Origin of the sequence: Pseudonocardia yuanmonensis (assembly GCF_039542425.1) — a bacterium.
Classification (GTDB): domain Bacteria; phylum Actinomycetota; class Actinomycetes; order Mycobacteriales; family Pseudonocardiaceae; genus Pseudonocardia; species Pseudonocardia yuanmonensis.
Genome location: NZ_BAABIC010000036.1, coordinates 1 through 51,116, shown reverse-complemented (window position 1 = coordinate 51,116; position 51,116 = coordinate 1). Strand labels below are relative to the sequence as shown.

The 51,116-nt window shown below is 75.1% G+C and carries 50 protein-coding genes; 17 read left to right on the top strand and 33 right to left on the bottom strand.

The genetic code is table 11. The features are described 5' to 3' along the window. Positions 1-1,314: 1,314 nt before the first annotated feature. Positions 1,315-2,007, bottom strand: a complete 693-nt coding sequence (locus ABD990_RS32570; RefSeq protein WP_345384652.1) for a demethylmenaquinone methyltransferase — start codon at positions 2,005-2,007, stop codon at positions 1,315-1,317. Positions 2,008-2,327: 320 nt separating this feature from the next. Then, a complete protein-coding gene (locus ABD990_RS32565) occupies positions 2,328-2,918 on the bottom strand; it encodes a hypothetical protein (RefSeq protein ID WP_345384651.1) in 591 nt (196 codons plus the stop codon). An 89-nt stretch (positions 2,919-3,007) separates the two neighbouring features. On the opposite strand from ABD990_RS32565, the gene bla reads away from it, so the two are divergent. Beyond that, positions 3,008-3,910 (top strand): class A beta-lactamase, encoded by a 903-nt coding sequence (bla, locus tag ABD990_RS32560; RefSeq protein WP_425569710.1) that lies wholly within the window; start codon positions 3,008-3,010, stop codon positions 3,908-3,910. 84 nt (positions 3,911-3,994) lie between these two features. Here bla and ABD990_RS32555 read toward each other — a convergent pair whose 3' ends face one another. Together ABD990_RS32555 and ABD990_RS32550 are read right to left on the bottom strand one after the other, a co-directional pair. Beyond that, entirely contained in the window at positions 3,995-5,092 is a 1,098-nt protein-coding gene (locus tag ABD990_RS32555; RefSeq protein WP_345384649.1) for a glycosyltransferase, read from the bottom strand. Between the two features lies 1 nt (position 5,093). Next, complete coding sequence (locus tag ABD990_RS32550) at positions 5,094-6,239, bottom strand: glycosyltransferase family 4 protein (RefSeq protein ID WP_345384648.1); 1,146 nt, start codon at positions 6,237-6,239, stop codon at positions 5,094-5,096. 155 nt (positions 6,240-6,394) lie between these two features. Between ABD990_RS32550 and ABD990_RS32545 the strand changes: the two genes are divergently transcribed. Next, a complete protein-coding gene (locus tag ABD990_RS32545) occupies positions 6,395-7,192 on the top strand; it encodes an inositol monophosphatase family protein (RefSeq protein ID WP_345384647.1) in 798 nt (265 codons plus the stop codon). Here ABD990_RS32545 and ABD990_RS32540 read toward each other — a convergent pair. Beyond that, positions 7,171-7,656, bottom strand: a complete 486-nt coding sequence (locus ABD990_RS32540; protein WP_345384646.1) for a DUF3592 domain-containing protein — start codon at positions 7,654-7,656, stop codon at positions 7,171-7,173. The genes ABD990_RS32545 and ABD990_RS32540 overlap by 22 nt on opposite strands. Positions 7,657-7,736: 80 nt before the next feature. On the opposite strand from ABD990_RS32540, the gene ABD990_RS32535 reads away from it, so the two are divergent. Beyond that, a complete protein-coding gene (locus ABD990_RS32535; protein ID WP_345384645.1) occupies positions 7,737-8,939 on the top strand; it encodes an isochorismate synthase in 1,203 nt (400 codons plus the stop codon). Here the strand turns inward: ABD990_RS32535 and ABD990_RS32530 are convergent. The 4 genes from ABD990_RS32530 to ABD990_RS32515 all read right to left on the bottom strand — a co-directional run bounded on the left by ABD990_RS32530 (position 8,936) and on the right by ABD990_RS32515 (position 13,848). Beyond that, positions 8,936-9,088 carry a hypothetical protein gene (locus tag ABD990_RS32530; protein WP_345384644.1) on the bottom strand — a complete coding sequence of 51 codons (153 nt, stop codon included), beginning with the start codon at positions 9,086-9,088 and terminating at the stop codon, positions 8,936-8,938. The two genes, ABD990_RS32535 and ABD990_RS32530, sit on opposite strands and share 4 nt — an antisense overlap. 706 nt (positions 9,089-9,794) lie before the next feature. Then, positions 9,795-11,201, bottom strand: a complete 1,407-nt coding sequence (locus tag ABD990_RS32525) for a hypothetical protein (RefSeq protein WP_345384643.1) — start codon at positions 11,199-11,201, stop codon at positions 9,795-9,797. A gap of 189 nt (positions 11,202-11,390) precedes the next feature. Beyond that, positions 11,391-13,070 carry a 2-succinyl-5-enolpyruvyl-6-hydroxy-3-cyclohexene-1-carboxylic-acid synthase gene (gene menD, locus ABD990_RS32520; RefSeq protein WP_345384642.1) on the bottom strand — a complete coding sequence of 560 codons (1,680 nt, stop codon included), beginning with the start codon at positions 13,068-13,070 and terminating at the stop codon, positions 11,391-11,393. Positions 13,071-13,131: 61 nt separating this feature from the next. After that, positions 13,132-13,848, bottom strand: coding sequence for a PIG-L deacetylase family protein (locus ABD990_RS32515; protein WP_345384641.1), 717 nt, complete (start codon positions 13,846-13,848; stop codon positions 13,132-13,134). 32 nt (positions 13,849-13,880) lie between these two features. Between ABD990_RS32515 and ABD990_RS32510 the strand changes: the two genes are divergently transcribed. From ABD990_RS32510 to ABD990_RS32490, 5 genes are all read left to right on the top strand, one after another. Then, positions 13,881-15,533 (top strand): ABC-F family ATP-binding cassette domain-containing protein, encoded by a 1,653-nt coding sequence (locus ABD990_RS32510; protein WP_345384640.1) that lies wholly within the window; start codon positions 13,881-13,883, stop codon positions 15,531-15,533. Positions 15,534-15,654: 121 nt separating this feature from the next. Then, the gene (locus ABD990_RS32505) at positions 15,655-16,029 is read left to right on the top strand and encodes a VOC family protein (RefSeq protein ID WP_345384639.1); all 375 of its coding nucleotides are present in this window, start codon (positions 15,655-15,657) and stop codon (positions 16,027-16,029) included. Next, entirely contained in the window at positions 16,026-16,355 is a 330-nt protein-coding gene (locus ABD990_RS32500; RefSeq protein ID WP_345384638.1) for an ArsR/SmtB family transcription factor, read from the top strand. The genes ABD990_RS32505 and ABD990_RS32500 overlap by 4 nt, the downstream gene beginning before the upstream one ends. After that, positions 16,352-16,861 carry an SRPBCC domain-containing protein gene (locus ABD990_RS32495; protein WP_345384637.1) on the top strand — a complete coding sequence of 170 codons (510 nt, stop codon included), beginning with the start codon at positions 16,352-16,354 and terminating at the stop codon, positions 16,859-16,861. Before ABD990_RS32500 ends, ABD990_RS32495 begins: the two co-directional genes overlap by 4 nt. Next, positions 16,858-17,151, top strand: coding sequence for a YciI family protein (locus tag ABD990_RS32490; protein ID WP_345384636.1), 294 nt, complete (start codon positions 16,858-16,860; stop codon positions 17,149-17,151). Before ABD990_RS32495 ends, ABD990_RS32490 begins: the two co-directional genes overlap by 4 nt. An 89-nt stretch (positions 17,152-17,240) precedes the next feature. On the opposite strand, the gene ABD990_RS32485 is transcribed toward ABD990_RS32490, so the two are convergent. The 10 genes from ABD990_RS32485 to ABD990_RS32440 all read right to left on the bottom strand — a co-directional run bounded on the left by ABD990_RS32485 (position 17,241) and on the right by ABD990_RS32440 (position 29,208). Further along, positions 17,241-17,552: an adhesin gene (locus ABD990_RS32485; RefSeq protein ID WP_345384635.1), complete on the bottom strand. Its 312-nt coding sequence runs from the start codon at positions 17,550-17,552 to the stop codon at positions 17,241-17,243. A gap of 59 nt (positions 17,553-17,611) precedes the next feature. Then, positions 17,612-18,442, bottom strand: coding sequence for an aldo/keto reductase (locus ABD990_RS32480; RefSeq protein ID WP_345384634.1), 831 nt, complete (start codon positions 18,440-18,442; stop codon positions 17,612-17,614). A gap of 29 nt (positions 18,443-18,471) precedes the next feature. Continuing rightward, positions 18,472-19,227 (bottom strand): DUF998 domain-containing protein, encoded by a 756-nt coding sequence (locus ABD990_RS32475; protein ID WP_345384633.1) that lies wholly within the window; start codon positions 19,225-19,227, stop codon positions 18,472-18,474. Positions 19,228-19,382: 155 nt separating this feature from the next. Beyond that, positions 19,383-21,641 carry a UvrD-helicase domain-containing protein gene (locus ABD990_RS32470; protein WP_345384632.1) on the bottom strand — a complete coding sequence of 753 codons (2,259 nt, stop codon included), beginning with the start codon at positions 21,639-21,641 and terminating at the stop codon, positions 19,383-19,385. Between the two features lie 181 nt (positions 21,642-21,822). Next, positions 21,823-22,584, bottom strand: coding sequence for a sensor histidine kinase (locus tag ABD990_RS32465; protein ID WP_345384631.1), 762 nt, complete (start codon positions 22,582-22,584; stop codon positions 21,823-21,825). A gap of 141 nt (positions 22,585-22,725) precedes the next feature. Next, positions 22,726-25,599, bottom strand: coding sequence for an FAD-binding and (Fe-S)-binding domain-containing protein (locus tag ABD990_RS32460; RefSeq protein ID WP_345384656.1), 2,874 nt, complete (start codon positions 25,597-25,599; stop codon positions 22,726-22,728). Positions 25,600-25,651: 52 nt separating this feature from the next. After that, entirely contained in the window at positions 25,652-26,185 is a 534-nt protein-coding gene (locus tag ABD990_RS32455; protein ID WP_345384630.1) for an FmdB family zinc ribbon protein, read from the bottom strand. A gap of 92 nt (positions 26,186-26,277) precedes the next feature. Beyond that, on the bottom strand, positions 26,278-27,567 hold the full coding sequence (locus tag ABD990_RS32450) for a hydroxyacid-oxoacid transhydrogenase (protein ID WP_345384629.1): 1,290 nt from the start codon (positions 27,565-27,567) through the stop codon (positions 26,278-26,280). After that, positions 27,564-28,376 carry an N-acyl homoserine lactonase family protein gene (locus tag ABD990_RS32445; protein WP_345384628.1) on the bottom strand — a complete coding sequence of 271 codons (813 nt, stop codon included), beginning with the start codon at positions 28,374-28,376 and terminating at the stop codon, positions 27,564-27,566. The genes ABD990_RS32450 and ABD990_RS32445 overlap by 4 nt, the downstream gene beginning before the upstream one ends. A 106-nt stretch (positions 28,377-28,482) precedes the next feature. Beyond that, complete coding sequence (locus tag ABD990_RS32440; RefSeq protein WP_345384627.1) at positions 28,483-29,208, bottom strand: GntR family transcriptional regulator; 726 nt, start codon at positions 29,206-29,208, stop codon at positions 28,483-28,485. Between the two features lie 236 nt (positions 29,209-29,444). Here ABD990_RS32440 and ABD990_RS32435 point away from each other — a divergent pair, with 236 nt between their 5' ends. The 5 genes from ABD990_RS32435 to ABD990_RS32415 all read left to right on the top strand — a co-directional run bounded on the left by ABD990_RS32435 (position 29,445) and on the right by ABD990_RS32415 (position 34,729). Beyond that, complete coding sequence (locus ABD990_RS32435; RefSeq protein WP_345384626.1) at positions 29,445-29,780, top strand: ANTAR domain-containing protein; 336 nt, start codon at positions 29,445-29,447, stop codon at positions 29,778-29,780. Between the two features lie 3 nt (positions 29,781-29,783). Further along, on the top strand, positions 29,784-30,704 hold the full coding sequence (locus tag ABD990_RS32430; protein WP_345384625.1) for a 1,4-dihydroxy-2-naphthoyl-CoA synthase: 921 nt from the start codon (positions 29,784-29,786) through the stop codon (positions 30,702-30,704). A gap of 139 nt (positions 30,705-30,843) precedes the next feature. Then, positions 30,844-31,962, top strand: a complete 1,119-nt coding sequence (gene menE, locus ABD990_RS32425; RefSeq protein WP_425569708.1) for an o-succinylbenzoate--CoA ligase — start codon at positions 30,844-30,846, stop codon at positions 31,960-31,962. Between the two features lie 166 nt (positions 31,963-32,128). Further along, positions 32,129-33,838: a hypothetical protein gene (locus tag ABD990_RS32420; RefSeq protein WP_345384624.1), complete on the top strand. Its 1,710-nt coding sequence runs from the start codon at positions 32,129-32,131 to the stop codon at positions 33,836-33,838. A 9-nt stretch (positions 33,839-33,847) separates the two neighbouring features. After that, a complete protein-coding gene (locus ABD990_RS32415; protein ID WP_345384623.1) occupies positions 33,848-34,729 on the top strand; it encodes a 1,4-dihydroxy-2-naphthoate polyprenyltransferase in 882 nt (293 codons plus the stop codon). On the opposite strand, the gene ABD990_RS32410 is transcribed toward ABD990_RS32415, so the two are convergent. Next, the gene (locus ABD990_RS32410) at positions 34,685-35,119 is read right to left on the bottom strand and encodes a DUF4229 domain-containing protein (RefSeq protein ID WP_345384622.1); all 435 of its coding nucleotides are present in this window, start codon (positions 35,117-35,119) and stop codon (positions 34,685-34,687) included. The two genes, ABD990_RS32415 and ABD990_RS32410, sit on opposite strands and share 45 nt — an antisense overlap. A 328-nt stretch (positions 35,120-35,447) precedes the next feature. On the opposite strand from ABD990_RS32410, the gene ABD990_RS32405 reads away from it, so the two are divergent. Both ABD990_RS32405 and ABD990_RS32400 read left to right on the top strand, forming a co-directional pair. After that, entirely contained in the window at positions 35,448-35,669 is a 222-nt protein-coding gene (locus tag ABD990_RS32405) for a BldC family transcriptional regulator (RefSeq protein WP_345384621.1), read from the top strand. Positions 35,670-35,841: 172 nt separating this feature from the next. Next, entirely contained in the window at positions 35,842-36,069 is a 228-nt protein-coding gene (locus tag ABD990_RS32400; protein ID WP_345384620.1) for a hypothetical protein, read from the top strand. A 176-nt stretch (positions 36,070-36,245) separates the two neighbouring features. Here ABD990_RS32400 and ABD990_RS32395 read toward each other — a convergent pair whose 3' ends face one another. Continuing rightward, on the bottom strand, positions 36,246-37,649 hold the full coding sequence (locus ABD990_RS32395; RefSeq protein WP_425569709.1) for a MinD/ParA family ATP-binding protein: 1,404 nt from the start codon (positions 37,647-37,649) through the stop codon (positions 36,246-36,248). 111 nt (positions 37,650-37,760) lie between these two features. On the opposite strand from ABD990_RS32395, the gene ABD990_RS32390 reads away from it, so the two are divergent. After that, the gene (locus ABD990_RS32390) at positions 37,761-38,282 is read left to right on the top strand and encodes a hypothetical protein (protein WP_345384618.1); all 522 of its coding nucleotides are present in this window, start codon (positions 37,761-37,763) and stop codon (positions 38,280-38,282) included. A 70-nt stretch (positions 38,283-38,352) separates the two neighbouring features. Here the strand turns inward: ABD990_RS32390 and ccsB are convergent, their stop codons facing one another. The 9 genes from ccsB to hemB all read right to left on the bottom strand — a co-directional run bounded on the left by ccsB (position 38,353) and on the right by hemB (position 46,607). Beyond that, on the bottom strand, positions 38,353-39,363 hold the full coding sequence (gene ccsB / locus ABD990_RS32385; RefSeq protein ID WP_345384617.1) for a c-type cytochrome biogenesis protein CcsB: 1,011 nt from the start codon (positions 39,361-39,363) through the stop codon (positions 38,353-38,355). Next, on the bottom strand, positions 39,363-41,054 hold the full coding sequence (resB, locus tag ABD990_RS32380) for a cytochrome c biogenesis protein ResB (RefSeq protein ID WP_345384616.1): 1,692 nt from the start codon (positions 41,052-41,054) through the stop codon (positions 39,363-39,365). Before resB ends, ccsB begins: the two co-directional genes overlap by 1 nt. A 23-nt stretch (positions 41,055-41,077) precedes the next feature. Continuing rightward, positions 41,078-41,854: a cytochrome c biogenesis CcdA family protein gene (locus tag ABD990_RS32375; protein WP_345384615.1), complete on the bottom strand. Its 777-nt coding sequence runs from the start codon at positions 41,852-41,854 to the stop codon at positions 41,078-41,080. Positions 41,855-41,953: 99 nt separating this feature from the next. After that, entirely contained in the window at positions 41,954-42,556 is a 603-nt protein-coding gene (locus ABD990_RS32370; protein WP_345384614.1) for a TlpA family protein disulfide reductase, read from the bottom strand. Beyond that, positions 42,553-43,233: a histidine phosphatase family protein gene (locus ABD990_RS32365; RefSeq protein WP_345384654.1), complete on the bottom strand. Its 681-nt coding sequence runs from the start codon at positions 43,231-43,233 to the stop codon at positions 42,553-42,555. The genes ABD990_RS32370 and ABD990_RS32365 overlap by 4 nt, the downstream gene beginning before the upstream one ends. Before the next feature lie 38 nt (positions 43,234-43,271). Continuing rightward, a complete protein-coding gene (gene hemL / locus ABD990_RS32360; RefSeq protein ID WP_425569707.1) occupies positions 43,272-44,594 on the bottom strand; it encodes a glutamate-1-semialdehyde 2,1-aminomutase in 1,323 nt (440 codons plus the stop codon). A 42-nt stretch (positions 44,595-44,636) separates the two neighbouring features. Beyond that, the gene (locus ABD990_RS32355; RefSeq protein WP_345384612.1) at positions 44,637-45,320 is read right to left on the bottom strand and encodes a hypothetical protein; all 684 of its coding nucleotides are present in this window, start codon (positions 45,318-45,320) and stop codon (positions 44,637-44,639) included. Positions 45,321-45,337: 17 nt separating this feature from the next. Next, positions 45,338-45,628 carry a DUF4282 domain-containing protein gene (locus ABD990_RS32350; RefSeq protein WP_345384611.1) on the bottom strand — a complete coding sequence of 97 codons (291 nt, stop codon included), beginning with the start codon at positions 45,626-45,628 and terminating at the stop codon, positions 45,338-45,340. Positions 45,629-45,632: 4 nt separating this feature from the next. After that, positions 45,633-46,607 carry a porphobilinogen synthase gene (gene hemB / locus ABD990_RS32345; RefSeq protein WP_345384610.1) on the bottom strand — a complete coding sequence of 325 codons (975 nt, stop codon included), beginning with the start codon at positions 46,605-46,607 and terminating at the stop codon, positions 45,633-45,635. 395 nt (positions 46,608-47,002) lie between these two features. Between hemB and ABD990_RS32340 the strand changes: the two genes are divergently transcribed. Then, positions 47,003-47,926, top strand: coding sequence for a hypothetical protein (locus ABD990_RS32340; RefSeq protein WP_345384609.1), 924 nt, complete (start codon positions 47,003-47,005; stop codon positions 47,924-47,926). Positions 47,927-48,019: 93 nt separating this feature from the next. On the opposite strand, the gene ABD990_RS32335 is transcribed toward ABD990_RS32340, so the two are convergent. The 3 genes from ABD990_RS32335 to hemC form a co-directional block, all read right to left on the bottom strand. Continuing rightward, complete coding sequence (locus tag ABD990_RS32335; RefSeq protein ID WP_345384608.1) at positions 48,020-48,190, bottom strand: hypothetical protein; 171 nt, start codon at positions 48,188-48,190, stop codon at positions 48,020-48,022. 690 nt (positions 48,191-48,880) lie between these two features. After that, the gene (locus ABD990_RS32330; RefSeq protein ID WP_345384607.1) at positions 48,881-50,422 is read right to left on the bottom strand and encodes a bifunctional uroporphyrinogen-III C-methyltransferase/uroporphyrinogen-III synthase; all 1,542 of its coding nucleotides are present in this window, start codon (positions 50,420-50,422) and stop codon (positions 48,881-48,883) included. Beyond that, a partial coding sequence (gene hemC / locus ABD990_RS32325) for a hydroxymethylbilane synthase (protein ID WP_345384606.1) occupies positions 50,419-51,116 on the bottom strand: 698 nt, incomplete at its 5' end. The genes hemC and ABD990_RS32330, both read right to left, overlap by 4 nt.

Genomic DNA, 51,116 nt, shown 5'->3' with positions numbered 1-51,116 from the left:
CGGCCCCCCGGGATGTGTCGGCCCCCCGGGATGTGTCGGCCCCCCGGGATGTGTCGGCCCCCCGGGATGTGTCCGTCGCTCGGGATGCGTCGGCCGTCCGCCCGGCAGCGCCCCGCACGCCCGCGGCCTGCGGGGCCGCGGCGCCGGTGGTGGTGGGCTCGGGCGCCTGCATTTCGCTCCTTGTGAACTGGTTCACGAGGTTCTTGTGAACTGTTTCACGAAGTTCGGCGGGATGTCCAGGCACCCCCGGCCGATCGAGGCCGGATCCGCCCAGTGATCGCCGGGGGTGATCAACCCGACGACGAGGGGCGGCGGGGTGGTCGGGTCCGCCGGCTCCTCGGTCGCCGCGCTACCGCTCTCGCACACCCGCTCCGGCGGGGCGGCCGACCGCTCGGAGCCGACAAAGTCCGGAGTCGGCGCGGCACAGCCGGTTCGGCGCGGCACAGCCGGTTCGGCGCGGCACAGCCGGTTCGGCGCGGCACAGCCGGTTCGGCGCGGCACAGCCGGTTCGGCGCGGCACAGCCGGTTCGGCGCGGCACAGCCGGTTCGGCGCAGCACAACCGCTCGGACCGCCCGGCACACCCCTTCCCTCCGTCGCACACGTCGTCGACCGGGTGTGGACGGCCCGAGCGGTTGCGCGAGCCGGCGAAGCGGTGTTCCAACCAGGTCCGCGGTCGGGTCCACCGACTCCGCGTCCTCGTCGGGGCGGCGCGCTCGCCACACCCACCCACTCCGGCGCGGCGGCCGATCGCGCGGGGCCGCACAACCGGTTCGGCGCGGCACAACCTCTCTGACCGCCCGGCACACCTCTTACGCTCGTCGCACACGTCGTCGACCGGGTGTGACCGGCCCGAGCGGTTGCGAGCCGGCGGAGCGGTGGTCCCCACCAGGTCCGCGTCGGGACCGACTCCGCGTCCTCGTCGGGGCGGCGCGCTCGCCACACCCACCCACTCCGGCGCGGCGGCCGACCGCTCGAAGCCGGCACAACCGGTTCGGCGCGGCACAACCGCTCACACCGCCCGGGCACACCCCTTCCGTCCGTCGCAACGTCGTCGACCAGGTGTGGACGACCCGAGCGGTTGTGCGAACCGGCAAAGCGGCGGCCCCACCAGGTCCGCACTCGGGTCTGCCGGCTCTGCGTCGTCGTCGGAGCGGCGGCTCCCGCACATCCGGTCCGGCGGCATACACCGTGTCGACTGGATGTGCCGCGGATCAACCGGGTGTGCGGTCCTGCCAGGGCGGGTGTGCCGCGCGCTTCGGGATGTGCGACCCGCTGGTCAGAGACCGGGTCGCCCAGGCCGCGGGGTCGCGCCGTCAGGCGGGCCTGGTGGCGCGGTGCAGGGCGACGGCTCCGCCCGCGAGGTCGCGCCAGGCAACCCGGGACCAGCCGGCGCCCGCGATGATCTCGGCGAGCCGGCGCTGCGGGTACCAGTCCAGGATCGAGTCGCTCAGGTAGGTGTAGGCCTCGGGGTTCGACGCGACCCGGCGCGCGATCGCCGGGAGCACCCGGCGCAGGACGACGTCCTGGTACGCGATGCGGTACGGGGTCCAGGTGGGTGTGCCGAACTCGCACACCACGAGCCGTCCGCCGGGCCGGGTGACGCGCGCGAGCTCGGCGAGGGCGCGTGCGGTGTCGGCGACGTTGCGCAGGCCGAAGCTGATCGTGACGGCGTCGAACGACTCGTCGGCGAAGGGCAGGTGCAGCGCGTCGGCGGCGACCTTGGGCACGCGGCGCTGTGCCCCCGCCTGCAGCATGCCGAGCGAGAAGTCGGCGGCGACGGTCCAGGCGCCCGACTTCGCCAGCTCCACGGTCGAGACCGCGGTGCCGGCGGCGAGGTCCAGCACCCGCTGCCCGGGCTGCAGCTCGAGGGCCTCCCGGGTCAGCCGCCGCCAGCGCCGGTCCTGCCCGGCGGTGAGGACGGTGTTGGTGAGGTCGTAGCGCCGCGCGACGCCGTCGAACATCGCCGCGACGTCGTGCGGGTCCTTGTCGAGCTCGGCCCTGCCCACACCGGGAACCCTACGGCCCCGCCCCGCCGGCCCGCCCTCCGGCCGCGGAGCCCGGCACCTCCCTACTCGCGCCGCAAGAACTCCCGACTCGCGGGTCCGGAACTCGACACGCGGAAGCTCGTGGAGCGACTCACCGAAGCCCACACCCCGACTCGCCGAAGCCCACAGCGCGACTCGCGGGAGGGGCGCCCACCTCGGCGAATCGCACTGTGGGCTTCGGCGAGTCGGGCTCCCTGCACCAGCGAGTCCGGCGCCCAGCTCCCGCGAGTCGGGAGATCCGGACGTTCGAGTCGGGAGTTCCGGGCCGCGGCGCGTTGTCGTCAGCGCTGGTGGGGAACGCTGCGGAGGGCGGTGCGGAGGCCTTCGAGGTACTCGGCGCGGGTACGGGCGGCGAGGGCCTCCCAGTCCGACTCCGGCACCGAGAGCGGACCGTCCGCGCCGAGGTAGGCGCTCATCCCGTGCAGCGCGATCCAGCGGTGGTCGTAGTGGTGGGGCGTGCGACGGTCCCACGCGACCGCGCGGATCACCATGCGGCGCAGGCGCTGCGGGTCGGTGAAGGCGAAGCGGTTGATCGGGCCGCCGAACCGCTCGTTCAGGGCGTCGACGGCGGCCGAGGCTGTGGGGTCCGTGCAGCGGCGGGCGTCGAACCGGGCGCGGACCTGGCCGGCGTAGAACCAGAAGGCGGCGTCGGCGGGACGGCCCTGCTCGAGCAGCACCTCGGACAGCGCGTACAGCACGGGCGGGGCGAGGCGCTCGGGCTCGAGCCGGACCAGCTCGGCCACCTGCCGTCGGACGTCCGGGTCGGCGTCGAGGAGGCCGGCGATTGCGTCGCGGGCCAGGGCGGTGTCGATCGTCGCGTGCTCGCCGGTGGGCTCGACCACGACGGTCCGCCCCGGGGTTCCCTCGCTCATGCCGCCAGCCTCGCCCGGGCGGCCGTGCGCGGACATCCGTGACACTACGGAGCCCGCGACGCCCGCACCTGGCTACGGTGGGTCACGTGATCGACACGTTTCTCTCGCGACGGGCCGTGCTGCTGGCCGGCGTCGGCGCGCTCGTCGGAGGGTGCGCGACGCCCGCCGCCCCGACTCCGACGACCACCTCCGGACCCGCGACGACCCCGGCCGACGACCCCGCCCTCGCCGACCTCGAGCGACGGTTCGGCGGCCGGCTCGGGGTGGCCGCCGTCGACACCGGCTCGGGTGCGACCGTCCGGCACCGCGCCGACGAGCGGTTCCTGATGTGCTCGACGTCGAAGCTGCTGGCCGCCGCGGCGATCCTGCGGCTGCGCCACGAACAGGCCGGCCTCCTCGACCGCGTGATCACCTACACGCCGGCCCAGCTGGTGGTGAACTCGCCGGAGACGCAGCGGCACACCTCCATGACGGTCTCCGAGCTCTGCCGCGCCGCGATGACGCTCAGTGACAACACCGCGATGAACCTGCTGCTGGAGGTGCTCGGCGGCCCGCCGGCGCTCACGGCCTTCGCGCGGGCGATCGGCGATCCGGTCACGCGGCAGGACCGCACCGAGCCCGAGCTCAACCGCGCCGCGCCCGGCGACGAGCGCGACACCTCCACACCCGCGCAGATGGCCGCGAACCTGCGCGGCCTGGCGCTCGGCGGCACCCTCGACCCCGAGGGCCGCGACCTGCTCGTCGGCTGGCTCGGGGCGAACACGACCGGCGCCACCCGGATCAGGGCCGGGCTCCCCGCGGACTGGGCGGTCGGGGACAAGACCGGCGCGGGTGGGCAGGGCGAGGTCAACGACGTCGCCGTCGTCCGGCCGCCCGGCCGCGCCCCGCTCGTCATCGCCGTCTACACCGCACCGACGGATCCGACGACGGACGCCGCCCCGACGGTCGCGGAGGCGGCCTCGATCGTCGCGCGCACCCTTGTCCCGGCCTGACCCGGCGCCACCCCCGGACACCGCCGTTTCCGCAGCTCACCGGGGGCCGTGAGGGGCAACTGCCGCTCCAGGGGCAACCACCGCTCACGGGGTGAGGACGGACAGCATGCGCTCCACCGACACCGGCCAGCCGTAGCCCTCGGCGCGGGTACGAGCGGCACTGCGACGCACGCCCTCGTCGGCCGCGAGGTGGGTGGTGACGCCGCGGGCGAAGTCCTCCGGGGAGTCCTCGGCCCCGGGGTCGCCGACGATCTCGGGCAGCGCGGAGGACCGCGACACCACGACCGGCGTGCCGCTGGCCAGCGACTCCAGCGCGGAGAGCCCGAAGGTCTCGTGCGGGCCGGGGGCGAGCGACACGTCCGCCGACGCCAGCAGGGTCGCCAGCCGCGCCCGGTCCGGCACGAACCCGAGGAAGGACACCGGCAGCCCGGCCGCCCGCCGCTCCAGGGCGGACCGGCGCGGCCCGTCCCCGGCGACGACCAGGCGAACCCGGTGCCCGGCGTCGCACAGCGCGGCCACCGTGTCCACGCTGCGCTCCGGGTGCTTCTCCGGCGACAGCCGTCCGCAGTGGACGAGCAGCGCGTCCGCCCCGCCGCCCAGCCGGGCCCGCAGCGCCGGGTCGTGCCGCTGCGGCGAGAACGTGGCCAGGTCGACGCCGAGCGGGACCTGCCGGACGTTGCGCGCCCCGATCCGCTCGAACTCCGCCCGCGCGAACCCCGTGGTGCAGACGACCGTGTCGTAGGCCGCGGCCATCCGCGCGTTGGCGAGGTCGGCCGCCCGGCGGGCCGCCCCCTCCGGCAGGAGGAACTGGTGCAGCAGCCGGTCGAGCCGCTCGTGCGAGATCACCACGCTCGGGATCCCGCGGCGGGCGGCCCAGGTCCCCAGCCCGCGCAGGGTGAGGCGGTCGGAGACCTCGAGGGCGTGGGGCCGCAGGCGGTCGAGCAGCCGTTGGACCCGCCAGGGGTCGACGGCCCGGTAACCGCCGGTGCCCGGGATCCGTGGCGCCGGGACGGTGATCCGGCGGGTGCCGCCGGGCAGCCGGCGGTCCTCCGCGCGCGGGCCCGGCACCACGAGCACGACCTCGTGGCCGCGGGCGGCGTAGCCGGTGCCGAGGGCGTCGAGCGCGGTGCGCAGGCCGCCCGAGCGCGGCCCGTAGAAGTTGGCGAGCTGGACGATCCGCACGTCAGGCGGCCTCCCGCTGCACGGCCCCGGTCGAGACCTCCCGGTAGTGGCCCACCAGCTCGTCGCACACGGTGGACCAGGTGCGGCGCAGGACCGACCGGCGGGCGGCGGCCCCGAACCCGGCCCGCAGACCGGGGTCGCGGAGCCGGTCGACCGCGGCGCGCAGGGCGGCGTCGGCGGCGGGCCGGCCCGCGTCGTCGTCGGGCAGGGGCGGGACGAGGTAGCCGGTCCGGCCGGGCAGGACCAGGTCGCGCGGGCCGCCCGCGTCCGGCGCGACGACCGGGAGCCCGGAGGCCAGTGCCTCCTGCACGGCCTGGCAGAAGGTCTCGGCGGGACCGGTGTGGACGAAGACGTCGAGCGAGGCGTAGAGCGCGGCCAGCTCGTCGCCGCCCCGGAAGCCGAGGAACACCGCCCCCGGCAACGCCGCCCGCAGCCGCTCCTCGCTGGGCCCGGCCCCGACCACCACGAGCCGGACGCCGGGCATCCCACCCAGCGCCGCCAGCCGTTCCACCTGCTTCTCGGGCGCGAGCCGGCCGACGTAGCCGACCAGCAGCTCGCCCGCCGGGGCCAGCCGCTCCCGCAGCTCGCCCGAGCGCCGGGCGGGGGTGAACCGCCGGGTGTCCACGCCGCGGGCCCACTGGTGCACCCGCGGCACCCCGCGCTCGCGCAGCGCCTCGGTCGCCCAGCTCGACGGCGCCAGCGTCCGGTCGGCCTGCGCGTGCAGCCGGCACGTCCAGCGCCAGGCGGCGCGGGCCGTCAACCCCAGCCCGTACGACGAGGCGAACCCGGCGACGTCGGTCTGGTAGACCGCGACCGTCGGGATCCCCAGCCGGCGGGCCGCCCACAACCCCCGGGCGCCGACGACGAAGGGCGCGGCCAGGTGCACGACGTCCGGCCGGAAGGCGCGCAGGGCCTTCACGATCCGTCGGCTCGGCACCCCGACCGGCATCGAGCTCACCACCGGCAGCTCCAGCGCCGGCACCCGCACGACGGGGACGCCGTCGTGGGAGTCCGGCTCGTCGGTGCCGGGGGCGACGACGAGGACGTCGTGCCCGGCGTCGCGCAGGTGCTCGAGCACCCGCAGCACCGAGTTCGTGACGCCGTTGACCACGGGGAGGAAGCACTCGGACACGATCGCGACACGCACGGCGGCACGCTTTCGCGCCCGCCGCGCCACCCGCCGTCGGCCACGTGACCCGCGGGGGAACGTCCGGCCAACAGCGCGAGAGTTCACGCGGGCCCACCCCGGAGCGTCACCGGCGGGACGCCGCGGTGATACCCCGTTCGCGGACCCTCGGCCGCATGACGGTCCTCACCCGCACCCCCGCCCCGGTGGATCCCGGGCTGCTCTCCCGCGCCCTCGAGGTGGCGGGCCGGCTCGCCAACGACGCCGCGGAGGTGATCGTCGCGACCGCCGGCCGCGCGCCCGGGTCCGAGGCCAAGGCGGACCCCTTCGACTGGGTCACCGACACCGACCGCACGCTCGAGCGGCACACCCGCCGGGTCCTGGCCGCCGAGTTCCCGGGCATCCCGGTGGTGGGCGAGGAGTACGGCGCCGACGCGACGGCGGCCGGTTCGCCCTTCCGCTGGATCGTGGACCCGGTCGACGGCACCGCCAACTACGTCGCCGGCTTCCCCTGGTGCGCCTACAGCCTCGGGCTGGTCGACGGCGACGGCCCGGTCGTCGGGGTCGTGGCGGATCCGAGCCGGGCGCAGATGTACGCGGCGGCGCGGGGCCGGGGCGTGCGGGCCAACGGGGTGCCGGTGCGGGCGGCGACGGGCACGACGGCGGTCGGTGCGCTGGTCTGCGCCGAGTCGCCCTCACCCGGATTCGTCGAGCGGGCGGCCGCGCACCACACGGGTGTGCGGGTGCTGGGGTCGACCGCGCTCGCGATCACGCAGGTGGCGCTGGGCCGGGCGGTCGGCGCGGTGATCGACTCCTACCACGAGTGGGACGTCGCCGGCGCGCTGTGCCTGGCGCTCGAGGCCGGGGCCGTGGTGGTCGACCGGGCCGGGCGGCCGGACCCGATGCCGACCGGCGGGGTGCTCGTGGCGGTCCCCGCCGTCGTCGAGCAGGTCTACTCGTGGTGGGCGGCCTGACGCCGCCGCCGCACCAGCACCGCCGCCCCGCCGAACACCGCCCAGGCGAGGGCGACGAACCCGATCGTGAGGGGCAGGCCCGAGAGCGCCGTGCGCCCGGCGACCCGGACCAGGTCAGGATCGGCGCGGTCGTACTCGACGAGCACCGTGGTGCCGGGCTCCAGGCCGCGCGGGTAGTAGACGCCCCGCTCGGGGACGAGGAGTTGGCCGTCGGGCACCGGGAACCGCACGAGCGTGCGGGCGAAGGTCGACCCCTCCAGCACCTCGGCGGTGGCCGTGGCGCGGTTGCGGCTGATGGCGACGTCGTCCGCCACCGCCCCCGCGAAGCCGACGACCGACAGGAACGTGGCCAGCACGGCGAGCCCGACGAGGATCGTCGGCAGGCCCCGCCACAGGGCGCGTCCGACGGTCCGGGCCGTGCGCCCGGCCTCGACGAACACCTCGCCCGCCACGCCTCCGGCCATGCGGGCGAGTGTAGGAGTGTGGTTACCGCCTCCCCGCCGGGGACGGGCGCCGACCGGCGGCGGTGCCTACGCTCGGGTACGTGACGACCGCTGCGCTGCCCACCGGTCTGGAGGTCCGGACCCGTGAGGTGGACCCGCCCGCGGACGGCCTGCTGTCGCTCCTGCCGCAGGCACGGGGCGCGCTGTCCTGGGTGCGCGGCGGCGAGGGACTGGTCGGCTGGGGCGAGGTCGCGCGCTTCACCGGGACCGGGGCGGGGCGGTTCGCCGAGGCGGACGCCTGGTGGCGCCGGCTGCTCGGCGAGGTCGACGTCGCCGACGAGGTGGGCCTGCCCGGGACCGGTGCGGTCGCCTTCGCGTCGCTGACCTTCGCCGACCGCTCGCCCGGGTCCGTGCTGGTGGTGCCGCGGGTCGTGGTCGGGATGCGGGGCGGGCGCGCGTGGGTCACCGAGTTCGGCGACCCGCACCCGATGACCGCGGCCGAGCCGGTGCGCCCCAGCGGGCGGCTTCGCTACGCAGACGGCGACCTGCCCGTCGCGGGCTACCGCGCCGCCGTCGCCGAGGCGGTCCGGCGGATGCGGGCCGGCGAGCTGGGCAAGGCCGCGCTCGCCCACGACCTGCTCGCCGTCGACGACGCGCCGCACGACCCCCGGCACCTGCTGCGCGGGCTCGCCGAGCGCTACCCCACCTGCTGGGCGTTCGCCGTCGACGGGCTGGTCGGCGCCACGCCGGAGCTGCTGCTGCGCAAGCGCGGCCCGGTCGTCGAGTCGCGGGTGCTGGCCGGCACGGTGTGGCCGGGCGAGGGCTCGCTCAGCTCGGAGAAGAACCGGGTGGAGCACGCGTACGCGGTCGACTCGCTGGCCGAGCGGCTGCGCCCCTTCTGCCGCACCCTCGAGGTGCCGTCGGAGCCGACGGAGCTCGCGCTGCACAACGTCTCGCACCTGGCCAGCGACGTCCGCGGCCGGGTCCGCGGCGACGCCTCCCTGCTGCGCATCGCCGGTGCCGTGCACCCCACCGCCGCGGTGGGCGGCACCCCGCGGGCGGAGGCCGTCGCGCTGATCGCCGCACTGGAGGGCATGGACCGCGGCCGCTACGCCGGCCCGGTCGGCTGGATCGGCGCCGACGGTGGCGGAGAGCTCGGCGTCGCGCTGCGCTGCGCCCAGCTCGACGGCCCGGTCGCCCGCCTCTACGCGGGCTGCGGCATCGTCTCCGACTCCGACCCCGACACCGAGGTCCGCGAGGCCGCCGCCAAGCTCCTCGCGGTGCGGGAGGCGTTGGAGGGCTAGCCGGCCGTCGGGTAGGTCGTCCTGTGCTTCGGCACGAGGAGGGCGAGAGCGACGGCGAGGAGGACGAGGCCGCCCGCGACGGCGAGGCCGGCGGGGCCGACCAGGCGGTCGCGCAGGCCTCCGACGTAGGGGACGTCGTACCAGAGCACCCCGTGGACGTCGGCCGCCGCGACGGGCTGCGGCGCCGGGCGGCGACGTGCTCGCCGTCGGTGTGGCCGTGGTCGTCGGCGTGGCGAAGGTGGCCGAGGTGGGGAGCCCACCCCGGTCACCACGACCACCCCGGGCCCCGACGACGACCGCTCCTGAGCCGTCCACCGTCCCGAGCGCACCCGTCGTGATCCCCGAGGGCTCCGCCGACCCCAGCAGCTCCGCCCCGCCCAGCTGACGCGGCCAACCAGGACAGCTTCCGCCGCGGAGATCATCGCTCGGGACACCTCCCGGCCACAGGCGGCCCGGTTCCACACCACGATCACCGCGAGCCGCCGGGACCGGAGATCCCCGCCGCCCGAGCCGCGTGAGGCACTACGGAGCGGTCACCGGCCCAAAGATCACCGCCCTGGACACATTCCCGCCATGAAACGGCCACGAACGGTCCCGCACGATGATCTCCGCGGACCCCGTGCCGCGCCGCTGCGAAGATCACCGCTATGGACACTTCTAGGCCATGAGTGGCCGCGAACCGTCCCGGACGACGATCATGGCGAGCGCAGCGGACGCGCACCGGCCTTGATCGTCGATGGTGGACAGGAACGGTCGATTTCCGACCGTCCACGTCCACAGGTAGTGATCAAGCCCGTCGGGCGAGGGCCGAACCGCCGGTCGGACGCTCCGAGGAACGAGTCCGGCCTGCGACGTCTACGCCTGACGTGCCTCCCCCGGCACCCCCTCCGGCGCCGGGGAAGACCCGTCGCGTGGCGGCGGGGCCGCCACGAGGCGCAGCGAACCACGGGTCGTCGGGCGGCGCTCGTCGACCGCCTCGACGAGGGCGAGCACCTCGGCCTCGACCGAGGCCTCGGACCCGCTCACCGGGACCTGGGACTCATCCTCCGGGATCCCGGACGCACCAGCCGAGACCCCGGAGCCACCCACAGGAACCCCGGCACCTGCTCGGCCCCCGGACGCACCCGCCGGACGATGCCACACATCCTTCGAGACCTCGGACGCACCTCCCGGACCCTCGGACGCACCCGCCGGAATCGCGGATGCACCCGGAGGAACCTCGGACGCACCCGCGGGAACCCCCGACGCAGCCGGAACCTTCGCCGCACCCGTCCGGACCTCCGACTCCCCCGCCGCCCCGTCGAGCAGGGCGGAGAGCGGGGTGGGGCGTGAGCCGGACGGGCGCCCGACCGAGCGGAGGGCGGCGCGCAACCGCTCCGCCTCCACCCGGTACGCCTCCCGCTGCTCCCACAGCCCCCGCACCGCGCTGAACAGGAACGGCACGGCGGCGGCGAGGAGCGCGGCGGTGGCGGCGAGGGTCAGCGCGACGGGCATCACGACCGCGGTCCCGGACGCGCGGATCGCGTGGGCGGCCGCGAGGGCCACGAAGGCCACGCCCACCCGGCGCAGCAGCGGCCGGTCGCGCCGGAGCCCCGCACCCACCGCGAGCAGACCGGCCGCGCCGGTCCCGGCCCAGGCCGCCAGGGCGGCGTCGGCCACCAGCGCGGTGGGAAGGCCGACGCCCGGGGCGAGGCCGTGCAGGGTGCCGGCCAGCGCGGCGGCGCACGCCAGCACGGCCGCCGCGAGGGTGACGGCGGGCCGGGTGGCGGGCGAGCGCCGGCGCACCGCCACCACCAGCAGCGCGACGACGGCGAGCTGGCCCACCACGGCCACGAGCGGCCACAGCCCGGCCGCGCCGCCGACGTCGAGCGCCACGGGCAGCGGCCCGACGAGAGCGGCGCCACCGACAGCGGCGGCGATCCGGCCCGCCCGCCGGCTGCCCGAGGCCCGACCGGCCACCGCGATCATCACGGCGGCGGCGATGCCGCCGGCGAACACCAGGACGGACGCCAGCCGCGCGGCCGGCAGCCCCGCGGCGTCGACGGCCCGGACGGTCGCCCACGCGACGCCCCCGACCAGGGCGAGCAGGCCGCACTCGACGCCGAAGGCCCGCGCCGCCACGGGGCGCACGCGGAGCCGGTCGGACCGGGCGGGACGCCGCGCACCGGTCGCGGCCCCGCGGCGGCGCCGACCCGTGGGCCACGCGTCGGGGGCGGGCCGCGCGGTGGGGGCGTCCGCGCGGCTCCGGGTGCTGGAAGTCACCGGTACCTCGGTCGTTCGACGGGCGGCCGGGCGCGGGGAGCGAGCGAGGCCGGGAGCGTCGGCTCCGCTCCCCTGTCGGCACTCCCCCACCGGCCGTTACGCAGAACGCACACTAGCCGCCGCAGAGTGACCAGTCGGAGCAGCCCTCTGCGCCGTCCGGCCCAGACCCGTTGCGGGCCAACGCAGGAGCTAGGTCCGGGCGGGCAGGGCGGCCAGGGCCGTGGCGATCTCGTCGGTGAGCGCCGCGTGCCCGGCCCGCAGCGTGGCCCGGTCGGCGCGGACCTCGACGATCCGCAGCCCGGGACCGGCCGGCAGGACCGCCTCGACCAGCGACGACGGTGCCGTGACCAGCACGTGCGCGGCGCCGAGGCCGGTCGCGACGGCGGCCAGGTCGGCGCGGTGCGGGGTGCCGAAGACCCGCTCGAACGAGGCCGAGTGCGCCGGCGCTCCCTGCTCGAGCAGCCCGAAGATCCCGCCGCCGGAGTCGTTGAGCACCACGATCGACAGTGCCGGCCGCGGCTCGTCCGGGCCGATCAGCAGGCCGGTGGCGTCGTGCAGCAGGGTCAGGTCGCCGAGCAGCGCCACGGTCGGCCCGGGATGGGTCAGCGCCGCACCGACGGCCGTCGACACCGTCCCGTCGATCCCCGCGACACCGCGGTTCGACAGCACGGAGAGCCCGGATCGCGGGACCGCGGCGAGCGAGACGTCCCGCACCGGGTTCGACGAGCCCAGCACGAGCCGGGACCCGTCCGGCAGCCCGGCGACCAGGTCGCGGGCCAGCGACAACCCGCGCGGCCCCTCCGGCAGGGCCCGGTCGAGGGCGGCCGAGGCGGCCTCGTCGGCCTCGTGCCAGCGCCGCACCCAGTCCCGCGGCGGCGCGAGCGCGGGCACGTCGCCGACCGCGCGCACGGTGCCGGCGACGTCCGTCCACGGCATGCCGTGCGGATCGGCGGCGGCGTAGACCTGCAGGTCCGGCGCGGCGAGCAGGCGCGCGACCGCGCGGTGCAGGGTCGGCCGCCCGACGACGAGCACCTGGGTCGGCCGCGGCGGCCCGCCGGATGCCCCGAGCAGCCAGGGCCCGCTGCGCAGGGCGTGCGGCCACAACGGGGACGACGGCTCGGCGACGACCGGCGCCCCGCCGAGCAGCGCCGGGTCGATCCCGGCGCCACCCCCGGCGACGACGAGCGTCGGCGCCTCGGGGTCCAGCGGGAGCGTCGGTGCGGTGCGGCGCGCCGGCGGCACCACGGTCCAGGGCGCGCCGTCCGGGCGGCCGGGTGGGACCTGGTCGGCCGGGTCGGGGACGAGCGGCTCGGCGAACGGGATGTTCAGGTGGACCGGCCCGGGCGGTTCGCCCAGCGCACCGGTCGCCGCGGCCACGATCCGGTCGACCGCGGCGCGCCAGCGGCCGGGTTCGCCGGGTGCGGGCCGGGCGACGGCCAGGGTGCCGGCTCGCCGTACGGCCCCGCCGAAGATGCCCTGCTGCTCGATCGTCTGGCTGGCGCCCGTGCCCACGAGCTCCGGTGGCCGGTCGGCCGTGAGCGCGAGCAGCGGCACCCCGGAGTGCGAGGCCTCCAGCACCGCCGGGTGCAGGTTCGCGACGGCCGTGCCCGAGGTCGTCACCACCGGGACAGGGCGGCCGGAGCCCAGGGCCAGGCCGAGCGCGAGGAAGCCGCCGGTGCGCTCGTCGATCCGCACGTGCAGGCGCAGCCGGCCGGCGGCGTCGGCGGCGTGCAGGGCGAAGGCGAGCGGCGCGTTGCGCGACCCCGGGCACAGGACGGCGTCCGTGACGCCGAGGCGCACCAGCTCGTCCACGACCACGCCGGCCTGGACGGGCCCTGCCGCGGGGCTGCTCGTCGGTGCCGGGTTCACGCTCCCGACCCTATGTCGCCACCGGCTCGTCCCGCCGTGCTCCGCTGCTCACACCGCGCCGTCACAGCGCGAAGACCTCGAACCCGACCGCCAGCGCGGCCCCCGGGACCTGCTCCGCCACCACCTCGGCCTGCGACCGCAGGAAGGTCTCCGGGTCCGCCATGCCCCCGTCCCCGAGCGCGGCCAGGTAGGCCCGGTGCGCCGACAGGGACGCGACGGCCCGGTCGAACACCGGCCCGATGTCCACGGCGTGCGTGGGCTGCGGCGTCCCGACGACGGCGAGGTACCGCACGCCCGTCCACGAGTCGCCGCCGGCGCCCGGGAAGACCCAGCGGTTGCCCGCGTCACGGCAGGCGTCGAGGACCGCGCGACCGGTGTGGACGTGGTCGGCCATGTTCAGCGAGCCGCCCGGCCAGCGGTCGCCGAAGTTCGCCGTCACGACCAGGTCGGGCCGGAAGCGGCGGATCGCCGCGGCGATGTCGCGGCGGAGCGGGAGCCCGTACTCGACGACCCCGTCCGGGTGGTCGAGGAACTCCACCTCGCTGACGCCGACGGCGGCGCACGCCGCGCGCTGCTCGCCCTCCCGCAGCGGGCCGGCCTCGACCGGCGGCAGCGAGTCGATGCCCGCCTCGCCCCGGGTGACCAGCAGGTACGCCACCTCCTTGCCGGCGTCCGTCCAGCGGGCGACGGCGCCGGCGCCGCCGTACTCCATGTCGTCGGGATGGGCGACCACGACGAGGGCGCGCGACCAGTCGTCGGGAAAGGGCTGGAGCGTCATGGGGACATGGTCCCCGTACCCTCGCAGGTGTCATGAGCGCGACCCTCCGGGCCACGGGCCTCTCCGCCGGGCACGGTGCCCGCGTCCTGTTCAGCGGGCTGGACCTCGTGGTCGCGCCCGGCGACGTCGTCGGGCTGGTCGGCGTGAACGGCGCCGGGAAGTCCACGCTGCTGCGGCTGCTGGCCGGCGAGCAGGGGCCGGAGGAGGGCGAGGTCGCCCTGAGCCCGTCCGACGCGACCGTCGGGCACCTGCCGCAGGAGCCCGACCGACGCCCGGGCGAGAGCGTGGCGCAGTACCTCGCCCGCCGCACCGGGGTGGCCGCCGCGCAGGCCGCGATGGACGCCGCCGCCGAGGAGCTGGGCGGCGGCTCGGACGCCGTGGCCGACGCCTACTCGGCCGCCCTCGACCGCTGGCTCGCCCTCGGTGGCGCCGACCTCGACGACCGGGCCGGCGAGGTGGCGGCCGAGGTCGGCCTCGGCGTGCCCCTCGACACCCCGATGACGGCGCTGTCCGGCGGCCAGGCCGCCCGCGCCGGGCTGGCCGCGCTGCTGCTGTCCCGCTACGACGTGCTGCTCCTCGACGAGCCCACCAACGACCTGGACCTCGACGGGCTGGAGCGGCTGGAGAAGTTCGTCCAGGGGCTCCGGTCCCCGGCCGTGATCGTGAGCCACGACCGCGAGTTCCTGGCCCGCACGGTGAACCGGATCGTGGAGCTGGACCTGCACCAGCAACAGGTCGGGGTCTACGACGGCGGCTACGACAGCTACCTCGTCGAGCGCGACATCGCTCGCCGGCACGCCCGCGAGGCCTACGAGGAGTACGACGACAGGCTCTCCGCGCTCAAGGACCGCGCCCAGATGCAGCGCACCTGGATGGCGCAGGGGGTGCGCAACGCGCGGCGCAAGGGCAAGGACAACGACAAGATCACCAAGGCCAAGCGCGCGGAGACCAGCGAGAAGCAGGCCGCCAAGGCCCGGCAGACCCAGCGCGCGATCGAGCGGCTGGAGGTCGTCGAGGAGCCCCGCAAGGAGTGGGAGCTGCGGATGACGATCGCCACCGCGCCGCGGTCCGGCGCGGTCGCGGCCCGGCTGGACGGCGCCGTCGTCCGGCGGCCCAGGGAGGACGGCGCCGATTTCGTGCTCGGCCCGGTGACCGCGCAGGTCGACTGGGCGGACCGGGTGATCGTCACCGGGGCGAACGGGGCCGGGAAGTCGACGCTGCTCGGTGCGCTGCTCGGCCGGATCCCGGTCGACGAGGGCTCGGCCGGGCTCGGCGCGGGCGTCGTCGTCGGCGAGATCGACCAGGCCCGGGGGCTCTTCCTCGGCGACGAGCCGCTGGTCACCGCGTTCGGGCGGGCGGTGCCGGACTGGCCCGAGTCCGAGGTGCGCACGCTGCTGGCCAAGTTCGGGCTGACGAGGGAGCACGTGCCCCGGCCCGCCGCGTCGCTCTCCCCCGGCGAGCGCACCCGGGCGGCGCTGGCGCTGCTGCAGGCCCGCGAGGTGAACCTCCTGGTCCTCGACGAGCCCACCAACCACCTCGACCTGCCCGCGATCGAGCAGCTCGAGCAGGCCCTCGACGCCTTCCCGGGCACGGTCCTGCTGGTCACGCACGACCGCCGGATGCTCGACACGGTCCGCGCCACCCGCCGCTGGCGCGTCGACGAGGGCCGGCTGACCGAGCTCTGACCCGCCGCGCGCGGTGGGTGGTGCTCCGACGCCACTTCCCGCGCCCGGACCCTTGCGCACTCTGTCAGTCGATGCTAACGTTAGCGACAACGCACAGAGCACCGCACCTCAGGAGGACGTCATGGGCAACCCCGTCGCGATGTTCGAGATCGTCAGCACCGACCCCGACCGGCTGGGCCGCTTCTACGGCGAGCTCTTCGGCTGGACCGTCAACGCCGACCCCGCCTGGGGCGGGTACGGACTCGTCGACACGCACGCCGAGGCGAGCGGCCCGCTGATGGGCGGGATCGGGCCGTCGTACCAGCCCGGCGACACGGGCGTGAAGTTCTACGTGGGGGTCGACGACCTCGGCGCCTGGCTCGGCAAGGCCGAGGGCCTCGGGGCGACCCGGCTCGTGGAGCCCACCGACCTGCCCGAGGGCTTCGGCTCCTTCGCGCTGTTCGCCGACCCGGACGGCAACACCGTGGGATTGTGGGCCACTGCGGGGGGATCGTGACCTCGCCCGCGCCGCTCGACGACCGGGTCGGGGCGATGCTCCGGGCCCTGGCCGAGCCCCGGCGCCGGGCGATCCTGCGGCTGGTCGCGGGGACCGAGCGGGCGGCGGGCGAGATCGCCGCGGAGTTCGACGTGTCCCGCACGGCCGTCAGCCAGCACCTCACCGTGCTGAAGGAGAGCGGCCTGATCGCGGAGCGCCGCGAGGGCACCCGCCGGCTGTACCGTGCCCGGCGGGAGGCGGTCCGCGAACTGCAGGCGGCCCTCGACGGCATCTGGTCCGACGCGCTCGACCGGGCGCGCGCCCTCGTGGAGGAGGACGAGTCGTGAGCAGCGAGACCTACGGCGAGGTCGTGAACCTCGCCCGCCCGCCGATCCACCGGTCGACGACCGTGGCCGCGCCCCGCGAACGCACCTTCCGGGTGTTCGTGGACCGGCTCGCCGAGTGGTGGCCGCTCGACCCGTTCTCGCTCGGCGGGAGCGCCCGCATCGCCACGGTGACCGTGGATCGCCGGGCGGGCGGGACGGTCACCGAGCACTGGCACGACGGCAGCAGCCACGACTGGGGCACGCTGCTGGCCTGGGACCCGCCGGTCGGGCTGACCATGACCTGGAACATCACCGGCACGCCCACGGAGGTCGAGCTGCGGTTCGTCGCCCTCGACGAGGCCACCACCCGGGTGGACCTCGAGCACCGGGGCTGGGACCGGCTCTCGCTCGAGGAGCTGCGGGCGGCCTGCGCGCTGCCCGGCGGCTACTCCGGCGGCGCCTACGAGAAGGGCTGGGCCACGATCCTCGGCGCCTTCGCCGACGCGATCCGGGAGGACCCGCGATGAACTGGTTCCTCTACCGGCTCCTGCCGCCGCGCCCGGACTTCGCGATGACGATGGACGAGCGCGAGGGCGCCGCGATGGCGGCGCACTCCGAGTACTGGCGGGGTCACCTCGACGCCGGCCGGACGATCGTCTTCGGGCCGGTCGCCGATCCCGCCGGCGTGTGGGGGCTCGGCATCGTCAACGGCGAGACGATCGAGGACGTGACCGCGCTCGCCGAAGGCGATCCCGCGGTCGTCGCCGGGGTCGCCCGGTTCGAGATCCTGCCGATGCTGTCGGCCGTCACCCGCTGAGCCCGCGGTCCGGCCGCCGGTCCGGGGCCGGGGACGACGGCGGGGCGGCCCCTCCCGGAGGAGGGACCGCCCCGCTCTTGCATGGTGCGTCAGGCCTGCGGTGCCGCGTCGGCCTGCGGGCCGATCGCGAAGCGCAGCTCCTCCTCGCCCTGCTCGTTCGTGAACGGCTGGACGTCGAGGACCTTGTCGTCGAGGACCTCCGCGGCCATCGGCTCGAGGAAGACGTTGAGCCCCTCGCCGGTGAGCACGGTGTCGCTCTGGTCCGCCTGCGCCGCGAGCGAGAGCTCGAGGCCCTGCTCCGGGTCGGTGGCCGCGATCCGCAGCCCACCGCCGTCCGGCAGCTCGGCGTCCGTGGTCAGGGTCTTGATGGCTTCTGCCGCGGTGTCGGTGATGGCCAGCATTCGACCGACCGTACCGAGATCCCGCCGGGCCTGCAGACCGGGCGGGATCCGGCGGTCCCTCAGTTGAACTCGTCCGGGTGCGGGCCGAGGCGCCCCGCGTCGCCCTTGTCGAGGCCGCCGACCGTCGCGACGTCGTCGTCCGCCAGCTCGAAGTCGAAGACGTCGATGTTCTCCGCGATGCGCGACGGCGTCACGGACTTGGGGAACACGATGTTGCCGAGCTGGACGTGCCAGCGCAGCACGATCTGGGCAGGGCTCCTGCCGTACTTCTCCGCCAGCGAGGTCACGACCTCGTTCGTCAGCAGCGCCCCGCCCTGGCCGATCGGGCTCCACGCCTCCGTCGCGATGGCGTGGTCCCGGTGGTACCGGCGCAGCTGCGGCTGGGTGAAGGTCGGGTGCAGCTCGATCTGGTTGACCGAGGGGACCGTGTCCGTCTCCGCGGCCAACCGGTCCAGGTGCTCGACCTGGAAGTTCGAGACGCCGATCGACCGGACCTTGCCCGCGGCCTTGGCCTGCTCGAGCCCGCGCCAGGTCTCCACGTAGTCGTCCCGCTTCGGCAGCGGCCAGTGGATCAGGTAGAGGTCGACGTGGTCGAGGCCGAGCTTGGTGAGGCTCTCCTCGAGCGCCTTCTGCGCCTCGTCCCGGCCGTGCCGGCTGTTGCTCAGCTTGGTCGTGACGAAGATCTCGTCGCGGGAGAGCCCGGACTCGGCGACGGCCTGCCCGACCCCCTCCTCGTTGCCGTACATCTGAGCGGTGTCGATGTGCCGGTAACCCGCGTCGAACGCCTGCTTCACGGCGTCGACCGTCGCCTGCCCCGGGTCGATCTGGAAGACACCGAAGCCGAACTGCGGGATCCGGACACCGTCGTTGAGCGTGATCGTCGGAACCATGTCCCCGTCATACCGCGCGGGCGGACCGGTCAATCGCGGGACATCTCACGCGGGATCCGGGAATCCCCGACGGCCTCGGGGGCAGGCGGCGCGACGGGGGTCCGCCGGGCAGCGGTCAGCCCCCAGACCGCCAGCGCGACCAGGACCAGCACCTCGGTGAGCGCCAGGCCCCGCTCGACGAGGCCCAGCGGGACCGCCCGCCACCACGAGACTCCGGTGAACGGGCGCTGCGCGAACCCGACGAGGATCGGGGTGAACCACAGCAGCGAGACGACGGCGAGCCAGCGGGTCCAGCCCGCGTGCCGGGCCCCGGGCCGCGGCTCCGGCCCCACCGCCGCGGCCCGCCGGAACCGGCGGACGACCAGGATCGCCGCGATCGGCAGCGCGAGGAAGGCCACGAGGCTGGCGTAGCGGTGGATGGTGCCGCCGACGCTCGGCCCGACGGCCCAGTTGGTCTTCTCGAACACCACGACCGCGCCCAGCCCCACGGCCGCCAGCACCAGGCCCGCCGAGGCACCCGACGCCGACCGGACCAGCCCGGCCCGGACCAGCGCGACGAGCACGCACAGGACGGCGGCGGCGAAGGCCAGCACACCCGTGTCGAAGACCGGCTTGACGCCGTCGAGCAGGGCGTACTCGCTGATGGTGCGGCGGATCGGGTCGACCTGACCGACCGTGAGCGTCAGTCCCAGGACGAGCACGACGGCGATCCCGGACCCGGCCAGACCGGCCAGCGCGAACCCGTGCCCCACGGTGTCCCTGCCCGCCGCGGTGTCGCGCTCCACGTGTCCGGCCTCCCGGTGCTCGGGTCGATGGTCGCCCGTTCAACGATCCGTACCGTCCGCGTGGTTCCCGCGGCTCACGGGTCCTCCCGCGACGGGGTCCCCGCCGAGTGTGGACACTCCGCGAGGACCCCGCACGGCGTGTGCGGGCGCGCCCCTCAGCCCCCGACGTGCAGCAGCCCGAGCCGCCGGGTGGCGCGGGTCATCGCGACGTAGAGATCGGCGGGGTTGTGGGCCCGGATCCGCTCCGGGTCGACGATCACGACGACGTCGAACTCGAGCCCCTTCGCCGACGTCGGGGTGTGCACCTCGGCGGGCAGGCCCGCGAGGCCCTCCCCGTCGGCGGCGATCACCGCGAGCGTCCCGCGGCCCAGCTCCGCGGCCTCCGCGTCCACGGCCCTGCGGACCTCGGCGGCGAGGTCCGCCGCGGGCACGGTGCGCCGCCACGGCTCCTCGCCGGTCGCCCGCACCGACTCCGGCGGCCGCCGGTCCGGCGCGAACCCGGCCAGGACGGCGCCGGCCACCGCCATGATCTCCGCGGGTGTGCGGTAGTTCACGGTGAGCGTCCGGTAGGTCCACCGGGACCCGAGGTGCGGGCCGAGGACGTCCGCCCACTCCTCGGCCCCCGCAGGGGCGCTGCGCTGCGCGAGGTCGCCGACCGCGGTGATCGAGCGCGAGGGGCAGCGCCGCAGCAGGACGTGCCAGTCCATGGCGGACAGCTCCTGGGCCTCGTCGACGACGAGGTGCCCGTACTTCCAGTCCCGGTCGGCGGCCGCCCGCTCCGCGACGCTCGCGAGGTGCTCGGGCACCTGGCGCGCCGCGAGCGCGTCCGCGGTCACGAAGTCGGTCGGGCGCAGCTCGTCGGGATCCTCCCCGGCGATCTCGCGGTCGGCCGCCTCCAGGATGCTCAGCACCTCGCCGGCGTAGCGGCCGTCCGGCTCGTGCCGCGGGGCCGGCCCGCCGGGCGGCGGGCCCAGCAGCTCGGCCAGCTCGTCGAGCAGCGGCGCGTCCGCCACCGTCCACTCCGCCCCCTCGGGCCGGAACAGCCCGCCGATGCCCTCGATCCCCGCACCGGCCGAGGCCAGCCGCTCCGGCGAGGCGTAGAGCTCGGCGAGGGCCTGCTCGGGGGTGAGCACCGACCACAGCTGCTCCACCGCCGCGTGGAAGTCCAGGTTCGCGCGCAGGTCGTCCCGCAGCTCGGCGCGCATCCCGGCGGACACCTCCGCCGCGCCCGCGGGTTCGATCTCGGGGATGTCGAGGCCGCGGAGGAGCTCGGCGAGCTCGGGCGGGTCCTCCAGGTGCTGGTTCAGCCGCTCGAGGCCCCGGTCGACGAGCAGGCAGCCGAGCGTGTCCCGGAACGTCGCCCGGGCGGCGTTGTGCGGCAGGCCGGAGGCCCGGGCGCGCCTGCGCGCCTCCGCCGCCGTCGTATGGTCGATCTCGACGGTGACGTCCTCGAGCTCGATCGGGATCGGCGCCCCGGGCAGCTCCTGCCGATCGGCGACGGCGCGGCGCAGGACGTCGAGCATCGCCAGGCCGCCCTTCGTGCGGGCCACCTCGTCCGGGTCCACGGCGGTCGCGACGACGCCGTGCGCCAGCCGGCCGGGGGTCGTGAACACGACCGCGGACTCGCCGAGCGCGGGCAGCACGCCCCCGACGTAGTGGATGAACCCGGCGCTGGGCCCGACGACCAGCACGCCGCTGCGGGCCAGCTTCTCGCGGTGGGTGTAGAGCAGGTAGGCGACGCGGTGCAGGGCGACCGCGGTCTTCCCGGTCCCCGGACCGCCCTCGATCACGACGACGCCGGGGAGCGACAGCCGGATGATCGCGTCCTGCTCGGCCTGGATCGTCGTCACGATGTCGCGCATGGTCGACCCGCGCGGGGCCTTGAGCGCGGCGAGCAGCGCGGGATCGGACGCCGACCCGGAATCGGCCTCCCCGTCCAGCACGTCGTCGTGGAAGGTGCGGACCCGCTCGTCCGGCGCCCTCCCACCGATCTCGAAATGGCGCCGTCGCGTCACGCCCATCGGCGTGGCGAGCGTGGCGCAGTAGAAGGGTCGGGCGGACGGCGCCCGCCAGTCGACGAGGGCGCTCTCCCCGTCCGCGGGGTCGGTGAGCCCGATCCGGCCGACGTAGCTCGTGCAGCCGTCGGTGTGGTCGAGCCGGCCGAAGCACAGGCCCGATCGGGCGGCCCGGAGCGCGCCCACCCGCTCCGACCAGCGGTGCACGGAGACGTCGCGTTCCCAGCGGGCGCTGAGCTCCCCGCCCGTCGGCACGGCCAGCATGCCGCGCGCCTGTGCCGTGGCGGCCGCGAGCTCGGTGGCGAGCAGGCCGTGCAGCCGGCGGATCCGCGCGGTCTCGGCCGCCACCTCCTGCTCGAACTCCTGCCCGAAATCCTGTCCGGTAGAAGGTCTTCCCACGCTCTCCCCACCCGTGTTAGAATTCAATTGCGGAGCTGTGATTTCCCCTTCTGATCGCACTCATCAGAATAGCTATTCCGCATTTCCCGGCGCAATCTCTTCGCGCGCGGTGTCTCCACGGCGAGATCCGGGCGCACGGTCGCGTCGGAGGAATCTCGGGATCGCGCACGACCCCGCTCCCTCAGTCCACGGGTGTGCGCTGCGCCGGCACCACGGGCACCAGAGGCACCGGGACCAGCGGAAGCATCGCCTCGACCCGGGTGCCGGGGAGCCCCCGGCGGACCGTGCAGGCCCCGCCGACGGCCGCGGCCCAGCCACGCATCGCGTGCACGCCGGCGCCGGCGGTGAACCCGGCCGGGACGCCCGGGCCGGTGTCCGTCACCGAGACGTCGAGGAAGCTCCCCAGCGCCCGGACCCGGACCCGGGCCGGAGCGCCCTGCGCGTGGCGGGCGGCGTTGGTCATCGCCTCCACCGCGATGCGGTACGCCGCGGCCTCGACGGCCGGGTTCAGCGTGGGCAGCGGCCACACCTCGACGGCGGCGCCGCCGAGCCCGCGGGCGGCCGCCGTGAGGGCCGCGACCAGGCCGCCAGGGACGTGTGCCCCCGCGAGCTCACGAGTGGCGTGCACGGCGGCCTCGGCCACCGACACCGCCCGCACGGCCCGCGCCAGCTGCCCGGCCAGCGCGTCGAGCAGCAGGGCGTCCCGGCGCCGGACGGGCGGCAGCACGAGCGCCCCGACCGTCTCCACCCCGTAGCCCAGCGGCACACGTTCCACGCACTCCGGCCACGCCCCCGTCCCGGCCACGATCCGGCCGTCGACCTCGAGGGCGGCGAAGGGCACCCGCAGCGTCTCGGCGACGGTGTCGACCAGCGAGCCGAGCCATGGGGTGGACGCGGTGCCGCGGGCGTCGCCGCCCTGGGTGAGCTCCAGGACCGTGCTCATGAGGCCGTTCATCGCCGCGCTCCCGTCCGTGCCGTTCCATCCGGGACATCGCCACGAAGATCGTCGACATTACGCCGGAGGTGACACGGGTGGCGGTCCACCCGGTCGAGCGAGCTGGACCGTCCGACAGCAAGCCCGCCCTTACGTCCGCAGGCCCAGCGCCCGCGCCGCCAGCTGGGCGAGGTGCACCGGCTCGCGGGTGCCCGCCTGGCGCAGCTGGGTGCGGCAGGAGAACCCGTCCGCCAGCACCTCGACGTCCGGCGCCGCCCCGCGGACCGCCGGCAGCAGCACCCGCTCGGCCGCCGCCATCGAGACCTCGTAGTGGCCCTTCTCGAAACCGAAGTTGCCGGCGAGGCCGCAGCAGCCCGAGTCGAGCACCTCGGCGTCGATGCCGAGCGCGGCCATCACCGCACGGTCGGCCTCCGAGCCCAGGTCCGCGTACTGGTGGCAGTGCAGCTGCACCAACGCCCGTGAGCCGGGGCCCGAAACGGCCTCGCGCAGCTCCCCGACGTGCCCGGCCAGCAGCTCGGCGAAGGTGCGCACCCCGCCCGACAGGGCTTTGGCCAGCGGCTCCTCCGGCAGCAGCTCCTCGCCGTCGGCGCGCAGGGCCGCGGTGCAGGAGGGCTCCAGCCCGACGACGGGCACCCCCTCCGTCAGCCACGGCTCGACGGTCCGCAACGAGCGCCGCAGCACCCGCCGCGCCGCGCCCACCTGCCCGGTCGACGTCCAGGTCAGCCCGCAGCACACCCCGCGGGGCGGCAGCTCCACGGCGTACCCGAGGTACTCGAGGACGGCCACGGCGTCGTCGGCGATGCCCGGGTCGAAGTGGTCGGTGAAGGTGTCCGGCCAGAGCAGCAGCCGCCCGCGCGGGGCCTCCCGCGCCGGGCCCTCGACGAGCGCACGCGACCGGGCGGAGGTGGTGAACGTCTCCCGCGCGATCGCCGGTATCGCCCGCTCCGGCGCGATCCCGCCGGCCCGCTTGGCCAGCCCGGCCAGGAACGGGACCCGGGCCAGCGCGTTGAGGCCGTCGACCGCGCCCGCCGGCAGCTTCCCGACCAGCCGCAGCCACCGCGGCAGGGCGCCCATCGAGTAGTGGCTCGCCGGGCGCAGCTTGTTCCGGTAGCGGTTGGCCAGGAACTCGGTCTTGTACGCGGCCATGTCCACGCCGACCGGGCAGTCGGTCTTGCAGCCCTTGCAGGACAGGCACAGGTCGAGGGCGTCGGCGACGTCGTCGTCCTGCCAGCCGCCCGTGATCACCTCGCCGTTGGCCATCTCGAACAGCAGGCGGGCACGGCCGCGGGTGGAGTGCTTCTCGTCCCCGGTGGCGCGGTAGCTCGGGCACATCACGCCGCCGTGCGCGGTCACGCACTTGCCCACGCCGAGGCAGCGCCGGGTCGCGCGGGTGAAGGAGCCGCGGTCGTGGGTGAAGGCGAGCTGCGGGTCGTCCGCCATGGTCGGCATCCCGACGAAGATCCGCAGGTCCTCGTCCATCCGCGCGGACCGCACGATGCAGCCGGGGTTCATCCGGTCGTCCGGGTCGAAGACGCCCTTGAACTCCTCGAACGCCGCGATGACGTCCCGCGGGTACATCCGCGGCAGCAGCTCCGAGCGGGCGCGCCCGTCGCCGTGCTCGCCGGAGAGCGAGCCGCCGTGTGCGACGACCGCGTCCGCCGCGTCCTCCATGAACGCCCGGAAGTTCGCGATACCCGGCTCGGTGAGCAGGTCGAAGTCGATCCGGACGTGCAGGCAGCCGTCGCCGAAGTGGCCGTAGTAGACGCCCTTGCGGCCGTGCCGCTCCAGCACCCGGTCGAACTGGCGCAGGTAGGAGCCGAACTTCTCCGGCGGGACGGCGGCGTCCTCCCAGCCCGGCCAGGCCTCGCCGCCGTCCGGGCTGCGGGTGAGGATCCCGGCGCCGTCCTCACGGATCCGCCACAGCGCCTTCATCCGCCTCGGGTCGGACTCGACGACGGCCTCGGTCAGCCCGTACGGCCCCATCGCCTTCGCGACGGCGCGCGCCTTGTCCTCGGCCTCCTGCCGGGTCTCCCCGCCGGTCTCGACGTAGAGCCAGCCACCACCGGGCGGCAGCGCCTTCCAGCCCGTCTCCACGGGGTTCTGGGCGCGCAGGGCGGCGATGAGCCCGGCGTCCATGCCCTCGATCGTCAGCGGGGAGTGCTCGCGGACGACCATGACGTTGTCCGCCGCCACGTAGGCGTCGGGGAAGCCGAGGACGGCGAGGGCCCGCGCGGGCGGCGACTCGACCAGCGTCATGGTCGCGGCGACCGTGGTGGCGAGCGTGCCCTCCGCCCCGACCAGGGCCCTGGCGAGGTCGAACCCGTTCTCCGGGAGCAGCTGGTCGAGGTTGTAGCCGGAGACGCGGCGGGTGAGGTCCGGGAAGGACTCCCGGACGCGGTCGCCCACCCGGTCCGCCAGCGCCCGCAGCCTCGCCGGGATCTCGCCGTGCGGCGCGGCCGTGTCGAGCCGCTCGCCGCGGTAGGTGAGCACCTCCAGGCCCGCCGTGTTGTCGACCGTCTTGCCCCAGGCCACCGAGTGCGAGCCGCAGGCGTTGTTGCCGATCATCCCGCCGATCGTGCAGCGGTTGTGCGTCGACGGGTCCGGGCCGAAGGTCAGCCCGTGCGGGGCCGCGGCGTCCCGGAGCTGGTCGCAGATCACGCCGGGCTGGACGCGCGCCGTGCGCGCCTCCGGGTCGATCTCCAGGACCTTGTTCATGTGCCGGGTGAAGTCCAGCACCACCGCGGTGTTCACGGCCTGGCCCGCGATCGAGGTGCCCGCGCCCCGGGGCAGCACGGGGACCTGGTGCTCGCGGCACACGGCCAGCGCCGCCGCCACGTCGGCCTCGTCGCGGGGTGAGACGACGCCGATCGGGACCTTGCGGTAGTTCGAGGCGTCGGCCGACCACATCGCGCGGTGCGCGGGGTCGAACCGGACCTCGCCGCCGACGACCCGGCGGAGGTCGGCGGCGAGAGCCGCGGCGGCGTCGGTCCCGGCGTCGGTCAGGGGCCCCGCGTCGGTCGCGGCGGGGTGGGTCGGGACGTGCGCACTCACGGTCTCAGTCTGACCCGCCGGGCGGGGTGGGGCTCGGAGCGGGGGCGTCCCCGCCCTTGCCCGCGGGGTCGCCGGCCTTGTCCGAGGGGCCCGCGTGGCCGTGCCCGTGCCCGTGCCCGTGCCCGTGACCGTGGCCGTGCCCGTGGCCGGCGACGCCCTGGCCGGGCACGGGGGCGGTGCCGGAGAGCTGGATGTCGCCCGCCCGCAGCGGCGCGCCGTGGTACCGGCCCTCGTGGGCCAGGATCGGCCGCTGGTCGCCGGCGATCTCGGGATACTTCTCCTCGAGCTTCTGCCGGGCGTCCCAGGTCCGGCGCATCGTGTCGATGTACTCCGGGTTGCCGTCGTAGACGCCCTTCCACGTCTGCGGCATCTCGTCCTTGCTCAGGCCCGGGTTCGCCTGGCCGCCGAGGGAGAAGCCCGCCGGGACCTTGCGGGTCTCGCCGCCGCACACCGGGCAGCCCGGGGTGGAGGTGTCGGACATGGCGGCCAGGTGCTCGAAGCGCACACCGCACTCGCACCGGAAGACGTAGATCGGCACTCGAACGATCCTTAGGACTCAGGTGGCGAACGGCACTCTCGCTCACTAGGTATGAGCGAGAGCGCCGGTCGCTCAACGGGGGTGGCGCGAGGTCACCAGTTCTCGACGGACTTCGTGAGGATGTCGGCGATGTCGTCCTCGGTCGGGGTCCGCGGGCACGTCGCGAGCAGGCGCTGCTGCTTCATCGTGCCGGGCACCAGGTCCGGGACGTCCGCCTCGGTGTAGCCGACCCCGCCGATCCCGTTCGGGATGCCGATGTCCTGCATCAGCCGCACCAGGACGGAGGGCAGCTGCTCCTTCGGGTCGTTCACCTTGTCGGCCCGCGGGTCCATCAGCTCCGCGGCCCGCAGGTGCCGCTCCGGCGCGCTGTCGAAGGAGAACCGGAAGGCCTCCGGCGCGGTGAGCGACACGGACTGGCCGTGCGGGACCATCGGCTCGTCCGGCGGGTAGCCCTCGGGCACGTAGTCCTTGACCATGCCGGCGATCGGGTAGGCGTTGGCGTGCGGGATGTGCACGCCGGAGTTGCCGAAGCCCATGCCGGCGAAGGTCGCCGCCATCATCATGTTCGACCGCGCCTCGACGTCCTCGGCGCCGTCGTGCACGGCCTTGCGGAAGGACTGCGCGATGAGGTTCATCGCCTTCTCGCACCACAGGTCCGACACGGGGTTCGAGCCGCAGTAGGTCACCCGCTCCTCGGGCTTCTTGCGATCGAAGGTCGTGTAGTACCGCGCCGTGTAGCTCTCCAGCGCGTGGCAGACGATGTCCATCCCCGCCGCGGCCGTGACCTGCGGCGGTAGCGTCATGGTGAGCAGGGGGTCGATCACGGCCAGGGTCGGGCGCAGGCGCCAGTGGCTGATCCCGGTCTTGACCTTCATCGACAGGATGTCCAGCACGCACATGGCGGTGGACTCCGAGCCCGTGCCCGCCGTCGTCGGGACGGCGATGAGCGGCTTGAGCGCGCCCGGGGGCACCTTGGCGTTGCCGATGGGCTTGTTGATGTAGTCCATCAGCTCGCCGGGGTGGCTGGTGAGCAGGTTGATCGCCTTCGCGGTGTCGATGGCCGACCCGCCGCCGACGGCCACGAACCCGTCCCACGGCCCCTGCGCCCGGGCGTACTCGGTGGCCTTGTTCATCGAGTCGTCCGTCGGCTCGACGTGCACGCCGTCGAACACCTCGGACTCGATGTCGTAGCGCTTGAGGTTGTCGGCCAGCCGCTGCGGGGCGCCGAGGGCGTTGACCCCCGGGTCCGTGACGATCAGCACCCGCCGGACGCCGTACTGGCTCAGCTCGAAGCCGACCTCGTCGATCGCCCCGGCGCCGAACTTCAGGGGCGGAGCACCCCAGGTGAAGATCGTCTCCTCGGTCAGTTCGGGGGTGGTCACGTGTACGAGCCCTCCGGCGCCTTGCGGAGCTCGCGGATCTGCTGGGCGTCGTGCCCGAAGACCATCGTCGCGTTGGTCTTCTCCTGGATCCCGCGGAGCTTCTCGACGGACTGGAACCACTGCTCGAGGTTGTTGACGATCGCCGCCGGCGCCGCGGGCGGACCGTAGCTCTCGCCCATGTAGACCGCGTCCGAGGTGAAGATCATCGTGCCCGAGTCGGGCAGGTCGACCTGCATGGACATGCAGCCGACGGTGTGGCCCGGGGCCTGGATGAGCTTCACGCCCGGCAGGATCTCGGTGTCGCCGGAGACGGTCTCCCAGTTCAGGCCCTCGTAGTCGGCCTTGAGGTGGGCGCCGTTGAAGTCGCCCTCGAAGTTCAGGGCGAACTCCTTCTCCTTGTCCGAGCAGATCAGCTTCGCGTTGGTGTTCTTGAACATCTGCGCGTTGCCGGCGTGGTCGAAGTGCAGGTGCGAGAGCACCACGTAGTCGATCTCGTCGAGCCCGACGCCCATCTTGTTCAGCTGGGCGTCGAGGTACTCGTCGTCGGCGACCTTGTCGTAGGGGAAGAACTCCTGCAGCCCGGTGGGCTTCCACCGGGTCTCCCAGTCACTCGGACAGCTGGTGTCCCACAGCACCTTGCCCTCGTCCGTCTCGACGAGCACGCAGTGCGTGGGCACCTCGACCCAGTTGATCGAATTGTCCTTCTGACCGCGGGGCATGATGCTCACCCCGGGCTTGAGCAGCAGGAACGTGAGGTCGGCGTGCATCGCCCCGCACGGGATGATGCTGAGCTTGTTCGCAGTGGCCATCGTGGTCCCTTCGGCACTGGAGGGTCGCGCGCGTCACACGCACGATTCCCCCGGAACCGTGGCATGTGGCATGCCACTCGTCAACGCATGGCGATGTCCCGATCGGTCAGTCCTGCTGCGGGCCCGACTCGGTCCAGTCGAGGTCGATGTCGACCGCGGCCAGCCCCGGGCCGAGGTCCGCCCCGGCCTCCTGCGCGATCAGCAGCTCCGCGGTGTGCCGGATGTGCTCGCGCATCGCCTTCGCCGCGCCCTCGGCGTCCCCCGCCTCGATCAGGTCGAGGATCGCGCGGTGCTCGGCCACGATGTCGTCGAGACTGCGGGACTCGCGGGCCGTCGACACGCCGCGGCGCAGCACCATGTCGCGCAGCCCGTCGACGAACGCGGCCAGCCGCGCGTTGCCCGAGGCCTCGAGCAGGACCCGGTGGAAGCGCCGGTCGTGCTCGAACATCGTGAACTCGTCGTCGGCCTTCGCGGCCTTCTCCATGTGCGCGAACGTCCGGCGCAGCTCGCGCCGGTGGTTCCCGTCCAGCCGGGTCACCGCGCGCCGGACCGCCGGCGGCTCCAGCAGCAGCCGCAGCGCGAAGACCTCCTCCAGGTCGTGCAGCGAGGTGAGCAGGATCCGGACGCCGCGGTTGCGCTCGAAACGCACCATGCCCTGCTGCGCGAGCTTGATCAGCGCCTCACGGACGGGTGTGCGCGAGACCCCCAGCTGGGTCGCGAGGTTCTGCACCGAGTGCAGGCTGCCGGGCGCCAGCTCTCCGGTGATCACCGCGGCGCGGAGCGACGCGAGCACCTGCGCGTTGACGCTCGCGGTCTCGGGGAGCTGCTTCATCCGGTGCCACCCTGCACCGGGGCGAGAGTGGCATGCGACACGTCACCGGTCAATCGGACCCGCGGGGTCCCGCGGTGGCGGAACCGGGCGGCCCCGGCCCGACACCGCACGGACGTCCGATCTTCCCGGGGTGTCCGCACCGGGCCGGCGTCGCCCACTTGATAACGTCCTCCGGCGCAGGTCCAGCAGCGAGGCCCGCGGTCCCCCGTAGACCGAGACCCGCTGGACAGGTAACCATGCCCGACGACCTCGATCCGTCGCGCCCGGACGAGGCCTCTCGAGAGTCCGAGCTGCGCGAACGCGTCGAGCAGCTCGAGACCGCACTGCGCAGCCGCCCCACCATCGAACAGGCCAAGGGCATGATCATGGTGGTGCACCGCTGCGACGACGAGCAGGCCTTCCGGGTGCTGATCGCCGTCTCCCAGAGCTCCAACCGGAAGCTGCGCGAGGTCGCCGCCGAGATCGTCACGGCGCTGCCGGCGGACGAGCCGCTCCCGGCGGACATCGCCGCCGCCTTCGACAACGAGGTACGCAGGCTGAGGACGGCCGGACACGCCGCACTAGATTCCTGATCCGTGACCAGCGCGGCATCCGACCCCGTGTCCGAGACCTTCGACCCCGCGGCCTGGGCCGCGGTGCCGGGGTTCTCGTTCACCGACATCACCTACCACCGGGCGGTGGACTGCGGGGTGGTGCGGATCGCGTTCGACCGCCCCGAGGTCCGCAACGCCTTCCGCCCGCACACCGTCGACGAGCTCTACACCGCCCTGGAGCACGCCCGCACCAGCGCCGACGTCGGCTGCGTGCTGCTCACCGGGAACGGGCCGTCCCCGCGGGACGGCGGGTGGGCGTTCTGTTCCGGCGGCGACCAGCGCATCCGCGGCCGCACCGGCTACCAGTACGCCTCCGGCGAGACCGCCGACACCGTCGACGCCGGCCGCGCCGGGCGGCTGCACATCCTGGAGTGCCAGCGGCTGATCCGGTTCATGCCCAAGCCGGTGATCGCCGTGGTCAACGGGTGGGCCGCCGGCGGCGGACACTCCCTGCACGCGGTCGCCGACCTGACGTTGGCCTCGGCCGAGCACGCCCGGTTCAAGCAGACCGACGCCGACGTCGGCTCCTTCGACGGCGGCTACGGCTCGGCCTACCTGGCCCGGCAGGTCGGCCAGAAGTTCGCCCGGGAGATCTTCTTCCTCGGCCGCACCTACACCGCCGAGCAGATGCACCACATGGGCGCGGTCAACGCCGTCTACCCCCACGCCTCGCTGGAGGCCGAGGCCCTGCAGTGGGGCCGGGAGATCCTCGGCAAGTCCCCGCAGGCCCAGCGCATGCTCAAGTACGCCTTCAACCTCGCCGACGACGGCCTGGTCGGCCAGCAGCTCTTCGCCGGCGAGGCCACCCGGCTGGCCTACATGACCGACGAAGCCGTCGAAGGCCGGGACGCGTTCCTGCAGAAGCGGGACCCGGACTGGTCGCCCTACCCCTGGCACTACTAGGCGCTCGAGGACTGAGCGAACGGCGCTCTCGCTCACTAGGTATGAGCGACAGCGCCGGTCGCTCATGTGCCCGGTGAGTGCTCCGGCACCACTCGCCGCGCACGGGCCCGGAGGGCGGGCGGGTGGGATCCTGGGGATCATGCGTCCCCTGCACGCGCTCCCCCTCGACGGATCCCCCGACGCGCTCGACGCGCTCGTCCGCGCCCTCGACGCCGCGCTCGACGGGACCGGTCCGGCCGTGGTGCCGGGCGCGGCCGCAGCGCCGGCCCCCGAGGTGCCCGAGGAGGTCGCGGTCGTCATCACCACCTCCGGGTCCACGGGCACGCCCAAGCACGTGATGCTCAGCGCCGCGGCGCTCACCGCCTCGGCGCGGGCCACGGAGGCGCGGCTCGGCGGACCCGCCCGGTGGGTGCTCGCGCTGCCGGCGGAGCACGTCGCCGGGGTGCAGGTGGTGCTGCGCGCCCTGCTCGCCGGCGCCCCGCCCGTCGTGCAGGACCTGCGGGAGGGCTTCCGGCCGGCCGGGTTCGCCCGCGCCACCGGCCTGCTGCCGCACGGCACCCGCCGCTACACCAGCCTCGTGCCCACCCAGCTCGGCCGGATCCTCGACGAGGGCAGCGCCGCGATGTACGCGCTCGCGGGGTTCGACGCCGTGCTGATCGGCGGGGCGGCACTGGCCCCCGCCCTGCGCGAGCGGGCCGAGGAGGCCGGCATCCGCGTCGTCACCACCTACGGGATGAGCGAGATGTGCGGCGGGTGCGTCTACGACGGCGTGCCGCTCGACGGCGTGCGGGTCCGGCTCGGCGAGGACGGGCGGCTCTCGCTCGGCGGGCCGATGATCGCGGAGGGGTACCTCGGCGACCCGGAGCTGACCGCGGCCTCCTTCGTCGACGGCATGTTCCTGACCGGTGACCTGGGCCGGTGGGACGGCGACCGGCTCACCGTCCTCGGCCGTGCCGACGACGTGATCGTCACCGGCGGGGAGAAGGTCGCGCCGGCGGCGGTGGAGCGGGTCCTCGCGGCGCAGCCGGGCGTGGGCGCGGTGTGCGTGGTGGGTGTGCCGGACCCCGAATGGGGGCAGGCGGTCGTGGCCGCGGTCGTCCCGACCGGGGCCGGGCCGGACGTCGAGGCGCTCCGCGCGGCCGTCCGCGAGGCGGAGGGGCGGGCCGCCGTCCCCCGACGGGTGCGCCTGCTGCCCGAGCTCCCGCTGCGGGGCGTGGGGAAACCCGACCGGAACGCGATCGCCGCCCTGCTCGCCTAACCCGGATCGGGCAGAGACCGCCCGAAGTGGTGACGGATGGTGACACCCCATGGTGGTGCTCACTCTCCGTTGATTGACGACTACGCCGTCATCCGATTGCCTGCATTCCCACACGGCACATCTTCACCTGCCGTCACAGGAATCACATGGGGCACGGGGAGCACGGATGCGGATGAGGTGGCGCGCGGGCCTGGTCGTGGCCGCGGCGACGGCGCTCGCGGCCGGCGGGGTCGCGCCGGCGGGCGCGAGCGGGGGCGGCTCGGCCACGACCTGGACGGCGGACCTGGCCGCGGGGGAGGCCGCGGGGGTCACCGCCGGCGGCGACGGCGTGCGGCTCGACCCGGCGACGGCCTTCACCGCCCCCCTCGAACAGGGCGGGGCGACCGAGGCGGCCGCGCCCGCCGGGGTGGTGCCGACCGGGCTGCTCACGCTCGCCCCGCAGGAGCTGGGCCGCCCCACCACCCGGGTCGACTCGCTGGTCGACGGCGACCTGCCGCCCGGGACCACGGCGTCCGTCGACGTCCGCGGGCGCACCGCCACGGGCGGCTGGACCGAGTGGATCCCGGCGACGGCCTCGGGCGCGGACTCCGGGAGCGTCACGCTGCCGGGCGCGACCTCCGAGGTGCAGGGCCGGCTCGTGCTGACCGGCACCCCCGAGGGCACCGCGCCGACCGTCCGCGGTGTCACCCTCACCGCGGCCCCCGCACCGGCCACCGAGGGCGGGCGCGACCTGACGGAGGGCGCGCCGTTCAGCGCCAACGTCTTCGCCACCCGCGAGGGGCTCGTCGGCGGCACGACGTCCAACGGGCACGTGATCACCGAGCGGGACCACTTCGTGGCACTGCCCTCGCGGCGGGCCCTGTCGCCGCGGGACACCAGCGACTACTCGGTGCGGGTGTGCGCCCCCAACGGGCGGTGCGCCTTCGCGCCGGTGTGGGACGTCGGGCCGTGGAACACCCGCGACGACTACTGGAACCCGTCCGGCACGCGCCAGGAGTGGAGGGACCTGCCCCGGGGCGTGCCGCAGGCGCAGGCGGCCTTCCGGGACGGCTACAACGGCGGCAACGACCAGTTCGGCCGCAAGCTCGTGAACCCGGCCGGGATCGACCTCGCCGACGGCGTGTTCTGGGACGCGCTCGGGCTCAAGGACAACTCGCAGGTCCAGGTCGACTACCTGTGGACCGGGTCGGTGCGGCTGTCGAAGGTCGAGTCGGACTCCGAGGACGGGACCGCGTCGGTGCGGGCGGCGCCGTCGGACGACGCGGAGGTCGTCGGGGTCGCCGCGGACACCGCCGACGTGCCGGTGCAGTGCTCGACCGGCACCGGGTCGGACGCGTGGCTGCGGATCGGCGACGGCCAGTTCCTCAGCGCCGCCGTGCTGCCGGCGGTGGAGGACGTGCCGGCGTGCGACGACGCGGACGCCGGGGACGGCGCGGGGGACGACGCGGGTGCCGGGGACGACCCGGGTGCCGGCGACGCTGCGGCTCCGGCGGTCGGCGGACCGGGGGCGGGCGCCGGCGCAGCCGACCCGGGCGAGGCCTCGGTTCCGGCGGCGCAGGACGCGGCGAGCGCCGAGGTCGGCGGTTCGGCCGCGGTGCGGGCGGGCGCCTCGACCGTGAACGGCGACCCCCTCGCCGGCCCCACGGCCGCCACGGCGCCGACGGCCGCCGCGGCACCGTCCCGCGCTACACCGTCCGCCGGTGCGCCTTCTACGGCTGCACCGTCCCCTGCTGCACCGTCCGCCGCGGCATCCGCGGCCGTCCCGTCCGCGGCGTCCCCGGCGGCCACCTCGTCCGCCGCGTCCCCGACCGCTCCCTCCGCCGTGTCCGGCCCGGGCTCCGAGGCGCCCCGCCCGACGTCCTCCGGCGGCGGCTAGATTCGACGCGTGGCCACGCTGGCGCAGTGGGTCGAGGGTGCTCGGCCGCGGACCCTCCCGACCGCCGTCTCCCCCGTCCTGGTGGGCACCGGGGCCGCGATCGGCTCGGGCACCGTCGAGATCGGCCGCGCGGTCCTCGCGCTGCTCGTCTCGGTCGCCCTGGTGATCGGGGTGAACTTCGCCAACGACTACTCGGACGGCATCCGCGGGACGGACGACGAGCGCGTCGGGCCGCTGCGGCTCGTCGGTTCGAAGCTCGCGAGCCCGGTCGCGGTCCGCAACGCCGCACTCGTCTGCTTCGCGATCGCGGCGCTGGCCGGGTTGACCCTGGTCTCGCTGAGCCGGACCTGGTGGATGATCGCGGTGGGCGCGGTGTGCATCGCGGGCGCCTGGTTCTACACCGGCGGCAAGCGGCCCTACGGCTACGCAGGGCTGGGCGAGGTCGCCGTCTTCGTCTTCTTCGGGCTGGTCGGCGTACTCGGCACGGTCGTGACCCAGAGCGGGCCGCCCGGGGCGCTGGCGATCGTGGGCGCGGTGGGCGTCGGCCTGCTGTCCTGCGCCGTGCTGGTCGCGAACAACCTGCGCGACATCGCCGGCGACGAGGTCGTGGGCAAGCGGACCCTCGCCGTCGCCCTGGGGGACCACGAGACCCGCCGACTCTACGCGGCGCTGGTGCTGCTGCCCTTCCTGCTCACCCTCGGGATGGCGATCCGCAGCTGGCCGGTGCTGCTCGCCCTGCTCGCCCTGCCGCTCGCCGTCGGGCCGGTGCGGCGGGTCATGGCCGGCGTCGAGGGCCGCAAGCTCATCCGCGTGCTGCGCGACACCGGCCTGCTGCTGCTGGCCTGGTCAGCGGGGACCGGGATCGGCCTCGCCCTCGGCCTGGTGGTCTGAGGGCGGCGCACCCGGCTCGTCGGCCTCGGCCCGGTCGGCCCGGTCGGCCCCGTCGGCCGCCTCGTCGCCGCGCAGGCGGGCGCGCAGCGCCTCCCGCTGGGCTCCGCGGCGCTGCCGCGACTCCGCGAGCGCGAGGTCCAGCCGGGCGCGCAGGCCGCGGAACAGGACCAGTGACAACGGCAGCGCCACGACCAGCGCGATGAGCACCGCGAGCAGCACCGGGACGCCCGCCAGGGCCAGCAGGGCGGCGATGACCGCGACCAGCCCCAAGCGCGCGACCGTGTAGAGGCCGACCGTCGCCGCGAGGCCCGGGGCCTTCCCCGGGCCCGGCCCGGCCGGGGGCTGCGGGTCGGTGTCGAGGTCGCCGTCGGTTCCGGGGCGTGTCGCCATGCCGTCGAGGGTACGACCGCGGCGGCCTTGACCGTTCGCCGCTCCGGGCCCGCCGACCGGCCGCGCCGGGCGCCCTCCACACGCCGTCGTCACGCCCGCGGTGGCACCGTGGGAACGGGCGGAGGGATCCGGCCGGGCGCGGAACCGCAGCTCAGGCGGCTCACATCCGCCGCTCAGGCCCCTCTCAGGTGGCCTCCACGACGCTGACCGGGTCGAGCCCCTCTGTCCGCTTTGCCCTTTAAGAGCCCTTTACCTCCGCCCAACCGTTCGAGTACCCGGGGTCCCCGGTGTCACGATGGCCCGGTAATCGACGATGCGGAGGCTTCGGATGTCTGCTCCGACCCAGAACTCGAACGAGCGCCTGCTCACCCCCGGTGAGGTCGCCGCCCTGTTCCGTGTCGACCCCAAGACCGTGACCCGTTGGGCCTCGGCCGGCCGGATCGGCTCGATCCGGACCCCAGGTGGCCACCGCCGCTTCCGGGAGTCCGAGGTACGCGGGATGCTCGCGGACCTCACCAGCGAGGCCACGATCGGCACCCAGCGCCACTGACGCGACCCTGCCGCCGGCGCCCGCCGGTGGCTCCCCGGTCCGCGGATCCGGGCCGGCCTCCCGCCCACCCGGATCCGCGCTCCCCGGCACGACCGTCCGCTCCCCCGTCGAGTGGGCTTTACCCGGGCATTGCCCTCCGCGCCGGTACGCTCGGTACCGGAGGTGGTTGGTGATGCTGTACCTCATCGTGTTCGCCGTCGCGGCCGTCATCGCGCTGCTGTTGTGGCGGGCGATGAGCGGCGACCGAGCCGACGTCCCGCGCGGCACCGGCACGGCAGGACCCGCGGCGCCGCCGCGGCGGACCCGGGCCACGGGGCCGGACGACGATCCCGATTTCCTGCGCAGTCTCGACGAGACGATGCGCCGCGGCGACGATCCCCCGCCGCCCGCGAAGGACTGATCCGGCCGCACCGGCCGGTGGAGTTCAGCCGAGACCTCGGCAGGGCGTTCACCGACCCCGACGAGCTCCCGGACGGCCGCTGACCCATGCGCGAACGGCGCTCTCGCTCACATCCAGTGAGTGAGAGCGCCGTTCGTGCAGCGGGGGGTCAGGAGGCGTGCGCGGCCACCCCCGGCTCAGCTCGGGAAGCCGTCGGCCACCGAGGCCGCGAGCTCCAGCAGCGCCAGGCGGGTCGGCGGCGACAGGCGCTCCAGGTCGACCTCCGCCCCCTCCTCGAGGTGCGGGTCGAACGGGATCTGCACCACCGCGCGGCAGCGGCCCGCGAAGTGCTGCGCCACCCGCTCCAGGTCCACCGCGCCCGCCTGCCGGTGCACGTTGTTGATCACGGCAACGGCGTTGCGCACCAGGTCCCCGTGGTCGTGCGCCTCCAGCCAGTCCATGGTCGCCGAGGCGCTGCGGGCGCCGTCGATCGACCCCGACGACACGATGATCAGCTGGTCGGCCACGCCCAGCACGCCGTACATCGCCGAGTGCATCAGGCCGGTCCCGCAGTCCGTGAGCACGATGTTGTAGAAGTGCTCGAGCAGCGTCACCGTGCGCCGGTAGTCGTCCTCGCTGAACGCCTCGGACACGGCCGGGTCCTGCTCGCTGGCCAGCACCTCCAGCCGCGAGGGCCCCTGCGAGGTGTAGGCCCGGACGTCCGTGTACCGGCGGATCCGCTGGGCGTCCCGCAGCAGGTGCCGCACGGTCGCGCTGGTCTCCAGCGGGATCTTCTGGCTGAGCGTGCCGCGGTCCGGGTTGGCGTCGACCGCGACGACCCGGTCGCCCCGCAGCGAGGCGAAGGTCGCGCCCAGGGTGGCGGTGATCGTCGTCTTGCCGACGCCGCCCTTGAGGCTCAGCGTCGCGATCTTGTGGCAGCCGAGCAGCGGCTGGTTGATCCGCGTGGTCAGCTCGCGCTCGCGGATGTCCTGCGGGCTCTCGCCGGGGTTGATCAGGCGGCCGGTCAGCAGGTAGAGGAAGCGCCGCCAGCCGGTGCGCGGGGGGCGCCGCTTGCCGGGCTTGAGCAGCCGCGCGGTGGAGAGGTCCGCGAGGTCCGCGTCGGAGTCCGCGCGCGCCTGCTGCGCCTCCTGCGCGGCGACGGCGCCGGGGTCCGTCCAGCGCCCGACGTCCCGGATCGGCCGGTTCGGGCCGGTGGGCGGGCCGAGCGGCATCCCGCGCGGGGGCGTGCGGCCCTCCTGGGGGACGACGCGGCGTTCCCGCGGCCGCTCCGCACCGGCGCGCTCACCGACAGGGCGTTCGCCGGCAGTGCGCTCGCCGGCAGTGCGCTCGCCGGCAGTGCGCTCGCCGGCAGTGCGCTCGCCGGCAGTGCGCTCGCCGGCAGTGCGCTCGTCGGCAGAACGCTCGCCAGCAGGGCGCTGCCCGGCCGTGCGCCACTGCGGTGGGGCAGGCGGAGGGCTCGCCTCTCCTCGCGGCTGGGCTCCGCGGTCACGGGGCTGGGCCGGAGCCGCTCCGTTCGGCGCTGCCGCCCGCGGGACGTCGCCGTTCCCGGAAGCCCCGTTCGGCAGGCTCCCGTTCGGCAGCCTCCCGTTCGTTGCGCTTCCGTTCGGGACGGGCTCGTGCCGGGTTGTCCCACCCGTCGCCCTCCCCCCGGGAGCGGCGCCCTCGGGCGGCGCACCGTGGGACGTGGTGCCGTGCGGCCCTCCGCTGGGCGCAGCGCCGTTCGGGGCCGCCGGGCGCTGCTCCGGGCCGGTGCGCTGGGCGGGCGGCTCGGGGCGCCGGGGCCCTGGGTACTCGCCCGGGTACTCGGCGGGGCGCTGCTCGGGCCCCTGCTCGGGGCGCGGCTCGGGGCTCTGCTCACGGTGCTGCTCACGGTGCTCGTGCCGCTGCCGGGGCTCGGCGTGCCGCCCCTCCCGCCCGCCCGGCGCCGGGTACGGCTCGACCTCGTCCAGCTCGCCCTCGAGCTCGAGCAGGTCGGAACCCCAGCCGGCGTCGTCGGGCACCACGCCCCACGTCTCGTCCCGGCGGGCGCCCAGTCCGGGATGCTGCGCGTGCGCGCCCCCCTGCGACCGCTCCTCCTGCGCCCTGTCCTGGTCGTCGGGGGCCTGCCGCTGGGAGCGCTGGGCGTTCTGCGCCCACCGCTCCCGGACGTAGCGGCCCACGGAACCGTCGGGGTACTCGTCGGGCCCGGTGTGACTCACGGTTGCCGACGGTAGTCGCGCGAACCGCGTCGGTCGAGGTGATGCAGCGCGGCTCGCCCGGTAGGGCGGCTGCCGACCATCCCGTTCAGCCCAGCCCCGCGTACGAGTGCAGGCCCGCCACCACCATGTTGATGAAGAACAGGTTGAAGATGATCGCGGCCAGGCCGAGGATGTTGATCCAGGCCGCGCCGACGTGCCGCCAACCCGCCGTGGCCCGGGCGTGCAGGTAGGCCGCGTAGATCACCCAGGCGACGAAGGCGACCGTCTCCTTCGGGTCCCAGCCCCAGAACCGGCCCCACGCGGCCTCGGCCCAGATCGCGCCGGCGATCACCGCGAAGGTGTACATCGGGAACGCGACGACGGTGACGCGGTACGCGAGCCGGTCCAGCACGTCCGCCTCGGGCAGCTTCGCCGTGAAGCCGGCCGGCTTCCCGGACCGCTTCATCAGGTACAGGATGCTCGCGACGCCCGGCACGACGAACAGCCCCGAGGCCAGCGTGACCGTGGTGACGTGCACGACCAGCCAGTACGACCGCAGCGCCGGCACCACGGGCGCGGCCTGCGCGTAGAGCACCGTGCCGGCCAGGAACATCAGGATCAGCACCGGGGCCAGCACGAAGACGCCGAGCTTGCGCAGCCCGCGGGTGCGCTTCGCGGTCCGCTGCAGGACGACCAGCCACGCCACCATCGCGGCCAGGCAGATCGCCGAGGTGAACTCGTACATGTTGCCGAGCGGCCACCGCTCGGTGGCCAGCCCGCGCAGCACGATCGACCCCAGGTGCAGCAGCACCGCCAGGATCGTCAGCGAGACGCCCATGCGGCCGAACCGGTCCGCCCGGGACCGGCCCGCCTTGCGGGCCGACACCGGGGGCGGCGGGACGTCGGCGTTCTCCTCGCCGACCACGCCGAGATCGGCGCTGCCCGTACCCCGGGCGCCGACGGCGGCGGGCTCGTGCGCGACCTTCTCGGGCACGGCCCCGCGCGTCCGGCTCGAGACGTACTCGACGGCGTGGAACACCATCGCGAGCACGTAGACCGTGAGCGCTCCCTTGAACAGCAGGTCGCTGTACTCGGAGAGCATCGGATCGACCGGCATCAGTCTCCACCGTCCTGTCTCGACGTCGCCGGTGCCGGCGCGCCTGTCGTCCCCGCTGTCGTTCCCGCCGCCGGGCCCAGCAGCTCCGCCCGCAGGCGGTCGAACTCCTCGCCGTAGCCCGCCCGGTCGGTCCGTGCCAGCCCGCCCAGCTCGACCCGGCTGCGCGCCCGGCCGTCCGGGTCCTCGCCCGCCGGCACCACGCGCACCCAGAACCGCCGCCGCTTGACCGACAGCGACAGCCCGAGCCCGAGCAGGACCAGGATCGCGAACACGAGCACCGTCAGCTGGCCCGGGTCGTGGCTGACCTGCAGCGCCACCCACTGGGTGACGTCGTCGAAGCGGACCTTCGTGCCGTCGTCGAGCGTGATCTCCTGGCCCGGGACCATGTTCTCCCGCGCGACCCGGACCAGCTCGCCGGAGTCGACCTTCGACTGGTCGACCGAGAAGATCGACTGGCCGCGGCCGTCGTCGAGGCCGAGGTCGCCGCGCATGACGTCGATCGCCGCCTCGGGCGCGAGCAGGTCGGGGAAGGTCGAGGTGACGACCTGCCCGCCGGAGCTGGTCGGCGCGAACAGGCCGGTGATCGCGATCGAGCTCCGCTGCCGGGTGGCGTCGTCCGCGATGCCCGGGCGCTCGAACTTGGTCGCGCCCTGGGACAGATAGGTCGTGGTGTCCACCGGCTGCCACTGGATCTCGCCGGTGCGCTGCTGCCCGTCCGGCCAGGTCACGGTGAAGCGCGGGGCGTAGCCGTGGTTCAGCAGGTAGACGCGCTCGCCGTCGAGGCGCAGCGGGTGGTTCACCGACAGCGTGTCCGCGCGCCAGGTCGCGGTGTCGCCGGCGCGGACGTCCTCGGCGGTCTGGTAGCCCAGCTCGGCGGTGTACTGCTCGGGCTGGCCGTTGGGCAGGTACTCGGCGGCGAAGGAGTCGACCCTGATGCAGAACGGGTCGAGCTCGGTGCCGTCGACGCGCAGCCCGGGGCGGAAGGAGTCGTAGCCGAGGATCGAGGTGTTGCAGAACTGGCTGCCGTTCGCCAGCACGATGACCTGGCCCTCGTAGCCGAAGAGCTTGCCGACGGCGATACCGACCAGCAGCCCGACCAGGCTGACGTGGAAGACCAGGTTGCCGGTCTCGCGCAGGAAGCCGCGCTCCGCCGAGACGCTGCGGCCGCCCGCCTCCTCCCGCTCGGCGCGGCGCCAGCCCTTCACCAGCCCGCGGACCCGCTCCAGGACCTCGTCCGGGGCGCCGTCGACGACGCCCTCGGCGTGGTGCGGCATCCGGGCCAGGTTCCGCGGGGTCGCGACCGGCTTCTGCCGCATCGCGCGCAGGTACTCGAGCGACCGCGGGGTGAGGCAGCCGACGAGCGAGATCATGAGCAGCAGGTAGATCGCCGCGAACCAGGGCGTCGCGAAGATCTCGAAGGCGCCGACCCCGTCCAGCAGCGGGGCGAGCCGCGGGTGGTCGGTGAAGTACTGGTCGACGAGCTGCTGGTTGAGCGACCGCTGCGGGAGCAGTGCGCCCGGCAGCGAGGCCAGGGCCAGCAGGAACAGCAGCACCAGAGCGGTGCGCATGCTGGTGAGGCCCCGCCAGGCGTTGCGCAGCAGGGCGAGGACGGCGCGCCCGCCGCCGGGCCGGCGGGGTGGCTGCGGGGGTGCCTCGGGCGGGGCGGGGGGCGCGGTGGGCGGGCTGCTCATCGGCGGTCACTCATGTCGGCGGCTCACAGGGCGGGGGTGAACCCGGAGACGGCGACCTGGAGCTGCGCGAGCAGGCTCCCCCACAGCCCGCTGACCAGCAGCGCGCCGACGGCGACCATCAGCACGCCGCCGGCGATCTGGATCGTGCGGGTGTGCCGGCGCAGCCAGCCCAGCGCGGAGACCGCGCGGGAGGCGCCGAGGGCGATGACGACGAACGGCAGGCCGAGCCCGGCGCAGTAGGCCAGGGTGAGCACGACCCCGCGCAGCGAGCCGCCGCCGGTGCCGGCCGCGACCGCGACCACGCCCGCCAGCGTCGGGCCGATGCAGGGCACCCAGCCGAGGCCGAACACCGCGCCCAGCAGCGGCGCACCCCACAGCCCGAGCCTGGGGACCCAGTGCACCCGGCGCTCGTTCTGCAGCAGGGGGATGAGGCCCACGAAGGCCAGTCCCATCACGATCATGACGATCCCGCCGACCCGCTGGAGGACGGCCTCGTTGCGCACCAGGACGTCGGCCAGCCAGACGACGCCGACCAGGATCGCGCCGAACACCACCGTGAACCCGGCGACGAACAGGGCCGCGGCACCGGCGACCCGGAACCGGCCGCGACGGTGCTCCCGCGCCTCCTCCCGGGTGACGGGCGGGGCGTCGGCGCCGACCAGCCCGGCCAGGTAGGCGAGATAGCCGGGGACCAGCGGGACCACGCACGGGGACGCGAAGCTCACCGCACCCGCGAGAACGGCGACCACCGCTGCGACGAGCAGCGGGCCGCTGACCGCGAGGGTGGTCGACGCATCCATCACAGGACAGGGTATGTGCTGTGGTCAGGCGCGGGGGCGCCGGGTTCTACAAGTCGTAGTGCAACGCCTCACGGCCCGCGTCGTGGATCCGAAGTGCGGTCAGGAGCCGGTGGTCGACGGGGCCGGTTCCTCGGCGGCGATCCGCTGGACCGTGCCCAGCAGGTCCGACGGGCGGATCTGGGTGAGGTAGACCGCCGCCACCCGGTGCTGCCGGTCGAGCACGATCGTCGACGGCACAACGTTGCGCGGGTAGCCGGACAGCGCGGCGAGCACCCGGCCGGGCTGGTCGAAGATCGAGTCGTAGGTCAGGCCGCGGTCGCGGACGAAGTCGCGGGCGGCGTCCCGGTCGTCCCGCACGTCGATGCCGAGCATCGCGACCCCGGCCGCCTCCGTCTGCTGCGCCACGAACTCCAGGTCGGGCGCCTCGGCCCGGCACGGACCGCACCACGAGCCCCAGATGTTGAGCACCACGACCTGGCCGGCGAAGTCCTGCAGGCCGACGGTCCGGCCCTCGTTCAGCAGCGACTCCCCCGACAGCTGCGGGACCACCCCGCGGGACTCCGGCGGGTCGTACAGGATCGTCGTCTGCCCGTTCGGCGCGACGAACGTGAACTCCTGCTGACCGCTCGCCACGGCGTCCTTGCTGGTGGAGCAGCCCGCGAGCACGAGCAGCCCCACCAGCAGCGGCAGCAGGCGTCTCATGCGCCCGTCGCCGTCGGGTCGCTGGACCCGGCCGGTTCGCCGTAGCGCAGCCCGGTCACGGTGGTGCCGGTGAACTCGACGCTGGTCAGCGAGGCCAGCGCGCACTGCCGCGAGCGCGGGTCGTGCCAGAGCCGCTGGCCCAGCAGGTAGCGCCGCAGGGTCCAGATCGGCAGCTGGTGGGACACGCACACGGCCTCGTGCCCCTCGGCCAGCGCGCGGGCGCGGTGCACGGCGCCGAACATCCGGTGCGCGATCCTGATGTACGGCTCGCCCCACGAGGGGGTGAACGGGTCCCGCATCAGCCGCCAGTTCGCGGGGTGGCGCAGGGCGCCGTCGCCGACGCCGAACCGCTTGCCCTCGAAGAGGTTGCCGGACTCGATCAGCCCGTCCTCGGTCACGATGTCCAGGCCGTGCGTCTTCGCGATCGGTGTGGCGGTCTCCTGCGCGCGCTGCAGCGGGGAGGCCACGACGGCGGCGAGGTCCGCGTCGGCCAGCGCCTCCGCGACCAGCTCGGCCTGCGCGCGGCCGTCGTCGGACAGCCGGAAGCCGGGCAGCCGGCCGTAGAGGATGCCCTCGGGGTTGTGCACCGCCCCGTGCCGCAGCAGGTGGACGACGGTCCGCGGCCCGCTCGGTTCCGGCGAGGTGCGGTCCCCGCCGGGGAAGGGGTCGGCGGGCACGGGGTCCCCGGGATCGGGGGTGGGCCGGACGGGAGTGCTCACGCCGGCTGCACCGCGGCGGCCGCCGCCCGCGCCGCGTCCGGCAGCGCCTTCTCGATCACGGCGAAGGTGTCGTCGTCGAGCGCGGCCGAGACGAACCAGGCCTCGAAGTTGCTGGGCGGCGCGTAGACCCCGCGCTCCAGCAGGGCGTGGAAGAACGGCGGGAAGCGCCAGGTCTGCGCGGCCTTCGCGGTGTCGTAGTCCACGACCTCCTCCTCGGTGAAGAAGATCGAGAACATGTTCCCGGCCGTCTGCACCCGGTGCGGGACCCCGGCCTCGCGAAGCGCGCCGCCGATCATCCCGACCAGGCGCTCGGCGTTGGCGTCGAGCGCGTCGTAGACGGCCTTGTCGGCCTGGCGCAGGGTGGCGAGCCCGGCGGCGACCGCGACGGGGTTCCCGGACAGCGTGCCCGCCTGGTACACCGGCCCGGCCGGGGCCAGGTACGCCATGTGCGCGGCCGGCCCGCCGAACGCCGCGGCCGGCAGCCCGCCCGACATGACCTTGCCGAAGGTGTAGAGGTCCCCGGCCACGCCCTCGAGCCCGAACCAGCCGGCGGGCGAGACGCGGAAGCCGGTCATCACCTCGTCGATCACCAGCAGGGCGCCGTGCTCGCGGGTGACCTCCCGCAGCCCCTGGTTGAAGCCGGGCCGCGGGGCGACCGCACCCATGTTGCCCGCCGCGGCCTCGGTGATCACGCAGGCGATCTCGCTGCCCCGCTCGGCGAAGACCTGCCTGACGGCCTCGAGGTCGTTGTACGGCAGGACGACGGTGTCCCCGGCCTGCGCCCCGGTCACGCCGGGGCTGGTGGGCAGGCCCAGCGTCGCGACGCCCGAACCGGCCTGGGCGAGCAGCGCGTCGACGTGGCCGTGGTAGCAGCCGGCGAACTTCACGACGACCGTGCGGCCAGTGATGCCGCGGGCCAGCCGGATCGCGCTCATCACGGCCTCGGTGCCCGAGTTCACCAGGCGCACCTGCTCGACCGGCGCGACCCGGTCGATGATCGCCTCGGCCAGCTCGATCTCGGCCGGGGTCGGGGCGCCGAAGGAGAGGCCGGACCCGGCGGCGGTCCGCACGGCGTCGACGACGGCGGGGTGCGCGTGCCCGAGGATCATCGGGCCCCACGAGGAGACCAGGTCGACGTAGCGGAGGCCGTCGGCGTCGGTCAGCCAGGGACCCTGCGCCGAGACCATGAAGCGGGGCGTGCCGCCGACCGAGGTGAACGCGCGGACCGGCGAGTTGACGCCGCCCGGGATCACCTCGGCGGCGCGGGCGAACAGGCCCGCGGAGACCTCGGGCGTGATCGGGGTGAAGGGGGCACTCACGAGCCCCAGTCTCACATCCGCGCCGTGATCCGGCCCGTGGGGTCAGCGCCGGGCGGCGAACCAGTTCGCGGACGGGCGCACGAACATCAGCACCACGCCGGCGACCGCGAGCACCACGGGCGCGATCACGAGCAACGACGAGGCGCCGCCGCCGCCCAGGTTGAGCAACAGGAACCCGCAGAACAGCACGGTGAGCGCGGTGACGGCGACGCGACCCCACGACCTGCCGGCGAAGGCCGCGACCGCGAGGCCCATGTAGACGAGCGCGAGCGCCGCGACCAGCGCGAGCAACAGCCGCACGGCCTGCAGGAACTGGTCGAAGGTGACGTTGTACTGGGTGAGCATCGCGTCGAGCCCGAGCTCCGGCGGGAACATGTCCTTGCTGATCGGCAGGAACAGCCCCAGGACGCCGAACACCAGGAACGGCACCGCGCTCAGCACCAGCAGGACGAGCGCGCCGACCATCGTGCCGGGCCGGCGGACCTGCCGCGGCTCGGCGTCCCCGGGCGGGGACGCCTCGGCGTACGGGCTGTAGGCGAACTGGCCGCCCGGGTACTGGCCGCTCTGATGCTGGCCGCCGTGCTGCCCGGCCTGCGGGTCGCCGCCGGGCGGGACCCCCTGGGCGCCGCCGTGCGGGTACGGGTTCTGCGGGTACTGCGCGTACTGACCCGTCGAGGGTCCGCTCGGGTAGTAGCGGGGTCCCTCACCCTGGTTGCCGGTGCTCACGGTGACCACGGTACCGGTCAGCCGCGGCGGTGGACGTCCTCCGACAGACGGACCACCGCCGTCACGAACTCGAGGACGACCCGCAGCAGGAGCAGCGCGAACACCGCGACCACGCCCCCGGCGACGAGCGCCGCGACGCCGAGCCCGAAGCCCCGCACGAAGAACCCGATCACGCCCGCGACGTAGCAGAGCGCGGTCAGCACGACGCCCACGACGTAGACGAACCTGACCACCGACGGCGTGGCGAACCGCTCGAAGTTCAGGTCGGTGAGGGCGGCGAGGACGCCGGGCTCCTGGGGGGTCCGCATGGGGTCAGTCCAGCAGACCCGCGACCTCGGTCGCCCAGTAGGTCAGCACCACGTCCGCGCCGGCGCGGCGCAGCGAGGTCAGCGTCTCGACGATCGTCCGCTCCCGCTCCAGCCAGCCCTGCGCGGCGGCGGCCTCGATCATCGCGTACTCGCCGGAGACCTGGTACGCGGCGACCGGCACGTCGGCGGTGTCGGCGACGGTCCGCAGCACGTCCAGGTACGGCAGCGCGGGCTTGACCATCACCATGTCCGCACCCTCCTCCAGATCGAGCGCGAGCTCGCGCATCGCCTCACGGAGGTTGGCGCCGTCCTGCTGGTAGGTCTTGCGGTCGCCCTTCAACTGGCTCTCGACGGCCTCGCGGAACGGCCCGTAGAAGGCGCTCGCGTACTTGGCGGTGTAGGCGAGGATGCCGGTGTCGGTGAACCCGGCCTCGTCGAGCGCCTCGCGGATCACGCCGACCTGGCCGTCCATCATCCCGCTGGGCCCCACGACGTGGGCCCCGGACTCGGCCTGCACCACGCCCATCCGCGCATAGATCTCGAGCGTGGAGTCGTTGTCGACGCGGCCCCGCTCGTCGACCACCCCGCAGTGCCCGTGGTCGGTGAACTCGTCCAGGCACAGGTCGGACATGAGCACCGTGGAGTCGCCCAGCTCGGCGCGCAGGTCCCGCAGCGCGACGTTGAGGATCCCCTCCGGGTCCGTCGCCCCGGACCCGACGGCGTCGTGGTGCTGGGGCACGCCGAACAGCATGATCCCGCCGACCCCCGCCTGCACGGCCTCGGTGGCCGCCTTGCGCAGGGTGTCCCGGGTGTGCTGGACGACGCCCGGCATCGACGAGATCGCCGCCGGCTCCGCGGCGCCCTCCTTCACGAACATCGGCAGGACCAGGTGCCGGGGCCGCAGCTCGGTCTCGGCCACCAGCCTGCGCAGCGCCGGGGTGGATCGCAGCCGGCGGGGACGCTGGGCGGGGTAGGCCATGGGGCCAGGGTACGACCGGCCTGGTAGGGGCGGTCGCGCGGCTCGGTGCCGTTGCCGGGCTCGGGCAACCTTCACGAACGGCACTCTCGTGCCGACCTACTGAACGAACGGCACTCTCGTACCGACCTACTGAGCGAACGGCACTCTCGTGCCGACCTACTGAGCGAACGGCACTCTCGTGCCGACCTACTGAACGAACGGCACCGAACCGCGCTCTCGTGCCGACCTACTGAGCGAGAGCACCGTTCGTTCGACCGGGGTGGGCGAGCGGCGGAAGATCGACAGTTGCTGCAGGTCGAGCAGGGGTGGCGCCGGGCGGAGCAGTGCACCGGCCCAGGCCCTCGCGGGGTGGGGTCGGTGACGGAGAGTGTCACCCGATACGGCATCCTGCGCGCGTGACCAAACCGGGACGCAGCGTCATCGCCCTCCTTCTCGATCGATCCAGCTCGCTCGGCCCGCTCCGCGACGACCTTCGCGCCGCGACCGCCGACCTCCTCGCGCACCAAGCCGGGCTGCCCGGTGAGGTCGAGGTCTACGTGACCACGACCGGGCGCCGCGCCCGCAAGCTGCGCGGCGGCATCCCGGCCGCCGACGCCGCCGTGCCGAAGCTGCGCGGCCGGGGCACCGAGGCCGTCCGCGACTCGTTGGGCGCCCTGGTCAGCGGCCTCGGCCGGTCGCTCGCCGGGATGCCGGAGCACGAGCGGCCCACCCGGGTGTTCGTGCTGGTCGTCACCGCCGGCGCCGACGAGGGCAGCGCCGCCTGGGGGCCGGACGAGCTGCGCGACCTCGTCGCCGCCCAGGAGCGGGACTACGCCTGGGAGGTCGTCACGGTCACCGTCGCCGAGCACGCCGGGCTCGCGCCGTGGGGTGCCGGGCACCGGTCGCTGGGTGTCGCGCCGCGGGGCGACTGCGTGCGTGCGGCGATGGCCGCCGCGTCCGCCTACATCGGCCGGGCCCGCGCCGCCGGACCGTGGGAGCCGGTCGCGGGGATCTCGCAGGAGGAGCGCTGGGCGGCGTACCCGCCGGACTTCCACGCGGTCCCGGAGCCCGAGGCCGCGGTCGAGGCGGTCGTCGACGCGCCTGTCGAGGCGCCGGTCGAGGCTGTCGACGCGCCGGTCGAGCCCACCGTCGAGCCCGCCGTCGAGGCCGCCGCGGTGGCCCCCGCTCCGGCCGTCCCGGCCGCTCCGGTCGACGACGCCCCCACCGAGGCGATCCCGGTCCTCACCGCGCAGCGCCTCGCCGAGGCCGACCGGGCCGCCGCGGCCGAGCGCCGCCGCTGGTGGGACCGCTTCCGCAGGCCCGCCATCGTCGGGTCCTGACGTCCGGGTCCGCGGGCGGGTCGCCCGCCCGCGGACCGCTCACGCCGAGGGCCGCGTCGGCCCGCGGGCGTTTGCGTCACGCGGAGGACAGCATCACGCCCGGCCCGGCGTCACCCGGGCAGCCGCACGCCGAGGGCTGCGGATGCCCGAGAGCACGCGCACCCGCGGGTCCTTGGCCGCCATCTCCTCGGCGAGCTCGCCCGGACGAGCGCCGGCACATGATCCCTCCGACGGGCACCGCATCGTCGCCCGGACGACGCTCACGTGTCTCTCGTACCAGCCGATCGTTCCGAGCGTGACAGGGACGTCGGGGCCGCAGCGCTGACGTCCCGCTCGGAACGATCTTGTCGCGAAGCCGACCCCTCCACGCTGCATGCGGATCCGCGGGCATTGCGAGCAGACCGGCCCCGTCGCACCCCCGCCCCGCAGGCGGATCCGCGAGCATTGCGACCAGAACCGCCCCGCCCACGCCCGCCCCCCGCACGCGGATCCGCGAGCATTGCGAGCAGAACCGCCCCGCCGCACCCCCACCCCGCACGCGGATCCGCGGCATTGCGAGCAGACCGGCCCCGTCCCACCCCCACCCACCCCTCGAACGCGGATCCGCGAGCATTGCAAAGGTCCCCGCAGAACCCCTGGACCAGCGGGAACGGGAGCCGCCCGAACCGGTCTCCGGAGCGGGCGAGCGACATCCTCACCCGATCGGGGCGCGAGTGTGCACGGCACGCGCCGAAGGACGGACCCGCTCGTTGAGCGGGGCATCCCCGGCACCGCCGCCCGGCCGCCGCTCCGCGCGCCTCGCGCCTCGCGCCTCGCGCACACCGCCGGCCGCTCGCACCCATCGCGGAACCTGTGTGCGAGCGGCCGACCCTGTGGGCGGGCCGAGAACGCCGGAGGGCCGCACCCCGGCGGGGTGCGGCCCTCCCGTGCGAGCGGGCGAGCGGGCTCAGCGACTCAGCGGCGCCGCGCCTTCACCTTCTTCGGCGGCGGCAGCGCGCCCTCGGCGCGGAGCTTGGCGGCGTGCGCGGCCAGGGCGTCGACCAAGGTGGGGACCCGGGCCTCCTCCGGCTGGACGTCGACGCGCAGGCCGAACTCCCGGGCCGTCTCCGCGGTGGCCGGGCCGATGCAGGCGACCAGCGTCCGGGCGTGCGGCTTGCCGGCGATGCCCACCAGGTTCCGGACGGTCGACGACGAGGTGAAGCACACCGCGTCGAACCCGCCGGTCTTGATGGCCTCGCGGATCGGCGCGGGCGGCGGGGCGGCCCGGACGGTCCGGTAGGCGGTGACGTCGTCGATCTCCCAGCCGCGCTCGGTGAGCCCGGCGGCGAGGGTCTCGGTGGCGATGTCCGCCCGCGGCAGCAGGACGCGGTCGACCGGGTCGAGGATGTCGTCGTGCGGCGGGAACAGCTCGAGCAGGCCCTCCGAGGTGGAGCTCTGCGCCTCGTTCACGTCCGGCACCAGCTCGGGCACGATGCCGAACTCGCGCACCTTCTCCGCGGTCGCCGTGCCGACGCAGGCGATCTTCACGCCGGAGAAGGCGCGCGCGTCGAGCCCGAACTCGGCGAACTTCTCCCAGATCGCGCGCACGGCGTTGGTCGAGGTGAACACGACCCAGGCGTACCGGCCGTCGACCAGGCCCTTGACCGCCCGCTCCATCTGCGTGGGCGAGCGCGGCGGCTCGACGGCGATGGTCGGGACCTCCTCGGGGATGGCCCCGTGCATCCGCAGCCGGTCGCTCATCACGCCGGCCTGGTCCTTGGTGCGCGGCACCAGCACGCGCCAGCCGTACAGCGCGCGGGACTCCCACCAGGACAGGTCGGCCCGGGAGGCGACCTCGGCGCCGACGGTGAGGACCAGCTGGCCCTCGAGCTCGGCGGCGTCGGAGGCCATCGACCCGATCGTCGTCGTGACGGTCTTCTGCGTGGACTCCGTGCCGTGCGCGGTGACGGCGACCGGGGTCTCGGTCGGGCGGCCCTGCGCGGTGAGCGCGGACGCGACCTCGGCGAGGTGCGCGGCGGCCGCCTGCAGCACGAGCGTGCCGGGCGCGCCGGCCAGCGCGGCCCAGTCGACGCCGGCCCGGACGTCCGCCTCGACGTGCGCGGACCCGAGCGGGACGCCCGCGTAGGCGGGGACGGCGGTGCCGGCCGGGACGCCGGGCACGACGTCGAACGCCACGCCCTCCGCGGCCACGGCGCGCGCCTCGGCCACCACGGCGTCGAGGGTCAGCGGGTCGCCGGCGACGAGGCGCACGACCGGTCGCCCGGCGCGGGCCTCGGCGAGGAGGTCGCCCGCGACGTCGGCGGGCTGCCCGACGGCCGGCCGGACCTCGGCGCCCTCGGCGACCAGCGCGAGGACGGCCTCGGGCACGTCCGGGTCGTTCACGACCAGCGGCGCGGAGGCGAGCACCTCCTTCGCGCGCACGGTCAGCAGGCCCGGATCACCGGGGCCGCTGCCCACGAAGGCGATCCGACCGGCGGTCGGCGGTGTGCGAGTCATTCTCCAGCTCCCGATCCAGCGGTTCCCGAGGCACCGCGCGCTGCCGGCCGCGGCAGGTCGTCGGCGCCCATGTCGAGCAGCTCGTGCGCGAGGGTCACCCCGAGCTTCTCGGCGTTCTCCATGTCTCCGGTGGCGGACGCACGCAGCAGCGCGCCGTCGGCCACCTCCCCGATCCCGACGACCGCGCGCAGCGACAGCCGGTCGACCACGCGGCCCGCGTCGTCGAGGTCCTCGACGACGTCCGCGTGCGCGGCCACCGGCGCGCTGCAGCCCGCCTCGAGGGCGGCGAGCACCGCGCGCTCGGCGGTGACCGCGGCGCGCACGCCCGCGTCGTCGAGCGTGGCGGCGAGGAACCGGGCCAGCTCCTCGTCCTCCGCCCGGCACTCGATCGCCAGCGCGCCCTGCGCGGGGGCGGGCAGCATCTGCAGGGGGTCGAGCAGCTCGCTGGCCTCCCCCACGCGACCGAGCCTGCGCAGCCCCGCGGCGGCGACGACGACGCCGTCGAGCTCACCCGAGGCCACCTTGCCGATCCGGGTGTCGACGTTGCCCCGGATCGGGACGACCTCCAGCCCCAGCCCGAGCGCGTGCAGCTGCACGGCCCGCCGCGGCGAGCCGGTGCCGATCCGCGACCCGGCGGACAGCTCGCCGAGCACCCGGCCCTCCCGGGCCACCAGCGCGTCGCGCGGGTCCTCGC

Coding starts and splice junctions, on each gene's coding strand:
- ccsB (WP_345384617.1), bottom strand. CDS start 39,363: ATGCCGGTCGATCCGATGCTCTCCGAGTACAGCGACCTGCTGTTCAAG.
- ABD990_RS32420 (WP_345384624.1), top strand. CDS start 32,129: ATGCGGATGAGGTGGCGCGCGGGCCTGGTCGTGGCCGCGGCGACGGCG.
- ABD990_RS32515 (WP_345384641.1), bottom strand. CDS start 13,848: ATGACGCTCCAGCCCTTTCCCGACGACTGGTCGCGCGCCCTCGTCGTG.
- ABD990_RS32405 (WP_345384621.1), top strand. CDS start 35,448: ATGTCTGCTCCGACCCAGAACTCGAACGAGCGCCTGCTCACCCCCGGT.
- ABD990_RS32410 (WP_345384622.1), bottom strand. CDS start 35,119: ATGGCGACACGCCCCGGAACCGACGGCGACCTCGACACCGACCCGCAG.
- ABD990_RS32565 (WP_345384651.1), bottom strand. CDS start 2,918: ATGAGCGAGGGAACCCCGGGGCGGACCGTCGTGGTCGAGCCCACCGGC.
- ABD990_RS32440 (WP_345384627.1), bottom strand. CDS start 29,208: ATGAAGCAGCTCCCCGAGACCGCGAGCGTCAACGCGCAGGTGCTCGCG.
- ABD990_RS32330 (WP_345384607.1), bottom strand. CDS start 50,422: ATGACTCGCACACCGCCGACCGCCGGTCGGATCGCCTTCGTGGGCAGC.
- ABD990_RS32375 (WP_345384615.1), bottom strand. CDS start 41,854: ATGGATGCGTCGACCACCCTCGCGGTCAGCGGCCCGCTGCTCGTCGCA.
- ABD990_RS32490 (WP_345384636.1), top strand. CDS start 16,858: ATGAACTGGTTCCTCTACCGGCTCCTGCCGCCGCGCCCGGACTTCGCG.
- resB (WP_345384616.1), bottom strand. CDS start 41,054: ATGAGCAGCCCGCCCACCGCGCCCCCCGCCCCGCCCGAGGCACCCCCG.
- ABD990_RS32350 (WP_345384611.1), bottom strand. CDS start 45,628: ATGCGGACCCCCCAGGAGCCCGGCGTCCTCGCCGCCCTCACCGACCTG.
- ABD990_RS32465 (WP_345384631.1), bottom strand. CDS start 22,584: ATGAGCACGGTCCTGGAGCTCACCCAGGGCGGCGACGCCCGCGGCACC.
- menE (WP_425569708.1), top strand. CDS start 30,844: ATGCGTCCCCTGCACGCGCTCCCCCTCGACGGATCCCCCGACGCGCTC.
- ABD990_RS32510 (WP_345384640.1), top strand. CDS start 13,881: ATGAGCGCGACCCTCCGGGCCACGGGCCTCTCCGCCGGGCACGGTGCC.
- ABD990_RS32480 (WP_345384634.1), bottom strand. CDS start 18,442: ATGGTTCCGACGATCACGCTCAACGACGGTGTCCGGATCCCGCAGTTC.
- hemB (WP_345384610.1), bottom strand. CDS start 46,607: ATGGCCTACCCCGCCCAGCGTCCCCGCCGGCTGCGATCCACCCCGGCG.
- ABD990_RS32435 (WP_345384626.1), top strand. CDS start 29,445: ATGCCCGACGACCTCGATCCGTCGCGCCCGGACGAGGCCTCTCGAGAG.
- ABD990_RS32545 (WP_345384647.1), top strand. CDS start 6,395: ATGACGGTCCTCACCCGCACCCCCGCCCCGGTGGATCCCGGGCTGCTC.
- ABD990_RS32540 (WP_345384646.1), bottom strand. CDS start 7,656: ATGGCCGGAGGCGTGGCGGGCGAGGTGTTCGTCGAGGCCGGGCGCACG.
- ABD990_RS32485 (WP_345384635.1), bottom strand. CDS start 17,552: ATGCTGGCCATCACCGACACCGCGGCAGAAGCCATCAAGACCCTGACC.
- ABD990_RS32400 (WP_345384620.1), top strand. CDS start 35,842: ATGCTGTACCTCATCGTGTTCGCCGTCGCGGCCGTCATCGCGCTGCTG.
- ABD990_RS32370 (WP_345384614.1), bottom strand. CDS start 42,556: ATGAGACGCCTGCTGCCGCTGCTGGTGGGGCTGCTCGTGCTCGCGGGC.
- ABD990_RS32445 (WP_345384628.1), bottom strand. CDS start 28,376: ATGGCCACTGCGAACAAGCTCAGCATCATCCCGTGCGGGGCGATGCAC.
- ABD990_RS32505 (WP_345384639.1), top strand. CDS start 15,655: ATGGGCAACCCCGTCGCGATGTTCGAGATCGTCAGCACCGACCCCGAC.